Origin of the sequence: Burkholderia sp. E168m15, assembly GCF_016586105.1 — a bacterium.
Lineage (GTDB): Bacteria > Pseudomonadota > Gammaproteobacteria > Burkholderiales > Burkholderiaceae > Burkholderia > Burkholderia orbicola.
Map to the genome: position 1 here is coordinate 55720 of NZ_BCPO01000029.1, position 55604 is coordinate 111323.

A 55604-nucleotide genomic window follows, 5' to 3' on the forward strand; every position below is an offset into this window, starting at 1 on the left:
TGTCGCTCTTCTTGCCGCGCGGGAAGCATTGCAGCATCGGGCCGCCGTCGTCGGGGGCGACGATGTAGTGGCGGCCGTGCGCCGCGATCACGCGGCCTTCGGCCCGTTGCGCGCCCGATGCGCGCGGGGCCGGCTTGCGGGAAGTCGGCCGGCTCATGCGTGCTGCAGCAGGCGGTCGATCCGCTGCGAGGCGGGCGGATGCGAGTAGTAGAAAGCCGTGTAGACGGGGTCGGGCGTCAGCGTCGACGCGTTGTCCTCGTAGAGTTTCACGAGCGCGCTGACGAGATCCTGCGCGTCGGTCTGGCTGGCCGCGAACGCGTCGGCCTCGAATTCGTGCTTGCGCGACGTGAGGCTGCTGAACGGCGTCGCGAAGAACAGGAATACCGGAATCGCGAGGAAGAACAGGATGAGCGCCGCGCCCGCGTTGCTGGTGTCGAGCGACGGCGTGACGCCGAGCCCCGTGTAGAACCACGTGCGTTGCGCGAGCCAGCCGAGCAGCGCGAGCAGCACGAGGCTCAGCACGAACGACACGAGCATCCGCTTCATCACGTGGCGGCGCTTGAAGTGGCCGAGTTCGTGCGCGAGTACGGCTTCGATTTCCTGGCCGGACAGGCGCGCGAGCAGCGTGTCGAAGAACACGATCCGCTTCGAGGCGCCGAAGCCCGTGAAATACGCGTTGCCGTGCGCGGAGCGGCGGCTGCCGTCCATTACGAACAGCCCCTTCGCCGCGAAACCGCAGCGCTTCATCAGCGACTCGATGCGCGCGCGCAGCGCGTCGTCCTTCAGCGGCTCGAACTTGTTGAAAAGCGGCGCGATGAAGGTCGGGTAGATCAGCAGCACGAGCATCTGGAACGCGACCCACACGATCCAGGTCCACAGCCACCACAGGCTGCCGGCCTGGTTCATCAGCCACAGCACGACGAACAGCAGCGGCAGGCCGAGCACGGCGCCGAGCAGCGAATTCTTCAGCATGTCGGTGAAGAACAGCCGCTTCGTCATCCGGTTGAAGCCGAAACGCTGCTCGATGCCGAACTGGCGGTAATACTCGAACGGCACGTCGATCACGCCCGTGATCACGAGCACCGCGGCGACCAGCGCGACCTGCTGCCCGTAGCCGCGGCCAAGCCAGCCGGTCAGCAGTGTGTCGAGCGCGCCGACGCCGCCGAGCAGCGTGAGGCCGACCAGCACGGCCGCGCTGACGACGATCTCGAGCATCGTCAGCCGGGTGCGCTCGACCGTGTAGTCGGCCGCGCGCTGGTGGGCGGTCAGCGGGATGGTGGCGCTGAATTGCGCGGGCACGCCGTTGCGGTGCGCGGCGACGAAGCGGATCTGCCGCGACGCGAGCCACAGCTTGGTGACGACCATCGCGAGTACGGCGATCGCGAACAGCAGGGTGAACGAAAAGGGTGACATCGAAGGCGCCAAAGGGTTCTATGCGAGAATTATATGTTCTTGCGGACCGGCCCCGCTGATGCGATGCCGGCCGCCCGGGCGGCGCTGCATCGGCGAGGCCCGGTCCGCCATTTGCCAGGATGAATCATGACCGATACCGCCGCTTCCGCCAGCCAGCCCGCGCTCGTGCGCAACGAGTTGAACCTCGTCTGGCTCGACATGGAGATGACGGGCCTCGACCCGGATAACGACCGCATCATCGAGATCGCGGTCGTCGTGACCAATTCCACGCTCGACATCGCCGTCGAGGGCCCGGTGTTCGCGATCCACCAGAGCGACGAGACGCTCGCGAAGATGGACGACTGGAACAAGTCGACGCACGGCCGCTCGGGCCTGATCGACCGCGTGCGCGCATCGACCGTGACCGAGGCGGAAGCCGCCGCGCAGTTGCAGGCGTTCCTCGCGCAGTACGTGTCGCCCGGCAAGTCGCCGATGTGCGGCAACTCGATTTGCCAGGACCGCCGCTTCATGGCGCGCTGGATGCCGGAATTCGAGCGATTCTTCCACTACCGTAACCTCGACGTCAGCACGCTCAAGGAGCTGTGCCGCCGCTGGCAGCCGGCCATCTACAAGGGTTTCCAGAAGCGGGCGATGCACACGGCGCTCGCGGACATCCACGAGTCGATCGACGAGCTGAAGTACTACCGCGAGCATTTCCTGATTCCGGCCGCGTCGGTGTCGGCAGGCGAGTCCGCGCCGGCCGCCTGAGCGGGCCGGCACGCGCGCCGCGCTCGGCCAACGCTCAGCGCCGCGCGCTTTTCGGCCGGAACGCCGCGACCACCGCGGCGTCGGTCTCGATATACGGGCCGCCGATCAGGTCGATGCAGTACGGCACCGCGGCGAAGATGCCGGGCACGGTCGACTTGCCGTCGGCATCGCGCAGCCCTTCGAGCGTTTCCCGGATCGACTTCGGCTGGCCGGGCAGGTTGATGATCAGCGCCGCATGGTCGGCCGTTTCGCGGATCACCGCGACCTGCCGTGACAGGATCGCGGTCGGCACGAAATTCAGGCTGATCTGCCGCATCTGTTCGCCGAATCCCGGCATTTCCTTCGTCGCCACGGCCAGCGTGGCCTCGGGCGTCACGTCGCGGCGCGCGGGGCCGGTGCCGCCCGTCGTCAGCACGAGGTCGCAGCCGGCGACGTCGACGAGTTCGGTCAGCGTGGCCGAGATCGTCGGCGCGTCGTCCTGGATCAGGCGCGTTTCGGCGCGCCACGGCGAAACCAGCGTGCCGGCGAGCCATTCCTGCAGCGCCGGAATGCCCTTGTCTTCGTAGACCCCCGTACTCGCGCGGTCGCTGATCGACACGAGGCCGACCACGAGCTCGTCCGGATGGTTACGCTTCGTCGTCATGGTCGTCTCCGGCGTCGTCGGCCGCTTCGTCGTCGCTGTCGGACGCGCCGCCTGCGGCCTTGATCCACTGGAACAGCTCGCGGAAATAGCGCGGCGGCTTGCCTTGCTGCGCTTCCTTGCGCGCGTTGCGGATCAGCGTGCGGCCTTCCTGGATGTCGGCGTCGGGGTGCTGGCGCAGGAATTCGGTCAGCGCGTCGTCGCTCGCGAGCAGTTGCTCGCGCGTGCGCTCGATCCAGTGCAGGCGGGCGGTGGCGGCCTTGTTCACGCCGCGTTGCGCGTCGAGCGCGGTGCGCAGCGCGGCCGTTTCGTCGTCGGTCAGCGAGCGCATCACGCGGCCGACGTACTGAAGCTGGCGGCGCTTGCCTTCGTGATCGGTGATCCGGCGGGCCTCGCGCACGGCGTCCCCGAGACTTTCGGGCATCGGCATGCGCTTCAGTGCGTCTTTCGGCAGGTCGACGAGCGCCTGACCGAGCACCTGCAGCTCGTGCATTTCGCGCTTCAACTGGGATTTGCTGGGGCGATCGTAGCCGTTGTCGTCTTCTTCGGCGACAGGCTCGATCGGCTGGATTCGGGTTTTGCGTGTCATGGGCGGCATTGTATCGCGGCGCGGACACCCCAAGCTTGTCTGTGTCCGGCCCCGGACCTTGCTATGATCGCGGGATACGCAACATTTTGACCATGCGGGCGCCCGCCCGCCACCGGATACCAAGACGATGGCAGCCAATCTCGACGTACAAGCGCGCTATTTCCCGCACACGCAGGACCAGCTCAAGGAAATCGCGTCGGACATCCTTCGCCATGCGAAGGCGCTCGGCGCGACCGACGCCGCGACCGAAATCTCCGAGGGCGACGGCCTGTCGGTGTCGGTGCGCCGCGGCGAAGTCGAAACGATCGAGCACAACCGCGACAAGATGGTCGGCGTCACCGTGTTCATCGGCAAGAAGCGCGGCAACGCGAGCACGTCGGACTTCTCGCCGGCCGCGATCAAGGATACCGTCGCCGCCGCGTACAACATCGCGCGCTTCACGGCCGAGGACGAAGCGGCCGGCCTCGCCGAGGCCGAGCTGCTCGAAACCGACCCGCGCGACCTCGATCTGTACCACCCGTGGGCGCTGAGCGCCGACGAGGCCGTCGAGCTCGCCCGCCGCGCGGAAGATGCCGCGTTCGCGGTCAGCCCGCAGATCCGCAATTCGGAAGGCGCGAGCGTGTCGGCGCAGCACTCGCAGTTCGTGCTGGCGACGTCGCGCGGCTTCCTCGCCGGCTATCCGTACTCGCGCCACTACATCGCATGCGCGCCGATCGCGGGTAGCGGCCGTCACATGCAGCGCGACGACTGGTATTCGTCGAAGCGCAGCGCGATCGATCTCGCCGCGCCCGAAGCGGTGGGCCGTTACGCGGCCGAACGCGCGCTTGCGCGGATGGGCGCGCGCCGTCTCGACACGCGCAAGGTGCCCGTGCTGTTCGAGGCGCCGCTCGCGGCCGGCCTGCTCGGCGCATTCGTGCAGGCGGTGAGCGGCGGTGCGCTGTATCGCAAGACGTCGTTCCTCGTCGACAGCCTCGGCAAGCCGGTGTTCGCGCCGCACATCCAGGTCGTCGAGGATCCGCACGTGCCGCGCGCGATGGGCAGCGCGCCGTTCGACGAGGAAGGCGTGCGCACGCGGGCGCGCAGCGTCGTGAAGGACGGCGTCGTCGAAGGCTATTTCCTGTCGACCTATTCGGCACGCAAGCTCGGCACGCAAACCACCGGCAACGCGGGCGGCTCGCACAACCTCGCGCTGCGCAGCTCGAACACGCAGGCGGGCGACGATTTCGACGCGATGCTGAAGAAGCTCGGCACGGGTCTGCTGCTGACCGAGCTGATGGGGCAGGGCGTGAACTACGTGACGGGCGACTATTCGCGCGGCGCGGCGGGCTTCTGGGTGGAGAACGGCGTGATCCAGTATCCGGTCGAGGAAATCACCGTTGCCAGCACGCTGCAGGAGATGTTCCGCCATATCGTCGCGATCGGTGCGGATTCGCTCGTGCGCGGCACGAAGGAAACCGGCTCGGTGCTGATCGAGCAGATGACGATCGCAGGGCAGTAAGCCGCACGCGGCGCAGGCCGCCAGGAAACGACAAAGCCCGACCGGCGCGAGCCGGTCGGGCTTTTTTCATCGTGCGAAGAAGTCGTCAGTCGCGCTTGCGCGTGTAGACGACGAACGCATAGCCGAACGTGTTGGGCGCGGCAGCCTGATGCGCGTCGCGCGAGACTTCCTGCCAGTGTGCGGCATCGGGCGCCGGGAACGATGCGTCGCCGTCGAAGTCGGCGTCGATCTCGGTGACGATCAGCTTGTCGGCGAGCATGAGACCTTCCGCATAGAGTTGTGCACCGCCGATCAGGAATGCCTCGGGCACCCCGTCGCGCGCGGCGAGCGCCAGCGCATCGGCGAGCGACGTGACCGTGTCGCAGCCTTCGAAACGGCGCGTGGCGTCGCGCGTGACGACGATGTTGCGGCGGCCCGGCAGCGGCCGGCCGATCGACTCGTGGGTCTTGCGGCCCATCACGATCGGCGCGCCCATCGTCGTGCGCTTGAAGAACGCGAGATCCTCGGGAAGTTTCCAGGGCAACTGGTTGTCGCGGCCGATGATGCCGTTGCGGGCACGCGCGACGATCAGGGTCAACGTCGTCATGAAGGTCGGGGAAGAGGGGAAACGGAATGGGGCCGATTTTACCGGAACGGTGGCGCGCACCGGATTTCCCGCATCCACATGGGCGTCGGCGCTTCTTGTGCGATGCGCCGTGCGTCGCGACGCGTGATGCCTCGCGTCGCGACGACCGTCCGAATAAAAAGAGTGCCCGCCGGGGGACGGAGCACAAAAACGTTTTATGCCGCGAAATCGGCGATACCGGTTCCGCTCGATGGCATCCCGTTCGACCGGATCGTCAGTTCAATATGTCATCCTGATTGAATTGAGGCGGCGAATATTCAGGGATGCGTATTGCCTCGCGCGTTGCCTTCCAGAGCATGCCGGATGTCGCCCGATTGCGGCGCCGGTAGCGGCATCGGCAACAGGGGCGGCGGCGGGAGTTCGTCCCACAGCGTCACGGAGGCCTGGGCGGCCGGCAACGGTTGCGGCGCCGACACGGCCACGATACCGAACCCGTTGGCTTGCACGACGCGCGGCGTGCTTCCGGCGAGCAGCACGGTGCGATCCGGCTGCATGCCTTCATCCGCGCATGCCGGTGCAGGCGGGCCGGCGGCCGAGAGCGCGAGCGTCATCGGCACGAAAGAAAGTAAAAGATGTTTTCGCATGGCGACTGTCTCCGGTCGTTTCCGTATTCAGCGAAATACATGCCACCGTACCGGGACCATTGCCGTCATTGCGATTCGCGCTCGAGTGTTGCGAATGGTGGCCGAAAACGCCTGAAAATGTTTCAGGCCTGAAACGATGGGGCTCGGGAATACTGCTGATTCAATCGACACGCTTCAAGGATGAAAATCGGCGCGTGTGTTGATGACGGAGTCCTTCTGCGCATGCGCTATGTGCAGATGATTGACCTGCGTCGACCTCTCGAGCGATTGGGCCGCATCGCCGTCGGTACTGAAACGGGTTTGTCGTATTCGGTGCCTATAACCAAGTTGTCTTGTCAAAAATTATTGGACGCGAGATAAGCGCCATCATGCGAGGCCTTGTCGTTGCCGCGCATCGGCATGGCGAATCGAGCCACCTCTGGCTGACCCGATTCGATCCTTTTGCACGTGACCTACGTGTGCGGCAATCGTTAGACGGTTGATGAACGGGGTGAGGATATGGGAGCCGATCAGCGGCACGTGATCTACTATTCGCGCGAACCGAACGACGCGTTGCGCGGCCATTTCGACGAATGCGGCTGGCGCGTCGATCTCGCCGAGACCGTGCGCGATGTGCGGCGCGTCGTGCAGCACGGCGTGGCAACCGCCGGCCTGCTCGATTTCTCGCCGGGCTTCAAGCCGTCGGACCTGCGCGAACTCGAATCCTGCCTGAGCATCCAGCACATCGGCTGGATCGCGGCGACGCGGCGCGGCCAGTTGCAGGACGCGACGCTGCGCCATCTCATTCGCGACTATTGCTTCGACTACGTGACGATGCCGTACGAAACGGCGCGGATCGTCGAGACCGTCGGTCATGCGCACGGCATGGTCGCCCTGACCGATCCCGTTGCGCCGCCCGTCGGCGCCGGGCGCAGCGAAGGCGAGATGGTCGGCACCTGCGATGCGATGCTCGGGCTGTTCCGGACGATCCGCCGTGTCGCGGCGACCGACGCGCCGGTGTTCATCTCCGGCGAGTCGGGCACGGGCAAGGAGTTGACGGCGGTCGCGATTCACGAGCGTTCGTCGCGCGCGCAGGCGCCGTTCATCGCGATCAATTGCGGGGCGATACCGTCGACGCTGCTGCAGGCCGAACTGTTCGGCTATGAACGCGGCGCGTTCACCGGCGCGAACCAGCGCAAGATCGGCCGCGTCGAGGCCGCCAACGGCGGCACGCTGTTTCTCGACGAGATCGGCGATTTGCCGCTCGAAAGCCAGGCGAGCCTGTTGCGCTTCCTGCAGGAAGGCAAGATCGAGCGGCTCGGCGCGCACGTGTCGGTGCCGGTCGACGTACGCGTGATTTGCGCGACGCACGTGGACATGGAAGCGGCGCTGCGCGAAGGGCGCTTCCGCGAGGATCTGTTTCACCGGCTGTGCGTGCTGAAGATCGAGGAGCCGCCGTTGCGCGCGCGCGGCAAGGACATCGAGGTGCTCGCGCGTCACATGCTCGAGCGCTTCAAGGGCGATGCGCATCGCCGCCTGCGCGGTTTTTCGCCTGACGCGGTCGCGTCGCTGTACGGCTATTCGTGGCCGGGCAACGTGCGCGAGCTGATCAACCGCGTGCGCCGCGCGATCGTGATGTCGGAAGGCCGGATGATCACCGCGGCCGATCTCGAACTGAACGACTATGCAATGCTCGCGCCGGTATCGCTGCTGGAGGCTCGCGAGGCGGCCGAGCGGCAGGCGATCGAGCAGGCGCTGCTGCGCCATCGCGGCCGTTTTGCCGATGCCGCGCGTGAGCTCGGCGTGTCGCGCGTCACGCTCTACCGGCTGATGTGCGCGCACGGCATGCGCGACCGCGGCGACACGCTGGGAGGGTTTTCGGCGCCGTTGCCGGAGCTTCCGCGTCACGCTTGCTAAAATTGGCGGGTACGGCCGCCCCTCGCGGCCGAAGGAACCCGCATGAAACAGTATCTCGATCTCGTTCGTACCATTCTCGATACCGGCACCTGGCAGGAGAACCGCACGGGAATCCGCACCATCAGCATGCCGGGCGCGATGCTGCGCTTCGACCTGCAGCAAGGCTTCCCGGCCGTGACGACCAAGAAGCTCGCGTTCAAGTCCGCGATCGGCGAGCTGGTCGGCTTCCTGCGCGCGTCGCGCAGCGCGGCCGATTTCCGCGCGCTCGGCTGCAAGGTGTGGGATGCGAACGCGAACGAGAACGCGCAGTGGCTCGCGAACCCGTATCGCCAGGGCGTCGACGATCTGGGCGACGTATATGGCGTGCAATGGCGCCAGTGGCCGGGCTACAAGGTGCTCGATGCGAACGCCGACGCGCAGATCGCCGATGCGACGCGCCGCGGCTTCCGGATCGTCACGCGTTTCGACGAAGACGGCGCGCCGAAGGTGCTGCTGTACAAGGCGATCGACCAGCTGCGCCAGTGCCTGGACACGATCATGGAGAACCCGTCCGATCGCCGCATCCTGTTTCACGCGTGGAATCCGGCCGTGCTCGACCAGATCGCGCTGCCCGCGTGCCATCTGCTGTACCAGTTCCTGCCGAACGCGACGAAGCGCGAGATCTCGCTGTGCCTGTACATCCGCAGCAATGACGTCGGCCTCGGCACGCCGTTCAACCTGACGGAAGGGGCCGCGCTGCTGTCGCTCGTCGGTCGGCTGACGGGCTATACGCCGCGCTGGTTCACGTATTTCATCGGCGACGCGCACATCTACGAGAACCAGCTCGACATGCTGCAGCAGCAGCTCACGCGCGAGCCGTACGAAAGCCCGCGGCTCGAGATTGCCGAGCGCGTGCCCGAGTACGCGAAGACGGGCGTCTATGCGCCGGAATGGCTGGAGCAGGTCGAGCCGTCCGATTTCTCGCTCGTCGGCTATCGGCACCATGAGCCGTTGACTGCGCCGATGGCGGTCTGATCGCACGGCCGGGGCCGCGCGGCTGCATCGCTTCGCATCCTGTAAAAAGGCTCGACCGGTATTCGCCGGTCGAGCCTTTTTGTTTCAGGTTTGCTGCACTTACTGGCGATGCCGTTCCTCGTGGCCGCCCTGCGGCGGCGGATTGCCCGGATGCGGCGCTTCGACGTGCGGCGCCGGCTGCGGCCGTGGTTCCATCCGGGGGGCCGGCATCGACGGGCGCGGCTCCATGCGGGGGGCGGGCTGCGGCTGCGGTCGCGGCTCCATACGCGGCGCCTGCGGCTGCGGCCGCGGCACGTCATGGACGGCTGGTGCCGGTGGACGGTACTCGTTCACGCGCGGCGGCGCGACTTCGCGATGCGGCGCGGGTTGAGCGAAGTCCGGACGCGGTTGCGGCGCGGGGGCGGCCCGTTCCGGTTGCGGCTGCGCATGGCGCGCCGGCGTCGGGAAATCGGGGCGCGGACGCGGTTGCGGAATCTGCGCGGTATGGTCGGACTGCGGTTGCGGCAGCGTGCGCGGCGCTTCGTTGCGGCCGCCGGGCGGTACGCCCTGCGGTGCCGGCACGCCGTCGGGATGCGGCACCGCGGCGCTGCGCACGGGCGGCAGCGCATTCTGTCCTGCCGCGTGCAGCGCGGTGGGGGGAGCCGCGCGCTGACGCTCCATCGGCGTGTGAGGCTGCATCCACGCGGGCGACGGCGTGTTGGCTGCGTGCGCGTTACCGGTCCCCCGCGGGGCGTTGTTCGCTTCGGGCGGATGCGGAACGCCGTTGCCGGCCGCGAATGCCTGATGCGGCATCGGGTTGCCGGGCGCCCGCGGCGGGCCGCCGTTGTCGAAACGCGGTGCGTTGGGCGTTTCGCCGTTCGCCGGCCGCGCGACATTCGGCATGCCCGGCATCGGTGCGCCCGGCCGTCCGGCCTGCACGCCGGCCGGCTGGCCCTCGCGCGGCGCGCGGGCCGGCTGGACGACGGGGCCGTGCGGATTCACGAGCTGCACGTTGTGCATCGCCCAGGCGCCGCCGCCCGGCTTGCCCGGCACGCGGACCGGGCGAGCCGTATAGTCGGCCGGCACGTTCGTCTTCACGACGGGCGCGCCGGCACCCGGCACGCGCCCGCCTTGCTGCGCGAGGTGGGCGGCGGCCTGATCGCGATACGCAGGCGGCACGGCCGGATTGCGCGTCGCGACGTACGGGTGTTGCGCGAGCGCCGCCGGCGGACGGTAGCTGGCATTGCGCAGCCCGCCGGTGAAGCTCTGGCGCACCGGCGCGATGCCGGGTGTGCCCGGGGTGACGTGCGCGTTGCGCCATTGCTGCGGATCGACGTGCTGCGAGAAGTGCGCGACCGGCTGGCCGTGCACGAACGCGGCGGCCGGCACGGCCGTGATCGCGTGCGGCGCGCGGAAGTTCACGTACGTCTTGTTGATGTTGGTGATATTGGTGATGTTCGTCACGTTCACGGTCTTGTTCACGTTGACGTTGTTCACCACGATGTTGCGGTTGACGCGGTCGTAGTAGTGCGGGCTCCAGCCGCCCCAGCCGGGATGCCACGGCTCGCCCGGCCCGAGGGCGAACCATGCGCAGCCGGCCGCCGCGACGCCGCCGACCGTCAGCGCCACATTCCAGTCGGAACCGCCGCCGCCCCCGCCGCCCACGAACGCGACGAGCGCCGGCGCATAGACGGGCGGCTGGCTCACTGCCATCGGGCCGGGTACCCATGCCCAGCTGTCGTCCACGTACGCCCAGCGGCCGTAGTGATACGGCGCGAAGCCCCACGGGGCGTCGTCGACCCAGGTCCAGCCCCACGGCGCCTGCCAGATCCAGTGGCCGTCGTGGTACGGCGCCCAGTCGGCCGGCGTGTCGTTCGGCACCCATACCGCGCCGTAATTCGGGGTTTCGCGCCACGTGCCGTTCGCATCGAGATCCTGGTAGCCGGGAATGTCGCGGGACACGTAGCGGGCCGACACCGAGCGCGCTTCGGCCGCGTCGCGGCTGGCGGCCCACTGGTCGAGCGCGTCGGGGCCCGGTGCGGGCGATTGCTGCGCGACCTGCAGGTCGGTGCCGGTGAACACGACCTGCTGGCCGGGCGACAGCGGATACTGGCCGTTGCTGCCGTATACGGTCGCGCTGCCGCTGCGCACCGTCACCGTCGTGCTCGCGCCGTTCGGCGCGACATCGACGCGATAGTCGCCGGGGCCCGTGATGCCGAGCGCGAGGTTCGGCGTGTCGATTTCGTACGATCCGCCGGCCGGCAGATCGCGCACGTGCGTCGACACGGTGCCGAGCCCCACCTTCAATTGCGTCGTCGTGTCGTCGAGGTTCAGCACCGACAGGCTGGTCGATTCGCCGAGCCGCACCGCCGTCGAGCCGATGTGCAGTTCCGAGCGCGCGCCGGCATCGTTCCACAGCTGGTCGCCGGTCGTCAGCGGCCGGTTCACCGCCGCATACGACCACGCGTCGGTGCCGGCCGGTTCGGTCGTCACGGCGCCCGACAGGTAATTGAGCCGCGCGACGCGCCCGGGCGGATCGCCGCCCGGTTGCCGTGCCGCGGCCATATTCGCCGGTGCATCGGCCGATTGCGCGAAGGCGGGCGGCAGCGCCGCCAGCGCGACGAACGCGAGCAGCGTGTAGCGGGCGGTGCGCTTGAGCGTGAACAGGGGGGCCATGGTGAGCGTCATCGTTGTGATCGCGGCGCGTCGATTCGTGCCGTCCAGTTCACGATATCCGCTTGGCCTGTTTCAAGGCACGGTGTTTTGTAAATCGAATGGCACGCGATGTAACAAAACCTGTCCATCGCGCGCCGTTGTCGTGCAGCTGCAATGCCGGCGTCAAGCGGACGTAAGCCACGCGTCGAAAACCTGCTGCCCGGGCACCGTGACGCGCAGCACGCGCGGGCGGGCAGCGCGTTCGATCCAGCCGTGGGCGCAGAAGCTGTCGAGCAGCGCCGCGCCGAGGGCGCCGCCGAGATGCGAGCGCCGTTCGCTCCAGTCGAGACAGCCGCACGCGAATCGGCGTCGGCGCGCGCGTTGCTGCGCGACATCGATGCCCCATTGCGCGAGCGCCTGCGTGCCGAGCTCGGTGGTGTCGATCGCGTCGCCGTTGGCGAGCAGCCAGCCGCGCGCGGTGAGACCGTCGAAGATGCGTACCGCGAGTTCGCCGGCCATGTGGTCGTAGCAGGTACGTGCGTAGCGCAGTTCGGCCGGAACCGCGCGCGACGGCGGCGGAACCGGGCGATGCGGCGCGGCCGCGCGGGCGACGTTCGCCAGCGCTTCGAGCGAGGCCGCGATGTCGGCCGACGCAATGCGGTAGTAGCGATGCCGGCCGCGCACGTCCAAGGCCAGCAGGCCGCCCTCGGTCAGGCGCGCGAGGTGCGCGCTGGCCGCGGACGGCGACAGCCCCGCGATCATCGTCAGCTCGCCGGCCGGCCGTGCGCTGCCGTCCATCAGCACCCACAGCATCGCGGCGCGGCCCGGATCGGCGATCAGTGCGCCGATGCGGCTCAGGCCCGGAAAATGGTGGTCGTCTTGGTCAGTCATCGTCGTGTCTCGTCGAGCGGGATGAGAGGCAGTGTAGTTCGTGCGCGCATTCGATGTTTCGCTTCCGGATGAAATGTCGGATGCAGCGGTTTTGACGCCGTGGCCGGCCGGACCGTGGGCCGTCGCGGGCCACGCGTAGAATGGCCGGACGCGGCGGCAACGGGCCGCCGCATGTGACGCGATGCAACGATGAAGACGATTTTCTGCATGTTGGCGGCCGCGTTCATCTGCGCGGCCTGTGCGCAGGGTGGCGCGGGTGCGACCGGCGAGCGCGGCGGCAGTATCGAGATGTACGGGACGATCGACCAGGGCATCACGGTGCGCCGCTGACCGGCGCCGGTTCGGGCGCGAGCCGGCATGGCCGCCGGAGCCCCGCCACGCGGGGCTGGCCGCGCCGCGTTGCCGCAGTGCAACGTATAATGGCCCGATCACAGCGCCCCTGCCGCCTGGAGCCACAACAATGCCCCAACCGTCCCCCGTGCCGGCCGCCCTCGACCGCACCGAAACCGTATTCCGCTTCCTTGCCGAGCCTTCGTCCGTGAACTTCGGCGGCAAGGTGCATGGCGGCGCGCTGATGAAGTGGATCGACGAGGTCGCGTATGCGTGCGCGGCCGTCTGGTCGAGCCGCTATTGCGTGACGGTCAGCGTCGGCAACATCCGTTTTCAGCGCCCGATCCTGGTCGGCAATCTGGTCGAGCTGAAGGCGCGCGTCGTCGCGACGGGCCGGACCAGCATGCACATCCATGTGTCGGTGCACGCCGGCGATCCGAAGGGCGGCGTGCTGCGCCAGACGACCGACTGCCTCGTCGTGTTCGTCGCGGTCGACGAGAACGGCAACCCGGTGCCGGTGCCGCCGTTCGTGCCCGAAACCGATGAGCAGAAGGTGCTCGCGAAATATGCGGCCGACGTGCGGGCCGCGCTCGACAAGATCGTCGAGATGAAGCCGGAAGAGGTCGCGAAGGGCGCGGTCTGAGCGCGACGGGCGCCGCGCTCGACGCGCCGCGCCCGCCGTCCTGCCTTTATCGCGTCCCGATCATCTGCTCGGGGCGCACCCATGCATCGAATTCCGCCTCGGTCAGGTAGCCGAGCGCGAGCGCGGCCGCCTTCAGCGTCGTGCCTTCCTTGTGCGCCTTCTTCGCGATCTGCGCGGACTTGTCGTAGCCGATGTGCGGATTGAGCGCCGTCACGAGCATCAGCGATTCGTTCAGCAACAGGTCGATGCGCGAGCGGTTCGGCTCGATGCCCACCGCGCAGTGATCGTTGAAGCTCTGCGCGCCGTCGGCGAGCAGCCGCACCGACTGCAGCACATTGTGCGCGATCATCGGCCGGAACACGTTCAGCTCGAAGTTGCCGCTCGCGCCGCCGACGTTGACCGCGACGTCGTTGCCGAACACCTGGCAGCACAGCATCGTCACGGCTTCCGACTGCGTCGGATTCACCTTGCCCGGCATGATCGAGCTGCCCGGCTCGTTTTCCGGAATCGACAGCTCGCCGAGCCCGCAGCGCGGCCCGCTCGCGAGCCAGCGCACGTCGTTCGCGATCTTCATCAGGCTGGCTGCGACCGTTTTCAGCGCGCCGTGCGCGAAAACCAGCGCGTCGGCGGCCGCCATCACCTCGAACTTGCTCGGCGCCGTCACGAACGGCAGCTTCGCGAGCCGGCCGATCTCGTCGGCCACGCGCACCGCGAACTCCGGATGCGCGTTCAGCCCCGTGCCGACCGCGGTGCCGCCGAGCGCGAGTTCGTACAGGTGCGGCAGCGCCGATTCGACGTGACGGATGCCCTGGTCGAGCTGCGCGACGTAGCCGGAGAACTCCTGGCCGAGCGTGAGCGGCGTGGCGTCCTGCAGGTGGGTGCGGCCGATCTTGACGATGTCGGCGAACGCCTTCGACTTCGCGTCGAGCGTCGCGCGCAGCGTGCGCAGCGCCGGCAGCAGGTGATTGACGATCGCATACGCGGCCGCGATGTGCATCGCGGTCGGGAACACGTCGTTCGACGACTGGCCGCGGTTCACGTCGTCGTTCGGATGAACCTTGCGCGCTTCGCCGCGCTCGCCGCCCAGCAGCTCGCTCGCGCGGTTCGCGATCACCTCGTTGAGGTTCATGTTGGTCTGCGTGCCGGAGCCCGTCTGCCACACCGCCAGCGGGAATTCGCGCGGATGCTTGCCGGCGATGATCTCGTCGGCGGCTTCGATGATCGCGTGCGCCTTGTCGTCGGCGAGCACGCCGAGCGACTGGTTGACGGCCGCCGCGGCGCGCTTGACGATCGCGAGCGCGTGGATCAGCTCGGGCGACTGCTTCTCCGTCGAGATCCGGAAATTCTGCAGCGAGCGCTCGGTCTGCGCGCCCCAGAGCCGGTCGGCCGGCACGGCGATCTCGCCGAACGTGTCGCGTTCCATCCGAACTGCTTCATTCATGATGCACTCCTCCGGGAAAGGGGAAAGGCCGCGCGTCGTCGCGCGGCGTCAGGCGTAATCAGACGTATCGTGAGGCAGTCGCGCCGCTTGCGCGGCGTCTCGAGGGGTTCAACCGACAAGCATAGCGCCGGTCGCGATTTCGCGTCGTGTCGCGCCTGGGGACGGCGCAAGCCCGTGACGAGCGCGACCAGCCCCTAGCGGGCCGTCGCGATCAGCGAAGTGGTCTTGCGGTGAAAGCGCCAGGCCATCAGCGCGGCGACGCTCGCGAGCCCGGCCGCGAGTCCCCACCACAGGCCGCGCGCGCCCAGGCCCGCATGGAACGCGAACCAGTAGCCGGTCGGGAAGCCGATGCCCCAGTAGCCAAAGGTCGCGGCGAGCATCGGGATGCGCGTGTCCTTCAGGCCGCGCAGCGCACCCGACGCGACGGTCTGCATGCCGTCGACGATCTGGAACACCGCGGCGATGCCGAGCAGCGACGCGGCGAGTGACACCGTGGCCGCGTTGGCCGGATCGTCGAGATGCAGGTACAGGCCGACGATCGTGTGCGGCGCGACGATCATCACGAGGCCCGACAGCGACATGAAGCCGACGCCGAGCGCCAGCGCGACGAAGCCCGCGTGCCGCGCGGCGACGGGCGAGCCCGCGCCGATCCAGTAGCCGACGCGCACGTTGGCTGCCTGGCCGATCGCAAGCGGCACCATGAACGATACCGACGCGACGTTCAGCGCGATCTGGTGCGCGGCGAGCGACGTCGCGCCCAGCACGCCGACCGTGAGACCGGTGGCGAGGAACAGCGTCGATTCGACCCCGTACGTGATCGCCACCGGCCAGCCTATGCCGATCAGCTCGCCCATCACGGGCAGCTTCGGGCGCGCGGCGGTCACGAAATGGCGGAAGCGCTGCCGGCCGTGCAGCAGCCAGATGAGGGCGAGCGCGGTGAGCCAGATCGTGATCGTCGTCGCGACGGCCGAGCCGAGAAAGCCCAAGCGCGGCAGCCCGAATGCGCCGTGGATCAGCCCGTAGTTCAGCACGCCGTTCACGCCGACGCCGCCGATCGACACCCACAGGAGCCGACGCGCGGCGCCGATCGCGGGCAGGAACGCGCGCATCAGCCCGACGCCGATCAGGCTGCCGAGCGCCGCGTAGCGCAGGATGCCCGTGTATTCGCCGACGTGATGCGCGAGCAGCGGCGGCTCGTGGAACATCAGCAAGATCGGTTCGGCCAGCGACAGCGCGACGATTGCCGGAATCGCGAGCAGCACGGACAGCGCGAAGCCCGTCCAGTAGATGTGCGGCACGCGGTCCTCGGCCTGCGCGCCGCGCGCGTGCGCGACGCTCACGCTGACCGACGACAGCACGCCTTGCAGGATCGTCACGATCACGAAGAAGAAGTTCGCGCCGAGCCCGCCTGCCGCGAGCGAATCGGGGCCGAGCGAACCGAGCAGCACCGTGTCGGTGACGCTCATCGCCATCTGGGAGAGTTGCGCGATCGCGAGCGGTGCGGCGAGGCGCGCGGTATCGGCGGCATGACTGGACAGGGACGGCGGCGCGGCGGCCGTCCGCGTAAGACCGGAATGCGACATGGAATGGGCGCTCGCGCGGGTGCGGGCCCGCGCTATATGTATTTATTTTGAGAGACGGCTAGCTTACGGCTTTATTCGTACCGTGTCGAACGCGTGCGCCGATGGCCATGTCGCGGGCAGGGGGAACCCCGGCGGGCGCTACGCCTCGCGTACCGCGATGCGCGTGTCGCCGAGCAGCACGACCTGGCCCGCGCGGATCTTGCAGGTCTTGCGCAGCTCGACCGCGCCGTCCACTTTCACGGCGCCGGACGCGACGATCAGCTTCGCGGTGCCGCCGCTGTCCGCGAGGCCGGTGATCTTGAGAAGGTTGTGCAGCTCGACGTATTCGCCGGTCAGCGTGAAATCCAGATTGGGCATGACGAGGAAGGTGCGCGATGCGCGGGAGGAAACGCTCCGCATCATACGGCACCAGGGGCCGGCACGCGAGCGTGGGCGGCTGGCGCACGTTGTAAAGGACTGTGAGCGATTCGTCAGCAAATGAAACGGTGGGTAACAGTCTGAGAGATTCGCGAACCGGCCGCGCGGGCCGCGGGTCTTCTGTCGTACCTGCTGCGTGTTGCGGCGGGGAACGCGACGGACCGCATCGCTGCGGACCGGACGCACAACTTCTTGAGGAGAATTGCCATGTCCAAGATTCGTACGATGCTGATCGGTGCCGCGCTGACGGCCTTCGCTACTTCGGCCGCATTCGCCCAGACGGGCACGACGGCGCAAGGCGCGGCCGGTGCCGGCGTGCAGGCGCAGACGCCGGCCGCTGGTGCCGGTGCAGGCGTGCAGGGTGGTGCCGGCGCGAACGCGTCGGGCAATGCGGCGGGCGGTGCGACCGATGCGGTCGGCGCGGCAGCCGATGGCGCGAAGGATACGACGTCGTCGGCCGTCCATTCGACCAAGAAGCATACGAAGCATGCGGCGAAGTCGGCCAAGAGCCATGCGGGTTCGGCCAAGGCGAAGGCCGACGACGCGACCGAAGGCGGCGCATCGGTCGGCGCGCAGGGCGGTGCATCGGCCCAGGGCGCCACGCAGTAAGCGGTGCCCGGCGCTTGTCGCGACGCCTGTTTTCGGACGGCGCGTCGCGACGGGCGATCATCCGGCGGCCCGGTTCGCTTCGCGCGAACCGGGCCATTTTCATCAGGTGATGCGTTCAGCGGGACGCGTGCTTACGGCCGGCGTTGTCCTTGCCCTTGTCCCTGCCCCTGCGGCGGCCGCACGGCAGCAGGGGTGAACACGCTGCGCAGCCATGCGGCGAGCCGCGCGAAGACGTCGTACGGTTCCTCGACGAAGATCTCCGGCTTCAGCAGCCGCAGGTATTCCATGATCTGCTGCGCTTCCTGCTTCTGGAACGAGCCGTGCGCGAGCCCGAGCCTCAGCAGTCCGCGCAGTTCGCCGAGCTTGTCGCGGGCAATGCTGCCGACGCTCATCTCGCACGCGAGCTTGGCCTCGTAGATCCGCTGTCGCAGCGATTCCGCGAGCCGCCACGCAGGCGTCTGCATCAGTTCCTCGAGCGTCTGGATGTCCTGCGCGGCGCCCTTGATCTGCGACGCGAGCGGGTCGATCAGCGACGCATCGCCCTGCGCTTCGGCGACGATCGCCTTCGCCCAGTCGCGGCACGCCTTCGCGAGTTCGTCGGGCGTCCATTCGGAGCGCGACGCGAAGCCGAAGCCGAATTCGCCGGCCTGCCGCATCAGGATCGCGACGACGTCCGGAAATTCCTTGTCGAGCGTGCGCTTGGCCCACGCGTACTGGCCGCCCTGCAGCATCCGCTGCACGGCGTGCTCGGTGAGCGGCACCATGTTGTCGAGCAGCTTGGCGCGCAGGAAATCCTCGAACGACGGCGTCGCGAATTGCGGGTCGAGTTTCAGCGACACGCGGACGAACGCGTCGTAGTCCTTGCGCAGGGACTCGAGCGTGTCGTCCTTGAGGGAAAGGGTGATCTGGCCCATGAATCGTCTCGAGGGGGGCCCGCGCAAGCCGGCGTCGGCACGGCGCACCGGGGCGGGCGCAGCGTCGACTGACCGGTGCGCGCCGGGGCCGGTGGCGGGTCTTCCTCTCCTATATCGGCGCACCGGGCGGAAACTTGAGCGCGCGCGATGGAGCGTGCGCTCAGGTAGCCGGCCAGTGCGGGAGGACGACCCCTTGCCACAGGAAGAACACCACGAGCCCGGCCGCGATCGTCACGAGCGGGCGGCGGGTCGCGGCTGACACGAGCACGGCCGCGAGTGCGCCGACGAGCTGCGGATTGCGCCAGGTCAGCTCGGCCGTGCCGCCGTGCGGCGAGACGGTCATCGGCACGATGATCGCGGTCAGCACGGTGACCGGCACGAAGGCGAGCGCGGTTCGCACGAGCGGCGGGAACGTCAGCCGCTCGCCGAACAGGAACAGTGTCGAGCGGATCGCATACGTGATGACGGCCATCCCGAGGATCAACAGCGCGTAGCTCACGATGCGGCCTCCGAACGAGCGTTGGCGCGCGTGCGATCGTGCCGCAGCGTGAGCACGACGCCGATCGCGACGCCGGCGGCGACCGCGCCGAGCAGCCCGAGCTTGTACGGCCAGCTCTGCCAGAAGTACGCGAGCGTGCCGGCCGTGGCGGCCGCCGCGAAATAGCGCAGCGTGCCGAGCTGCGGGACGACGATCGCGATGAAGGTCGCCGCCATCGCGAAATCGAGGCCGAGCGACTGCAGGCCCGGGAACGCCGCGCCGAAGCCGATGCCCGCGAGCGTCCAGACCTGCCAGTTCAGGTACATCGCGAGCCCGGAGCCGAAAAAGTAGTGGGGGCCGATCGTACCGGGCGGGTAGTGCCGGTAGTGGCCGTAGGCGACCGCGAACACCTCGTCGGTCATCAACGCGCCGAGCGTCGCGCGCCAGCGCAGCGGCAGGTGGGCGACATAGGGCGCGAGCGTCGCGCTGTACAGCAGGTGACGCAGGTTCACGATCAGCGTCGTGGCGAGCACGACGACGAAACTGGCGCTGCCGGCGATCAGGCCGAGCGCGATGAATTGCGCGGAGCCCGCGAACACGGCGAGCGACATCAGTGCGCCGTGCCACGCGGCGAGCGGACCGCCGCCGACGAGCGTGCCGAATATCACGCCGAACGGCGCGGCGCCGATCATCATCGGGATCGTGTCGCGCGCGCCGTCGAGCCATTCGTTGAGCGGGCGGCGCGGGGGTGATGCGGGTGTCTTGTTCAAGAAGCGCTCCTCCATGAGCGGGAGGATAGCGGGCCGGCGGCGAGCCGGCTTGTATGTTCTTGCGCCCGCCGGAGCGGGGCCGGTGCTCACGTGCCGGCCGGCACGGGGCGCGGCGCGGCCGGCGATGGCGGGATGCCGCGCGTCAGCTTGCCTGCCAGCGCCCGGGCGGCACGCCGAACATCCGTTTGAAATGCCGCGTGAAGTGGCTCTGGTCGACGAAGCCGCTGGCCGCGGCGACATCGGCGACGGGCACGCCCGCACGCAGCGGCGCCAGCGCACGCTGCAGCCGCAGCTGGTTGCGCCACGCATGCGGCGGCATGCCGGTCGTGCGTGTGAACAGGCGCGCCGCGTGAAATGGCGACAGGCCGACCGTCTGCGCGACGTCGTCGAGCGTCACCGTGGACGTCAGGTCGGCGGCGAGCCGCTCGCGCATCACGTCGACGCGAGGCTCGTCGGCCGCGAGCGGCTCCGGTTGCGGCCGCACGTCGGCGTGACGCACGATCAGCGTCGACAGCGCGTCGAGCATCGCGGTTTCGGCGGCGAGCGGATCGTAGATGCGCGGCGCACCGGTGGCCGAATCGCCGGCCGCCGGATTGCCGGCCGGCTGTCCGGGCGCATCGGCCTGCGACGACCGCGCGCGCTCGCTGCCGGCTTCCAGCATCCGGTGCGCGAGCGTGAGCCGGGCCGCGAGATCGGCGTCGCGGATCACGTCGGGGGCAAACCACGGCGCCTCCTGCGGGCGGCCCGCGATCGACCTCGCGAGTTCGTGGATGAATTCGACCGGCATGTAGCTGACGCGATAGCACCAGCCTTCGTCGGCGGCACGCGAGCCCGTATGCACTTCACCGGGATTGATCACGGGCACGGTGCCCGTTTCGGCGACGTAGCCGGTGCCGCGATAGGTGAAGCGTTCCGCGCCTTCGAGAATCACGGGGATCGTGTACGCGTCGTGCCAGTGGGGCGCGAACGCGTGATCGCGATAGGTGGCCGTGAGCAGATCCGCGTCCGGCACGAGCGGCGTACGCCAGTAGCGTGCGGAATCGGGGAGGCGGGTGGAGGACATGATCGGGCGCGAGCGGTCGAACCAACAGTGTATCGCTCGCGCGCCCGGCGGGTGCGGCCTTACTTGACCGGAATCGTCGTGCCGGCCGGCATCGGCACCGCGGTGACGGCGTTCTTCGGGCTGCCGCTGACGATACGGTCGCTGTAGGTCAGATAGACGATCGTGTTGCGTTTCTTGTCGACCACGCGCACGACGTGCAGCGTCTTGAAGATGAACGACATGCGTTCGCTGAATACGTCGGCCTGCTGCTTGACCGGTTCCTTGAAGCTGATCGGGCCGACCTGTCGGCACGCGATCGACGCTTCGCTGGGGTCCTCGGCCACGCCGAGCGTGCCCTTGATCCCGCCGGTGCGGGCGCGCGACACGTAGCAGGTCACGCCGGTCACGACCGGATCGTCATAGGCCTCGACGACCACGCGGTCGGAGCCCGTGACGCGGAAATGGGTGTTGACGCTGCCGACTTCCTCCGCATGCGCGAACGGTGCCGCGGCGAAGGCGGAGAGCAGGAGGGCGAGGGGCGCGGAGCGCAGGAGACGATGCTTCATCGACGGAACCGGATGCGAATGCGGGACAGAGACTCTAGCATGCGCATGACCGGGCCACGAAAAGCAGAAAGACGGAACGGTGGCCGGAAAAACAAAAGGCCCGTCGCATGACGGGCCTTTCGCTATTTGGCTCCCCGACCTGGGCTCGAACCAGGGACCTACGGATTAACAGTCCGGCGCTCTACCGACTGAGCTATCGGGGAATAAATCGGTACATCTGCGTGCTGTGTTTTCCAACAAAAAACCCGTCCACTTTCAACGGGCTTTTGCGTTTTTGGCTCCCCGACCTGGGCTCGAACCAGGGACCTACGGATTAACAGTCCGGCGCTCTACCGACTGAGCTATCGGGGAACAAACAAGCAACAGCAGAGAAACGAGATTGTATGGAGTGTTCGCTAACCTGTCAACACTTTGGGGCCACGGCGCATAAAAATTTTTGCGGCCGCCGCGCGATCAGCGCTCGAGCAGGTGCAGCTTGTCCTGCACGTCCTTCCACTCGTCCGCGTCGGCCGGCGCCGGCTTGGTCTTCGTGATCGACGGCCAATTCTTCGCCAGCTCGGCATTCAGCTCGGTGAACTGCTGCTGGTCGCCCGGAACGTCTTCTTCGGCATAGATCGCATTGGTCGGGCATTCGGCGACGCACACGGCGCAGTCGATGCACTCGTCCGGATCGATGGCGAGAAAGTTGGGACCTTCACGGAAGCAATCCACCGGGCACACATCCACGCAATCCGTGTATTTGCACTTGATGCAGCCTTCGGTCACAACGTGAGTCATTAAAACGCTCCTGCTTGGCGGTATATATGGGGTGGCGTTTGCGCCAAAAGCGGCATTGTAACTGAAGCGCAAAACCCGCATGACGAGGTCGGCTATCCGGCTTATATCGTTTCGTGATTAGTTTATGGGGTGCGCAAGACGGACCCGCATACCGGCACCGGCACGATACGGCAGGGCGGGCGGCGGGGCGGTTTCACGATGGTCCGGCCCGCATTCGGGTAACATGACCGACAGACCGGGCGGCGCGCGGTGCGCCGGGGCCCGGTCACGATATTGGCGCTGCCGTCATCATGATCATCACTTCGCTGCTCGACACGGATCTCTACAAGTTCACGATGATGCAGGTCGTCCTGCATCACTTCCCGGCTGCAAACGTCGAATACCGCTTCCGGTGCCGCACGCCCGGCGTCGATCTCGTGCCGTACATCGACGAGATTCGCGACGAGGTGCGCGGCCTGTGCTCGCTGCGCTTTGCCGACGTCGAACTCGACTACCTGCGGCGGATGCGCTTCATCAAGAGCGACTTCGTCGACTTCCTCGCGCTGTTCCACCTGAACGAGAAGTACATCTCGATCACGCCGTCGCCGAAGGGCAACGGCGAAATCGACATCGTGATCGAGGGGCCGTGGCTGCATACGATCCTGTTCGAGATCCCGGTGCTCGCGATCGTCAACGAAGTCTATTTCCGCAACACGCAGCGCGAGCCCGACTATCGCGAAGGGCGCGAGCGGCTGCGCGAGAAGATCAAGCTGCTCGGCGCGAAGCCCGAATTCGCCGACTGCAAGATCGCCGACTACGGCACGCGCCGGCGCTTCTCGAAGGTCTGGCACGAGGAAGTCGCGCTCACGCTGCGTGACGGGCTCGGCCCGCAGTTCGCGGGCACGAGCAACGTGCTGTACGCGATGAAGCACGACATCACGCCGCTCGGCACGATGGCGCACGAATACCTGCAGGCGTGCCAGGCGCTCGGCCCGCGGCTGCGCGACTCGCAGATCTACGGCTTCGAGATGTGGGCGAAGGAATATCGCGGCGACCTCGGGATCGCGCTGTCGGACGTCTACGGGATGGACGCGTTCCTGAACGACTTCGACATGTACTTCTGCAAACTGTTCGACGGTGCGCGCCACGATTCGGGCGATCCGTTCGAGTGGGGCGAGCGGATGCTGCGCCATTACGAGGCGAACCGGTGCGACCCGCGCACCAAGGTGCTCGTGTTCTCGGACGCGCTCGACATCCCGAAGGTCATGCAGCTGTACGAACGGTTCCGCGGCCGCTGCAAGCTCGCGTTCGGCGTCGGCACCAACCTCACCAACGATCTCGGCTACGTGCCGCTGCAGATCGTGATCAAGATGGTTCGCTGCAACGGCCAGCCGGTCGCGAAGCTGTCCGATTCGCCGGGCAAGAGCATGTGCGACGACAAGGCGTATCTCGCGTACCTGCGGCAGGTGTTCGGCATCGCGCAGCCGGTCGACGAAGACGCGTCGAAGTAGGCGTCGGCCGTTCGGCCGAAGGTGTGTCGCGGCAGGGGTGGCCGGTATAATCCGACGTATTGCACGCCAACGTCACGAGGACCGTTCATGGACACTTCCGCTGCCCGTCGCCAGATCCTCGCGCGCATCCGCGCGGCGCAGGGGCGCGCGGCCGAACCCGATGCAGCGGAGCGCGACGGCGTCGCCGACTATCTCGCCCGTCATCCGGAGGGCCCGCGCCCGCCGGCGCCGGCCGACCTCGTCGCGGCTTTCGTCGACGAAGCGGGGCGCCTGTCGACCACGGTCGACGAAGTCGCGACGCTGGCCGATGTGCCCGCCGCCGCCGCCCGCTATCTTGCCGCTCATGGTCTGCCGACGCAGGCCGTCGCATGGCGCACGCTGGCCGATCTCGACTGGGCCGGCGCAGGCCTGTCGGTCGAGTGCCGCAAGCCGCGCGACGGTGATCTCGTCGGCCTGACCGGCTGCTTCTGCGCGACCGCCGAAACGGGGTCGCTGGTGTTGCTGTCCGGCCCCGACACTTACGCATCGGCCGGCCTGCTGCCGGAAACCCACATCGCGATCGTGCCGGCGTCACGCATCGTCGCCGGTCATGAAGACGCGTTCGCACTGATTCGCGCGGAGCGCGGCGAGTTGCCGCGCGCGGTCAATTTCGTGTCGGGCCCGTCGCGCACGGGCGACATCGAGCAAACGATCATTCTGGGCGCGCACGGCCCGTACCGCGTGCACGCGATCGTCGTACGGGGCGCCTGACGCGCCCGCTGCATTCACCCCTACTCGACAAGGAAGTTCCGCATGAAACGACATGCCGCCTGGGCGGGCATGGCGTCGGGAATCGCGCTTGGCGCCGCTCCCGCGCTCGCATCGGCCGCCACGCTCGACGGTGCCACGCTGTCCGCGCTCTGGGGCATCCCGTTCGCGGGAATCCTGCTGTCCATCGCGCTGTTCCCGCTCGTCGCCCCCGTGTTCTGGCATCACCACTTCGGCAAGATCGCGGCCGGCTGGGCGATCGTGTTCCTGGCGCCGTTCGCGGTCGCGTTCGGCGCCGGCACCGCATTCGGCACGCTCGTGCATGCGCTGCTCGAGGAATACATTCCGTTCATCGTGCTGCTCACCGCGCTCTACACGGTCGCGGGCGGCATCTGCGTGAACGGCAACCTGCATGGCTCGCCGAAGCTGAATACCGCGATCCTCGCGCTCGGCACGCTGCTCGCGAGCGTGATGGGTACGACGGGTGCCGCGATGCTGCTGATCCGGCCGCTGCTGCGCGCCAACGACAACCGCAAGCATGTCGTGCACGTCGTGATCTTCTTCATCTTCCTCGTCGCGAACGCGGGCGGCTCGCTGTCGCCGCTCGGTGATCCGCCGCTGTTCCTCGGCTTCCTGAACGGCGTGAGCTTCTTCTGGACGACCACCCATCTCGCGCTGCCGATGCTGTTCATCTGCGTGGTGCTGCTGACGCTGTTCTTCGTGCTCGATACGTACTTCTACCGGAAGGGCGGCGAGGAGCGGCCGGCCGCGCTCGATCCGACGCCCGACGGCGCGGCGCTGTCGATCGACGGCAAGATCAACTTCGTGCTGTTGGCGGCCGTGATCGCGCTCGTGCTGATGAGCGGCGTGTGGAAGCCGGGCATCTCGTTCGACGTGTGGGGGACGCACGTCGCGCTGCAGAATCTCGTGCGCGACGTCGCGCTCGTGGGGGTGACGCTCGCGTCGCTCGCGCTGACGCCGCGTTCCGCGCGCGAGGGCAACGCATTCAACTGGGCGCCGATCGAGGAAGTCGCGAAGCTGTTCGCGGGCATCTTCGTGACGATCGCACCGGTAATCGTGATCCTGCGTGCGGGCGCGGACGGCGCGTTCGCGCAGATCGTCCATCTCGTCACCGGGCCCGACGGCAAACCCATCGACGCGATGTATTTCTGGGCGACGGGCATCCTGTCGTCGTTCCTCGACAACGCGCCGACCTATCTCGTGTTCTTCAACCTCGCGGGCGGCGATGCGCAGACGCTGATGACGACCGGCGCATCGACGCTCGCCGCGATTTCCGCCGGCGCGGTGTTCATGGGCGCGAACAGCTATATCGGCAACGCGCCGAATTTCATGGTGAAGGCGATCGCCGAATCGCGCGGCGTGAAGATGCCGAGTTTCTTCGCGTACCTCGGCTGGGCGCTCGTCGTGCTGATACCGGTATTCCTGCTGACGTCGTGGCTTTTCTTCACGGCGTAAGCTGACGTTTTTCAACCCCGAGCGGGCGGCTCCGGCGGCGCATGGCGCGCCGCGATCCGTCCGCGGCATGCGGAGATGGCGATGCAGAAGATCCTGGTCGCGCGTCCGATCTTTCCGGACGTGATCGAACGGCTCAAGCAGTATTTCGACGTCGACTGGAACGACGGCGACGCGCTCGCGCCCGACGCGCTCGCCGCGCGTCTGGCCGACAAGGACGGCGCGCTGACGGCCGGCGACCCGGTCGGCGCGGCCACGCTCGCGGCGGCGCCGCGCCTGCGGGTCGTGGCGAACATGGCGGTCGGCTACAACAACTTCGACATGGCCGCGTTCAACGCGGCGAACGTGCTTGGCACCAACACGCCCGACGTGCTGAACGAGTCGACCGCCGATTTCGGCTGGGCGCTGATGCTGGCCGCCGCGCGCCGGATCGCCGAATCCGAACACTGGCTGCGCGCCGGTCACTGGCAGAAGTGGGCGTACGACGGCTTTCTCGGCACCGACATCCACGGCTCGACGCTCGGCGTGATCGGGATGGGCCGTATCGGCCAGGCGCTCGCGCGCCGCGCGCGCGGCTTCGGGATGCAGGTGATCTATCACAACCGGTCGCGGGTCGCGCCCGAGATCGAAGCCGAGCTGAATGCCGAATACGTGTCGAAGGATGCGCTGCTCGCGCGCGCCGATCATGTCGTGCTCGTGCTGCCGTACACGAAGGAGAACCATCACACGATCGGCGCGGCCGAGCTCGCGAAGATGAAACCCACGGCGACGCTGACCAATATCGCGCGTGGCGGGATCGTCGACGATGCGGCGCTGGCCGTCGCGCTGCGCGACGGGACGATCGCCGCGGCCGGCCTCGACGTGTACGAGGGTGAGCCGAGCGTGCATCCGGCGCTGCTCGAGGTGCCGAACGTCGTGCTGACGCCGCATATCGCGAGCGCGACCGAAAAGACCCGCCGCGCGATGGCGAATCTCGCTGCCGACAACCTGATCGCCGCGCTCGGCGAGGGGCCGCGTGCGGGGCAGCCGCCGAATCCGATCAACCCTGACGTGATCGGGAAGCCGCGCGCATGACGATGACGTTGTTGCTGGCGGCGGTCGTCGTGCTGGCCGTCGCGCTCGCGGTGGCGATCGTCGCGCTCGTGCGCGGCGGCCGCCACGACGATGCGGCCGTGCTCGGCGATCAGATCGAGGACGCCGCGCATGCGCAGGCGCGCGCGGTCGAGCGGCTCGAACGCGAATTGCGCGGCGAGATCGTCGAAAACGCACGCGGCTCGCGTACCGAGCTGGCCGGCAGCTTCGTCCAGTTGCAGCAGACGCTCGCCGCGCAACTGACGAGCGTGGCGACCGTGCAGAACAACCAGATCGAGGGGTTCGCGCAGCAGCTCGGCAAGCTCGTCGCCGGCAACGCGCAGCAGTTCGACGCGATGCGCGAGAGCCTGCAGCGCCAGGCCCAGCAGGCGCGCGAGGAACAGACTGGCGCGTTGCGGCTGTTCGGCGACACGTTGCACCGGCAGCTCACGCAACTGACCGAGGCGAACGATCGCCGGATCGGGGAAGTACGTGCGACGCTCGAACAGCGGTTGAAGGAAATCGAGACGAACAACGCAGCGAAGCTCGAGGAGATGCGTCGCACCGTCGACGAGAAGCTGCATGCGACGCTCGAGCAGCGGCTCGGCGAATCGTTCAAGCTCGTATCGGACCGGCTCGAGCAGGTGCATCGCGGGCTCGGCGAGATGCAGACGCTCGCGGCCGGTGTCGGCGACCTGAAGAAGGTGCTGACCAACGTGAAGACGCGCGGCACCTGGGGTGAAGTGCAACTCGAAGCGCTGCTCGAACAGATGCTGACGGCCGACCAGTACGCGAAGAACGTCGCGACGGTGCCGAAGAGCACCGAGCGCGTCGAATTCGCGATTCGGCTGCCGGGCCGCGATGCCGGCACGCGTGACACGCCGCCGGTGTGGCTGCCGATCGACGCGAAATTCCCGCGCGAAGACTACGAGCGGCTGATCGACGCGCAGGAGCGCGCCGACGCGGTGGCCGTCGAGGAGGCGGCGCGTGCGCTCGAGGCGCGGGTGCGGATGGAAGCGCGCACGATCGCCGAGAAGTACGTCGCGCCGCCGCACACGACCGATTTCGCGCTGCTGTTCCTGCCGACCGAGGGACTCTATGCGGAGATCCTGCGTCGTCCGGGGCTGACCGATCTGCTGCAGCGCGACTATCGCGTGACGGTCGCCGGGCCGACCACGCTCACCGCGCTGCTGAACAGCCTGCAGATGGGGTTCCGCACGCTCGCGATCGAGCAGCGCTCGAGCGAGGTGTGGCAGGTGCTCGGCGCGGTCAAGACGGAGTTCGGCAAGTTCGGCGACGTGCTCGCGCGCACGAAGGCGCAGCTCGAGACGGTCACGCGTTCGATCGAGTCCGCCGAGCAGCGCACGCGGGTGATGAGCCGTAAGCTCAAGCAGGTCGAGGCGCTGCCGGGCGACACGGCGGCCGGGCTGCTCGGCGCGGAAGGGGCCGAAGGCGCCGATGCGGATGACGCGTGATGCGCGTTGCCGGCCGCTGCCGGACAAAAAAAACGGGCGCCGCGGCGCCCGTTTTCTTGTGCGGCGATCGCCGGCGCGGCCGGCTCGCGCTCAATGCGCGGCGAGCGTGTCCAGCGCGTCGCCCGTCACGCGTACGATGCGCCACTCCGGCAGCACGGTCGCACCCATCTTCTCGTAGAAATCGATCGCCGGCTGGTTCCAGTCGAGGACCGACCATTCGAAGCGCGCGCAACGGCGCTCGACGGCGAGTGCCGCGAGATGACGCAGCATCGCGGTGCCGAGGCCCGTGCCGCGCTGCGACGGCTGCACGTACAGATCCTCGAGATAGAGCCCGCGGCGGCCGAGGAACGTCGAATAGTTGTGGAAGAACAGCGCATACGCGACGATCGCGCCGTCACGCTCGGCCACCAGCGCTTCGGCAGCGGGGTGCTCGCCGAACAGCGCGTCGGCGAGATCGGCTTCGGTTGCGACGAACAGATGCGTGAGCTTCTCGAACTCGGCCAGCTCGCGCATCAGCGCGAGGATCGCGCCGACGTCGCGCGGGTCGGCCGCGCGGATCAGCGGCGTGCCGCTCACGCTTCCTCCGGCGGATCGGACAGCACGATCTCGATGCCGCCGAAGCGCGATGCGACCCAGTTGTACGCATGGCACGCGATCCACAGCAGCACGAAACCGAGGATCGCGTTCAGCAGCAGTGCGCTCAGGATCGTGCTCAACTCGACCATCCCGTAGCGGATATACGCGACCAGAATGCCGAGCAGCACGATCGGCACGCTGAACGTCAGGTAGACGAGGATCAGCGCCTTTGCGGTCTGCCCCGCGGCGATCGACGAGATTTGTTTCTTCATGTGCGGATTGCCCCCGTAGAGATATACCGATTGGAATTCAGATCAGGCCGTCGAGCGGCAGGATGTCGACCGGGGCGCCCGCGTCGACTGCCGCGGTATCGTGGCCCAGGACGATGAAACAGTTGGCGGCGGCAAGGCCGCTCAACGACGCGGAGCTTTGCGATCCGGCCGGCGCGACGTGCCATTGGCCGTCGGCGGCGCGCGTCGCGATGCCGCGCAGGTAGTCGGTGCGGCCGGGACGCTTCTTCAACGGCTGCGTACTGAGCGCCGTATACATGGCGGGCGGCGGCGTTTGCGTGCCGGCCAGCTTGAGCAGCGCAGGACGCACGATCGCAACGAACGTCACGGCGGACGCGACAGGATTGCCGGGCAGCCCGAAGAACAGCGCGTGGCCGGCGCCGTCGGCCGCGCGGGCGAGCGTGCCGCACGCGAGCGGCCGGCCGGGCCGCAGCGCGAGACTCGCGAACGTCACGTCGCCGAGCCGCGCCATCACGTCGCGCGTGAAGTCGGCTTCGCCGACCGACACGCCGCCCGACGTGATGACCGCATCGGCTTGCGCGGCGATGGCGGCGCGCAATGCGGCTTCGAGCGCGGTCGGGTCGTCGCGGACGATGCCGAGGTCGAGCGTGTCGACGTGCAGCCGTTCGAGCATCGCGATCAGCATGCCGCGATTGCTGTCGTACAGCGCGCCGCTGCCGAGCGGTTCGCCGGGCTCGCGCAACTCGTCGCCGGTCGAGAACACGGCGACGCGCACGCGGCGGCGCACCGTGACGTCGGCGATGCCGAACGACGCGAGCAGGCCGAGATCGGACGGCCGCAGGATGCGGCCCGCGGCGAGCGCACAGGCGCCGCGCGCGAGATCCTCGCCGGCCCGGCGGCAGTTCGCGCCGTGCGCGACGTCGTGCGCGGCGAAGCGGATCGTGTCGCCGTCGACGCGCACGCGTTCCTGCGGAATCACCGTGTCGCATCCGGCCGGCATCGGCGCGCCCGTCATGATGCGCACGCATGCACCGGCCGCCACGGCGCCGTCGAACGGATGGCCGGCGAACGCGGTGCCGGCGACCGGCATCGCGACCTCGCCCTGCGCCGATGCGAATGCCGCGGCGGCGCCGTCGAACGCATAGCCGTCCATGGCCGAGTTGTCGTACGCGGGAATGTCGAACGGCGCGCTCACGTCGGCCGCGAGCACGCGGTCGAGCGCCTCGCGCAGCGTCACCGTGTCACACGCGTCGACGGGCACCGCGAAGCGGCACGCGAGCGCCTGCGCGTCGGCGAGCGACAGCGGGGCATCGGGGTCGGATGCGGTTCGGGAGGCGGGCGAGGAGTGCGTGATCATCAGTCGGACTGCGCCGCAAGGCGTATCGGGTTCGTGGCCGGTGGCGCGAGGAGGGTGCCGGGGCGCGGGTTTCGCGTGTGGCGGGCGCCGGGCGGGAACGGCACAGGGCCGTCAGCGACGGGCCAGCGCGGCGAGTTCCTGCCAGGAGTTGGCATTGTAAAACGCACGCTCGTCGCGAAACTCGACTTCGACCGTCTTGTGGCGTGCGTACCACGCACGCACCTTGCGGTCGCCGGCCGCGAGCCGGGCGGCCAGGTCGTCGGCCAGCGACGTGCGCAGCAGCGCGAACGTCGGCTGCGGCGAGCGCACCTGCTGCGCGTCGACGGTGACGGCCATCGCGATGTCCGCCTGCTGCGCGTCGAGCGCCGCCCGCAGCCGTGCGACGAGGTCGACGGGCAGATAGGGCGTATCGCACGGCGAGCACGCGACCAGCGGTGCGCGCGCCGCGCGCATGCCGGCGAGCAGGCCCGCGAGCGGGCCGGGGAAGTCGGGCGTTTCATCCGCGATGATGCGCGCGTCGAACGGGGCACTGAGCTCGGCATAGCGATCGGCATGGCGATTCGCGCTGATCAGCGTCTCGTCGACCTGCGGCGTCAGCCGGCGCAGCACGTGCAGCGCGAGCGGCGTACCGTCGAGCAGTTGCAGGCCCTTGTCGACACCATCCATGCGGGTGGCGCGCCCGCCTGCGAGCAGCAGGCCGGCAATTGACGGGAAGGCGGGGGCGGGCATCGTGCGCAGGGTGGACAGAGCGGCGTGCGTCAGCCGCCGATATACGACATTTCGACGCGCTTGCCGGCGCCGTCGGGCGCGGTATCGGCCGATGCGCTGCCGCGCAGCTGCGAATAGCGGTCGGTGCGCGCCTGCCAGATGCGGGCGATCGCGGTCGCGATCTCGGCATCGCTCGCGCCGCCGCGCACGAGTGCGCGCAGGTCGTGGCCGGTCGACGCGAACAGGCACAGGTACAGCTTGCCTTCGGTCGACAGCCGCGCGCGCGTGCAGTCGCCGCAGAAGGCCTGCGTGACGCTCGAGATCACGCCGATCTCGCCGCTGCCGTCCGCATAGGCCCAGCGCTGCGCGGTTTCGGCCGCCGTGTGCGGCTCGAGCGGCACGAGCGGGAAATGTTCGGCGATGCGCGCGACGACGTCCGCCGACGGCAGTACCTCGGTCATGTTCCAGCCGTTCGACGTGCCGACGTCCATGTATTCGATGAAACGCAGGATCACGCCGGTGCCGCGGAAGCGCTCGGCCATCGGCAGGATCTCGCTGTCGTTGGTGCCGCGCTTCACGACCATGTTGACCTTGACCGGCGCGAGGCCCGCGGCCTGCGCGGCGAAGATGCCGTCGAGCACGTCGGCGCTCGCGAACTCGGCATCGTTCATGCGCTTGAACAGCGCGTCGTCGAGCGCATCGAGACTGACCGTGACGCGCGTGAGCCCGGCGTCCTTCAGCGCTCGCGCCTTGCGTGCGAGCAGCGAGCCGTTGGTCGTCAGGGTCAGGTCGAGCGGGCGGCCGGCGTGCGTCGTCAGGCGCGCGAGGCGCTCGATCAGGAATTCGAGGTTCTTGCGCAGCAACGGCTCACCGCCTGTGATGCGGATCTTCTCGACGCCGTGCGCGACGAAGAGCCGCGCCACGCGTTCGATTTCTTCGTGCGTGAGCAGCGCGCTGTGCGGCAGGAACGGGTAGTCCTTGTCGAATACCGCGCGCGGCATGCAGTACACGCAACGGAAGTTGCAGCGGTCCGTCACCGAAATGCGCAGGTCGCGCAGCGGCCTGGCGAACGTGTCGGCCAGTGTGCCGTCGGGGGCATGCGCGACGCCGGAGACGTCCGGCATCCCGCTGACGTCGGCGAGAGGAATGATGCGTCGGGACATGTTGGAAGAAGTGCGAACCAGACCGCTATTTTAGCCGCAACCGGCCGGCGGGGCCGGGGGGCGGAAACCCGCAGCGCGGACGTGAAAAAGCCCGCCGGAGGCGGGCTTTTCCTGGTCGTGCGATGCGCCGTTCAGTGGTGCGTCGTTTCGACCTGCTGCATCGGGGCCGTATCGGCCGGCGGCAGCACCTTGCGTTCGCGCGGCACGCGGGCCGGGCGCGGGAGCCGCGACGCGGCTTCCTGCGCGGCCGCGAACTTGTCGGCGTCCGTGTTCACCCAGACGAGACCGGCCTGCTCCAGCACGACATCCAGGCTCGCCGAAGCGGGCGCGGCTGCCGGTTGGGCGGGAGCCGGTGCCGGCGCCGGTGCGGCGACGACTTCGACCGGGGCGGGCTCGACCGGTGCCGGTTCGACTGCCACCGGCTCGACCACCACCGGAGCGGTTTCGATCGCCACGGCGGCCGGAGCAGCTTGCTCGGCCGGCGCGGCTTGCGGCGCCTCGACAGCGGCCGGCGCGGTTGCCGGCACTTCGAACGCGTCGGTCGGCGACACCGCGACCGGAGCCGGGCCCGCTTCCGCGATCACCGGTGCGACCGGTGCCAGTTCTGCTGCCTGGACGGCGACGGCGGGCTCGACCGGGGCGGCCGGAGCCGTCTCGACGCGTGCCGGTGCCGGCTGCGCTTCGACAGCGGCCGGTGCGGCATGCTGCTCGACGACGGCTTCGACGGCGACCGCGCTGGCCACGGCCGCGACGACTGCCGGTGCGGCCGTATGGGCCGGTTCGGCTGCGACCGGTGCGGCCGGCGTCACGGCTTGCGCCGCGACTTCACCTTCGACTTCGATGCCTTGCTCGGCCTGGTCGACTGCGCCGTCTTCCTCGCGCTCGCGACGACCGCCGCGGCGGCCGCGACGGCGACGGCGACGTTCTTCGCCGTCACGTGCGCCGGCTTCCGCATCGGCAGCCAGTTCCGCGCCGGGCAGGGCTTCTGCAGCAGCCTTGTCGGTTTCCGGTTCCGGATGGTTTTCACCGCGGGTGACGGTCTCGAGCGTGGCTGCATGCTGGGTCGGCTTGCGGCGTTCGCCGCGCTCGCGACGCTCGCCGCGTTCCTGGCGCTCGCCACGGCCGGCTGCGTCGCCGCCTTCCGGCTGTTCGGCACGCTCGCGCGGCTCACGGCCTTCACGCGGCTCGCGACCTTCGCGCGGACCACGGCCCTCGCGACCTTCGCGACCCTCACGGTTCTCGCGACCTTCGCGGCCCTCGCGGCCCTCGCGACCTTCACGCAGCTCACGGCCCTCGCGCGGCTCACGGCCTTCACGCGGTTCGCGCACTTCCTTGCCTTCGCGTTCCTGGCGTTGCGGCTGACCACGGCCTGCTGCTGCCTGGTCGCGGCCGCCTTGCGCCTGCTGGGCGCCGCCGCGACGGTTGCGGTTGCGATCGCCGCCGCGTTGCTCGGTCTTTTCGGTGCGTTCGCGAGCCGGACGGGCTGCCTGCTCCTTCGCCGGTGCCGGAGCAACCGGTGCGGGCGCCGGTGCCGGCGACACGCCGAACAGGCCCTTCAGCCAGCCGATGAAACCGCCGCTTGCCGCTGCGACGGGCGCAGGGGCGGGGGCGGCAACGGGCTCGACCGGACGCTGCGGCGCCGCGCTCGGTGCCGGACGCTCGGGCGTGATGCCCTTGACCGCGGCTTCCTGCTTCGGCTTCACTTCGGCGGCACGCTTGCTGTAGCCGGTTTCCGACTCGAGTTCGCGGGCTGCTTCCTCGGCCATCTTCCAGGACGCGCGCGGATCGTCGAGGCGCGCGTCGTCGTGACGCAGGCGCTCGAGCTTGTAGTGCGGCGTGTCGAGGTGCTTGTTCGGGATCAGCACGATGCCGACCTTGAAGCGCGACTCGATCTTGTTGATTTCCTGACGCTTTTCGTTCAGCAGGAAGGCGGTCACCTCGACCGGCACCTGGCAGTGGATCGCCGCGGTGTTTTCCTTCATCGCTTCTTCCTGAATGATCCGCAGGACCTGCAGCGCGGACGATTCGGTATCGCGGATGTGGCCGGTGCCGTTGCAGCGCGGGCACGTCACGTGGCTGCCTTCCGACAGCGCCGGACGCAGGCGCTGGCGCGACAGCTCCATCAGGCCGAAGCGGGAGATCTTGCCCATCTGCACGCGCGCACGGTCGTGCTTGAGCGCGTCCTTCAGGCGTTGCTCGACTTCACGCTGGCTCTTCGCCGATTCCATGTCGATGAAATCGATCACGATCAGGCCGCCGAGGTCGCGCAGGCGCAACTGGCGGGCGACTTCGTCCGCCGCTTCGAGGTTCGTGCGGGTGGCCGTTTCCTCGATGTCCGCGCCCTTGGTCGCGCGTGCCGAGTTCACGTCGATCGCGACGAGCGCTTCGGTGTGGTCGATCACGATCGCGCCGCCGGACGGCAGCGGGACCGTACGCGAGTACGCGGTTTCGATCTGGTGCTCGATCTGGAAGCGGGAGAACAGCGGCACGTCGTCGTGGTAGCGCTTCACCTTCGCGACGTTGTCCGGCATCACGATGTCCATGAACGCGCGGGCCTGATCGTGGATTTCGTTCGTGTCGATCAGGATTTCGCCGATATCCGGCTGGAAATAGTCCCGGATCGCGCGGATCACGAGGCTCGATTCCAGATAGATCAGCATCGGCTGGCCGGAATTGCCGCTTTGCGAGGCGGCCTCGATTGCGCGCCACAGTTGCAGCAGGTAGTTCAGGTCCCACTGCAGTTCCTCGGCGCTGCGGCCGATGCCCGCGGTACGGGCGATCATGCTCATGCCGTCCGGAATCTGCAGCTGCGCCATCGTTTCGCGCAGTTCCTGGCGCTCGTCGCCTTCGATCCGGCGCGACACGCCGCCGCCGCGCGGATTGTTCGGCATCAGCACGAGGTAGCGGCCGGCGAGCGAGATGAAGGTGGTGAGGGCGGCGCCCTTGTTGCCACGCTCTTCCTTCTCGACCTGGACGATCAGCTCCTGGCCTTCGCGCAGGGCATCCTGGATGCGCGCGGAGCGCATGTCGATGCCTTCCTTGAAGTACTGGCGGGCGACTTCCTTGAACGGCAGGAAGCCGTGGCGGTCTTCGCCGTAGTTGACGAAGCACGCTTCGAGCGACGGCTCGATACGGGTGATGACCCCTTTGTAGATATTGCCTTTGCGCTGTTCGCGCCCGGCGGTTTCGATGTCGATGTCGATGAGCTTTTGCCCATCGACGATGGCGACGCGCAGCTCCTCCTGCTGCGTCGCATTGAACAGCATGCGTTTCATGAACGACTCCAGGCGGCTCCGCTGCCGGCGCCTCGCGGTTGTCAGGCGCGAGGGCGGGAACGACGGCAGGCCGCACCTTGTTGTGTTGTCACGAGCACGCTGGAGCGGGAAAGCTGGCGGGGAGAATTGCCTGAAGAGGCGCTTGGGCCCGAAAGACGGGGCCGGCGGCCATAGGGCACCTGCGAATACGGCTTCAAAGCACGGCGTTCACACACCGCACGCTGCAAAAGCGCGCTAAGCCTGTCCGGGCATTGCCACGGGCGCGCGCAATGCGTCGCGCGCGCCGACGGGCGGCAGATGCTGCGGCTTGGGCCGCAGCGGGGAGTATCGAATCCAGCCCGACTTTCCCGCTTGGGGTGTACTTCCCTGGTTTGACGTCGCCAAGCCCCGCACGCTTCGCGGGGCCAAATCGGGCGCAACGCCGTAATTTTCGCAACCGGCAGCCTGCGGACGCACTTCGCGCCGTCGGGCTGCCGATCAAATTCTTTTCAACCAACTTTCCGTTACCGCGGCGCCTTGCCGACCGAATCCGCCTGTGGGCGCGATCCTTGCCGACGGGCGGCGCCGTGCGTGCAACTTGCTGCTTCTCTTTGATTAGGGGTGAGCAGCGGACCCCCGGCGCAAGTAAAATAGCAGTTTGCGCTTGCGCCTTGCCCGATTCAGCCGGGGCCGGCCGAACAGGCCACCCACAACGTCAGGCTGGGCAAAATTATATTCAGTATGAATGAGTTAGGCAAAATATCCCAGAATTCGGTCGCAAGCGGCCAGGTATCGATGATCGAGATCGACGAAAACTCGGCCGGTCAGCGCATCGACAATTTTCTGTTGCGCGTCTGTAAAGGCGTGCCGAAAAGCCATATTTACCGGATCCTGCGCAGCGGCGAAGTGCGGGTCAACAAGGGCCGGATCGACGCGCAGTACCGGCTCGAACTGGGCGACCTCGTTCGCGTGCCGCCGGTGCGCGTGGCGGCGGCCGACCTCGCGCGCGCCGACACGCCGGTCGTGCCGCCCGCGAATTTCGACGTGCTGTACGAGGACGATGCGATGCTCGTCATCGACAAGCCGGCCGGGGTCGCGGTCCATGGCGGCAGCGGCGTCGCGTTCGGCGTGATCGAGCAGATGCGGCAGGCGCGCCCGCGCGCGAAATTCCTCGAACTGGTGCACCGGCTCGACCGCGAGACGTCCGGGATCCTGATGCTCGCGAAGAAGCGCACGGCGCTCGTGGGCCTGCACGAGCAGATCCGCGAGAACCGGATGGACAAGCGCTACTTCGCGTGCGCGCACGGCGAATGGCAGCCCGACTGGGGCCGGCGCCGCGCGGTGAAGGCGCCGCTGTTCAAGTATTCGACCCCGGAAGGGGAGCGCCGCGTGCGCGTGCAGGACGACGGGCTGGCGTCGCATACGGTGTTCAATCTCGTCGACCGCTGGCCGGACTACGTGCTCGTCGAAGCGGAACTCAAAACGGGTCGGACCCATCAGATCCGGGTGCACCTCGCGCATCTCGGCCTGCCGATCGCCGGCGACGCCAAGTACGGCGATTTCGCATTGAACAAGGCGCTGGCGCGCGCGAATGCGCAGCCGTCGCTCAAACGGATGTTCCTGCATGCGCACCGCCTCAAGCTCGCGCACCCGCTGACCGGCGAGGCGCTGCAGTTCGATGCGCCGCTGCCGGCCGAATGCCGGCGCTTTCTCGATCAACTCAGCGCATTGCGCGATACCGCCTGAACCGCATGGCTCGACAGCAATTTGACCTGATCGTCTTCGACTGGGACGGCACGCTGATGGATTCGACTGCGCACATCGCGCACAGCATCCAGGCGGCATGCCGCGATCTCGGCCTGCCCACGCCGTCCGACGAGGCTTCCCGTTACGTAATCGGCCTCGGCCTGCGTGATGCGCTGCAGATCACGGCGCCGACCCTCGATCCGTCCGACTACGCGCGGCTGGCCGAGCGCTACCGCTATCACTATCTGCTCGACGACCAGCGCATCGAGCTGTTCGCCGGTGTGCGCGAACTGCTCGCCGAGCTGCGCGATACGGGCTACCTGCTCGCCGTCGCGACCGGCAAGGGGCGGGTCGGGCTGAACCGCGTGCTCGACCAGTCGAAGCTGACGAGCTGGTTCGACGCGACGCGCTGCGCGGACGAGACGTTCTCGAAGCCGCATCCGGCGATGCTGCACGAGTTGTCGCGGGAATTGGGGCAAGATCTGGCGCGCACCGTGATGATCGGCGACACCACGCACGACCTGCAGATGGCCGCCAGCGCCGGCGCGGCCGGCGTCGGCGTCGCGTACGGCGCGCACCCGGCCGATGCGCTGGCGGCGCTCACGCCGCGCTTCGTCGCGCCGGACGTCGGCGCGCTGGCCGCCTGGCTGCGGGAGCACGCATGAGCGCGGCGCCGGACGCCGTGCACGTGTGCGCATCGGCCGCACTGACCGACGGCGGTGCCGGCGTGCGGGTGGACGCGACACTGCGCGGCGAGCAGGCCGTCGTGTTCTTCGTGCGCTACGACGGCCGCGCCTACGGCTACCTGAACCGCTGCGCGCATGTGCCGATGGAGCTCGACTGGGCCGAAGGGCAGTTCTTCGAGTCGTCGGGCCTTTATCTGATGTGCGCGACGCACGGTGCGATCTACGCGCCGGATACCGGCAAGTGCGTCGGCGGCCCGTGTCGCGGCGGCCGCCTGCGGCCGGTCGAGGTCGACGAGCGCGACACGCCCGACGGCCGTGCGGTATTCTGGGTACCCGATGCCGATCTGCATCCCGCCACTCCCGCCACGACCGACTGACGACATCACTGCATGGCCGACCAACCGAATTCCCCGGATTCCTCTTCCCGTCCCGACAGCCGTGAACCGAGCTGGGAGCGCGCGGCGCTCGAGCGGATCGCGCTCGCGGCCGTCAAGGAGCAGCGTGCCGCGCGGCGCTGGAAGATCTTCTTCCGCTTCGCGTTTCTCGGCGTGTTCGTGCTGCTCGCGTTCGCGCTGATCGATTTCTCCAGCGATTCGAAGTTCTCGTCGAGCGGGCGGCATACGGCGCTCGTGACGATCGACGGCGAGATCGCGGCGGGCGTCAACGCGAACGCCGACGACATCAACACGGCGCTCGACGCCGCGTTCGACGACGACGGCACGGTCGGCGTGGTGCTGCGGATCAACAGCCCGGGCGGCAGCCCGGTGCAGGCCGGCATGGTCTACGACGAGATCCGGCGGTTGCGCGGCAAGTATCCGGACAAGCCGCTGTACGTCGTCGTGACCGACATGTGTGCGTCGGGCGGCTATTACATCGCGTCCGCGGCCGACAAGATCTTCGTCGACAAGGCGAGCATCGTCGGGTCGATCGGCGTGCTGATGGACGGATTCGGCTTCACCGGGCTGATGGGCAAGCTCGGGGTCGAGCGGCGCCTGCATACGTCGGGCGAAAACAAGGGCTTCTACGATCCGTTCTCGCCGGAAACGCCGAAGATGGACGCGCACGCGCAGGCGCTGCTCGACCAGGTGCATGCGCAGTTCATCAAGGCCGTGAAGGATGGCCGCGGCAAGCGGCTGCACGAGACGCCCGACATGTTCTCGGGCCTGTTCTGGACCGGCGAGAAGAGCGTCGAGCTCGGGCTCGCCGACGGCTACGGCACGACCGACACGGTCGCGCGCGACGTGCTGAAGGCGCCGGATCTGGTCGACTATACGGTGAAGGAAAGCCTGACGAATCGCGTCGCGCGCAAGTTCGGCGCGGCCGTCGGGGGCGCCGCGATGAAGGCGCTGACGGCCGGCGGCGCGTCGGTCAGCCTGCGTTGACGGCTGACGGCTGACGGCTGACGGCCGGCGACCGGCGACAATCGGCGGGCCGCGATGGCCCGCCTTTCAATTAACTGATCGCCGTTCTCGGCATCAGTTCGCGAGCAGCAGGAAGATCGCGGGGCGCTTGTGCAGATTCGGTGCAGGCGCCTTTTTCCAGTCCGCCACAGTGCGGCTCGCGATCGTCTCGGTCGCGAGGGTCAGATCGGCCGCGACGCAGATTTGCGTCGACGGCGCGCAGGTCGCGACCAGCGTGTCGAGCATTGCGTGATTCCGGTACGGCGTTTCGATGAAGATCTGCGTCTGGCGCGCCTTGCGCGACAGTTGCTCGAGTTCGCGCAGGCGTTTCGCGCGCGCGGCCGCATCGACCGGCAGATAGCCGTTGAACGCGAAGCTCTGGCCGTTCAGGCCCGACGCCATCAGCGCGAGCAGGATCGAACTCGGCCCGACGAGCGGCACGACCTTCACGCCACGCTCGTGCGCGCGGCGTACCAGCAGCGCGCCAGGATCGGCGACGGCCGGGCAGCCGGCCTCCGACACGAGGCCGGCGTCCGCGCCGGCCAGCACGGGCGCGAGCAGCCGGTCGATGGCGCCGGCCGGCGTATTGACGTTCAGCTCGCTGATCTCGATTTCCTGGATCGGGCGCGTCGTACCGATCTTCTTCAGAAACGCGCGCGTCGTTTTCGCGTTCTCGCCGATGTAGTAGCCGAGCGTACCGGCGCGCGCCTGCACGGCGGCGGGCAGCACGGCGGCGAGCATCGATTCGTCGCCTTCGCCGAGCGTGTTCGGGACGAGATAAAGCGTGCCGGCGGTCATGCGCGGTCTCCACGGGTGGTTGCAAACAGCGGGTAGTCGGCGGCGCGCAGCATCCGCGTGAGGGCGATCAGCGGCAGGCCGACGAGCGCGGTCGGGTCGTCCGAGTCGATCGCGTCGAGCAGGGCGATGCCGAGCCCTTCGGACTTCGCGCTGCCGGCCACGTCGTACGGCGTTTCCGCGCGCAGGTACGCGTCGAGCTCGGCCTCGGGCAGCGAGCGGAAGCGCACGTGCGTGACGATGTCCTCAAGCTGCGCGTCGTCGGTGCGGCTGTCGTACAGGCAGAGCGCGCTGTGGAATTCGACTTCGCGGCCCTGCATCGACACGAGTTGCGCGAGCGCGCGCTCGTGCGTGCCGGGCTTGCCGATCTGGTGGCCGTCGAAGGTCGCGACCTGGTCCGACCCGATCACGAGCACGCCGTCCGGCGCGTCGATCGTCGCGGCCACGGCGCGCGCCTTCGCGCCGGCGAGGCGCAGTGCGGTCGCGGCCGGCGTTTCGCCGGCCAGCGGGGTTTCGTCGAGGTCGGGCGACACGACGTCGAACGGTACGCCGAGGCGCTCGAGGAGCGCCCGGCGGTAACGGGAACTGGAGGCAAGAATCAGCCGCGGCGGGCGGCAAACGGTATCCGGCATGGTCGGTTGGATCGGTGAGTCGTCAGGTGGGGCGCGGCGTTGCGCGGACGCAAGCTTAAGTGATTGACCGCAAAAGGTAAAACAGGTATGCTTTCCCGCTTTTCGTCGGCAGGCATCCGTTGTGGTGGCGCCTGCCGGGTCTTCGGAAGTAAAGTACGTCATCCTCGATGAGCCGTACGCGAGCGGTGCCAAGCCGGATCCCGCAAGTCAGCCTGTAGGCAGGAGCGCACATGAACACTTCTTCTGGCAAACCTGCGGCGGCGCTCGATCCGCACGCGGTCGACCTGTTCGAGTTCGCCCGCAGCGGGCGGCAGGCAGCTGGCGCGGTACACCTCTCGCAACTGCCGCGCATGTTAAACGAAGTGCCGACGGACGCGCCAGATCGCGACACGGTCTTCACGTGGCAGGCGGAAGGGTTCACGCAGAAGGAGTTGCAGGACGACGGCGCCGACGGGCAGCAGCCGTATCTGCGCCTCGCGGTGCATGGCCATGCGTGGCTCACGTGCCAGCGCTGCATGACGCCGTACGACCAGACGTTCGACGTCGACATGACGTACCGCGTCGTCGCGACCGAAGAAGAAGCTGAAGAATTTCCGCTCGACGACGATGAAGCCGATGTGATCGTGGGCTCACGCCAGTTCGATCTCGTCGACTTGATCGAAGAGGAATTGCTGCTTTCGTTGCCGCTCGTGCCCAAGCACGAGGTTTGCCCGGCAGTTCACGAAAGCCTCGTGTCGGGTGCGAGCGGTCCCGCGGAAGAGGAGGACGAGGAGTCCGACGAAGCCGGGGACGAAGGCAAACGGCCGAATCCGTTCGCAGCGCTGCAAGCGTTGAAGAAGGACGGTGACGGCACCAAGAAACACTAAGCAGTTGTGGCGCGGGAAGGCGTAAGGGCTTTGGGCCAGGGTAGTTAAGCGCCGGATCGGGCTGTGTTAGAATCCGGAAAATTATTTAGGAGTTAGTCATGGCAGTCCAGCAAAACAAGAAGTCGCCGTCGAAGCGCGGCATGCATCGTTCGCACGATTTCCTGACGGCAGCGCCGCTGGCAGTCGAGCCGAGCACGGGTGAAGTGCACCTGCGTCACCACGTCAGCCCGAACGGCTACTATCGCGGCAAGAAAGTCGTCAAGACGAAGAACGACTAAGCGTCAAGTCACGCGTTGCGCGCTACGCTCGCCGTTCGCGTGACAACTGGTTCGCTTGACACTTTCCTGGCTCAACAAAAAGGCGGCATTCAACTGCCGCTTTTTTGTGCCTGAAATTCGTCGCATTCCATGACCGTAAAGCTCACAATCGATTGCATGGGAGGCGACCACGGCCCGTCCGTGACCGTTCCCGCGGCAGTCAAGTTCGTCCGCGCGCATCCCGATGCGCACCTGATGCTCGTCGGCATCGAAAGCGCGATTCGCGCTCAACTGAAGAAGCTGAAAGCCCTCGACGATCCCGCGTTGACCATCGTGCCCGCCACCGAAGTCGTGGCGATGGACGATCCTGTCGAAGTGGCGCTGCGCAAGAAGAAGGATTCTTCGATGCGCGTCGCGCTCAACCACGTCAAGGAGGGCGCGGCGCAGGCCTGCATCTCCGCCGGCAATACCGGCGCGCTGATGGCGGTTTCCCGTTACGTACTCAAGACGCTACCCGGCATCGAGCGGCCCGCGATCGCGTTCGCGCTGCCGAACCCGACCGGCTACACGATGATGCTGGACCTCGGCGCGAACGTCGACTGCGAGCCGCAGCACCTGCTGCAGTTCGCGGAGATGGGGCACGCGCTCGTGGCCGCGCTCGAGGGCAAGGAGCGCCCGACGATCGGCCTGCTGAACATCGGCGAAGAGGTCATCAAGGGCAACGAGACGATCAAGCGCGCAGGCGAGCTGCTGCGCGCCAGCACGCTCAATTTCCGCGGCAACGTGGAAGGCAACGACATCTACAAGGGCACCGTCGATGTCATCGTGTGCGACGGCTTCGTCGGCAACGTCGCGCTGAAGACGTCGGAAGGGCTCGCGCAGATGCTGTCGGACATCATTCGCGAGGAGTTCGGCCGTTCGCTGATGTCGAAGCTGATGGCGCTGCTCGCGCTGCCCGTGCTGATGCGTTTCAAGAAGCGCGTCGACCACCGCCAGTACAACGGCGCGGCGCTGCTGGGGCTGAAGAGCCTCGTGATCAAGAGCCACGGTTCGGCCGACGCCTACGCGTTTGAGTGGGCGATCAAACGCGGGTATGATGCCGTCAAAAACGGGGTGCTGGAGCGCCTCGCGCGCGCGATGGCGGATAATTCAGTGTCGCTCGGCGACGGCGAACACGACGCGGGCGGCGCGGGCCAGGCAAGCCCGGCCGCAGGCCATCACGCCGAACCTTCCGCTGCGCAATCCTCTAAAGCATAAATGGCCCAATCGACTCTCTATTCCCGCGTGCTCGGCACGGGCAGCTACCTGCCGCCCGACCGCGTCACGAACCAGCAGCTGACCGATCGTCTTGCGAAGGAAGGCATCGAGACGAGCGATGAATGGATCGTGGCGCGCACGGGCATCCATGCGCGCCATTTCGCCGCACCGGACGTCACGACGAGCGATCTCGCGCTCGAGGCGTCGCGTCGTGCGATCGAAGCGGCCGGTGTCGATCCGCAGTCGATCGACCTGATCATCGTCGCGACTTCGACCCCCGATTTCGTGTTCCCGAGCACCGCGTGCCTGCTGCAGAACAAGCTCGGCATCAAGAACGGCGGCGCGGCATTCGACGTGCAGGCCGTGTGTTCGGGCTTCGCATACGCGATGGCGACGGCCGACAGCTTCATCCGCAGCGGCCAGCACCGCACCGCGCTGATCGTCGGTGCGGAGACGTTCTCGCGCATTCTCGACTTCAAGGACCGCACGACCTGCGTGCTGTTCGGCGACGGCGCGGGCGCGGTGATCCTGTCCGCGTCGGAAGAGCCGGGCGTGCTCGGCAGCGCGCTGCACGCGGACGGCAGCTACTCGAACATCCTGTGCACGCCGGGCAACGTCAATCGCGGCGTGATCGACGGCAGCGCGTTCCTGCACATGGACGGGCAGGCCGTATTCAAGCTCGCGGTCAACGTGCTCGAAAAGGTCGCGATCGAGGCGCTCGCGAAGGCGAATCTCGCGCCCGAGCAAATCGACTGGCTGATTCCGCACCAGGCCAACATCCGCATCATGACCAGCACCTGCCGCAAGCTCGGCCTGCCGCAGGAGCGCATGGTCGTGACGGTCGACCAGCACGGCAACACGTCGGCCGCGTCGATCCCGCTGGCGCTCGACGCCGCGGTGCGCGACGGCCGCATCCAGCGTGGCCAGCACGTGCTGATCGAAGGCGTCGGCGGCGGCTTCACCTGGGGCGCGTCGGTCTTCCGCTTCTGATCCGCGGCGCGCATTGCCGCGCGCGGGTCCCATCGGCGCGCCGTTCGTGTGCGCCGTCCGAATCGATTCAATTGGGGACGATATGAAATTTGCATTCGTTTTTCCGGGGCAGGGCTCGCAGGCGATCGGGATGCTCGACGCATTCGCCGATCTGGCCGTCGTGCGCGAGACGCTCCAGGAAGCATCCGATGCACTCAATCAGGATCTCGGCAAGCTGATCGCCGAAGGCCCGGCCGAAGAGCTGAACCTGACCACCAACACGCAGCCCGTGATGCTGACCGCGGCGTACGCGTGCTATCGCGCGTGGCAGCAGGCAGGCGGCCCGGCGCCGTCGATCGTCGCCGGCCACAGCCTCGGTGAATACACGGCGCTCGTCGCGGCCGGCGCGCTCGCGTTCAAGGACGCGGTGCCGCTCGTGCGCTTCCGCGCGCAGGCCATGCAGACGGCCGTGCCGGTGGGCCAGGGCGGCATGGCCGCGATCCTGGGCCTCGACGACGACACGGTACGCGCGGTATGCGCCGAAGCCGCGGATGCGGGCGTCGTCGAAGCGGTGAACTTCAATGCGCCCGCGCAGGTGGTGATCGCAGGCAGCAAGGCTGCGGTCGAAAAGGCATGCGAAATCGCGAAGGCGAAGGGCGCGAAGCGCGCGCTGCCGCTGCCGGTGTCGGCGCCGTTCCATTCGTCGCTGCTCAAGCCGGCGTCGGACCAGTTGCGCGACTATCTCGCGAACGTCGACGTGAAGGCGCCGCAGATTCCGGTCGTCAACAACATCGACGTCGCCGTGGTCAGCGATCCGGCCGCGATCAAGGATGCGCTGGTGCGCCAGGCTGCAGGCCCGGTACGCTGGGTCGAGTGCGTGCGGCACATCGCCGGCACGGGCGTCACGCACGTGATCGAATGCGGTCCGGGCAAGGTGCTCGCCGGCCTGACGAAGCGCATCGACGGCAACCTGGTCGGCGCCTCGGTGTTCGATCCGGCTTCGCTCGACGAAGCGCTCAAGCTCGCGACCGCCTGACGCGGCGCCTTTTCCCAAGCAACGGATATTCGATTCATGGACAAGACTCTCGATAAACAGGTTGCGATCGTGACCGGCGCGTCGCGCGGCATCGGCCGTTCGATCGCCCTCGAACTCGCGCGCCTGGGCGCGACGGTGATCGGTACGGCGACGAGCGAATCGGGCGCCGCCGCGATCACCGCGGCGTTCGCGGAAGCGGGCGTCACGGGCCGCGGCGCGGTGCTGAACGTCAACGACGCGGCCGCCGCCGAGGCGCTGATCGATGCGACCGTGAAGGAATTCGGTGCGCTGAACGTGCTCGTCAACAACGCGGGCATCACGCAGGACCAGCTCGCGATGCGGATGAAGGACGAGGACTGGGACGCGGTGATCGACACCAACCTGAAGTCGGTGTTCCGTTTGTCGCGCGCGGTGCTGCGCCCGATGATGAAGGCGCGCGGCGGCCGTATCATCAACATCACGTCGGTGGTCGGCTCGGCCGGCAATCCGGGTCAGGTCAACTACGCGGCCGCGAAGGCCGGCGTCGCGGGCATGACGCGTGCGCTCGCGCGTGAAATCGGCAGCCGCGGCATCACGGTGAACTGCGTGGCGCCGGGCTTCATCGACACCGACATGACGAAGACGCTGCCGGAAGAACAGCAGGCCGCGCTCAAGACCCAGATTCCGCTCGGCCGCCTCGGCAGCCCGGAGGACATCGCCCATGCCGTCGCGTTCCTCGCATCGCCGCAGGCCGGTTACATCACCGGCACGACGCTGCACGTGAACGGCGGCATGTACATGTCGTAACGGTTTTCGTTTACCATCCGCGCCGTATCCCGTTTTTCAGGCGGACCGGCGCTTGATCGACCATCAAGCCAACGCGCGTTTTGGCGTCAGCAAACCTGATAAAATGCGCGCACTTGTAAATCTGAACTTTCCCTCGGAGGGGTAATGGACAACATCGAACAACGTGTCAAGAAGATCGTCGCTGAGCAACTGGGCGTCGCGGAAGCCGAGATCAAGAACGAAGCTTCGTTCGTGAACGACCTGGGCGCGGACTCGCTCGACACGGTCGAACTGGTGATGGCTCTGGAAGACGAGTTCGGCATGGAAATCCCGGACGAAGAAGCAGAGAAGATCACGACCGTTCAGCAAGCGATCGACTACGCTCGCGCAAACGTCAAGGCGTAAGCGCCTTTCGCGCTTGTCCGCCACGTCGCCGCGATCTTCGCGATTGACGCGCCATCCTGCCGGCTTCGCGCCGGACGGACTAACAGCCACAGGGCTCGCAGGGCTGGTTCCTGTGGCCACTGTGGCTTTTGTTTTTGTCATCCAATAATGGAAAAGAGGTTACCGTGAGCCGCCGTCGTGTTGTCGTTACAGGCCTGGGGCTGATTTCGCCTGTTGGCAATAGTGTTGCCGACGGCTGGGCCAATCTCGTCGCCGGCAAGTCCGGTATCGCTACCGTCACGAAGTTCGATGCATCGAACCTCGCCTGCCATTTCGCGGGCGAAGTGAAGGGTTTCAGCGCCGAGGAGTACATCCCGGCGAAGGAAGCCCGGAACATGGATACGTTCATCCATTACGGCATCGCCGCCGGCGTCCAGGCCATGCGGGACAGCGGGCTGGAAGTGACCGAAGCCAATGCGGAACGCATCGGCGTGCTGGTCGGTTCCGGCATCGGCGGCCTGCCGATGATCGAGGATACGCACCAGACCTACGTCGATCGCGGTGCGCGCCGGATCTCGCCGTTCTTCGTGCCGGGTTCGATCATCAACATGATCTCGGGTCACCTGAGCATCATGTTCGGCCTGAAGGGCCCCAACCTCGCGGCCGTCACGGCCTGCACGACCGGCCTGCACAGCATCGGCCTCGCCGCGCGGCTGATCCAGGCCGGCGACGCCGACGTGATGGTCGCGGGCGGTGCCGAATCGACGGTGTCGCCGCTCGGCATCGGCGGTTTCGCCGCCGCGCGCGCGCTGTCGACCCGCAACGACGATCCGGCTACCGCGTCGCGTCCGTGGGACAAGGACCGCGACGGCTTCGTGCTGGGCGAGGGTTCCGGCGTGATGGTGCTCGAGGAGTACGAGGCGGCGAAGGCGCGCGGCGCGAAGATCTACGCGGAAGTCGTGGGCTTCGGCATGACGGGCGACGCGTACCACATGACCGCGCCGAACATGGACGGCCCGCGCCGCTGCATGGTCGCGGCGCTGCGCGACGCCGGCCTGAATGCCGACGAGGTGCAGTACTTGAACGCGCATGGCACGTCGACGCCGCTGGGCGACAAGAACGAGTCCGACGCGGTGAAGGCGGCCTTCGGCGAGCACGCGTACAAGATGGTGGTCAACTCGACGAAGTCGATGACGGGCCACCTGCTGGGTGGCGCGGGCGGCCTCGAATCGGTGTTCACGGTGCTGGCGCTGCACAACAACGTGTCGCCGCCGACCATCAACATCTTCAACCAGGACCCCGAGTGCGATCTCGATTACTGCGCGAACACCGCGCGTGACATGAAGATCGACGTAGCCGTGAAGAACAACTTCGGCTTCGGCGGCACCAACGGCACGCTGGTGTTCAAGCGCGTCTGACGTCGAATCGCTTGACGAGTCCATTCGATGCTCCGGCCGGGCGTCCGCAGCGCTTTGCGTTGCGGGCCTCGGCCGTGTCGTATCTCGTGCTGGCCGCGTTCGTCGCGTCGGCTGCCGCCTCGGCGTACCTGTTCTGGGCGCCGCGCGCGGGCGCTGCCGCCGGCGCAGGCGTGTCGGCCGCGACGGCGGCACTGCTGGCCGTATGGGCGGCGCGCGCTTGCGCCCGCCGGCTACCGGCCGAGTTGCGGATCGATGCCTTCGGGGAGATTGCGGCGTTTGGCCGCACCGGGCGGTTGCTGGCCCGTGGCCGCGTGACGGGCCATGCGCACTGGAGCAGCCTGCTGCTGGTGCTGTCGGTCGGGCAGGGCGCCCGGCGGGCCCGGCCGCTGCTGATTCCGGCCGACGCGCTCGACGCCGCGTCGTTCAGCGCGCTGTCGGTACTGGCGAGAACGGCCGGAGCGGTGGGGCGGGCATGACGGCGGTGCGGTTACCGACCGTAACCAGCGGCCGGCGCCGGAACGCTACAATAACGCTCCGCGTTGCATCCCTAGTTAACGGATTTGTCAGGTGAGTGAAAAAGAAATCGATCAGGCTCTGGTCGAGCGCGTACAGAAGGGCGACAAGGCGGCGTTCGAACTCCTGGTCTCCAAATACCACCGCAAGATCATTCGGCTGATCTCGCGCCTCGTGCGGGATCCCGCCGAGGTCGAGGATGTGGCCCAGGACGCGTTCATCAAGGCGTATCGTGCGCTGCCGCAATTCCGCGGCGAATCGGCGTTCTATACGTGGTTGTACCGAATTGCCGTCAACACGGCGAAGAACTACCTTGCGACGCAAGGCCGCCGGGCGCCGACCTCGACCGAGGCCGATGCGGAGGAAGCGGAAACTTTCTCCGACGCAGACCAACTAAGGGATATCAACACGCCTGAGTCGATGTTGATGAGCAAGCAGATTGCCGAGACGGTCAACGCTGCAATGGCTCTGCTGCCCGAAGAACTGCGCCAGGCAATCACGCTGCGCGAGATCGAGGGCCTGAGCTACGAAGAGATCGCGGAAATGATGGGCTGTCCGATCGGGACGGTCCGGTCGCGGATCTTCCGCGCGCGCGAAGCAATCGCTGCCAAATTGCGTCCGCTGCTCGATACGCCCGAAGGCAAGCGCTGGTAAGCGCGACGGGCGGAACGACGCGGGTCGGGGTCTAGTTACGGATAGAGTCGTGAAGTCACGACGGGGTGTGCAAGATGGGGAGCATCATGGGGTCGGTCAATACGCAATCGCAAGCGTGCTCGCGCGGCGAGCGCCTTTCCGCGCTGGTCGACGGCGAAATGTTCGATGGCCCGGATCACGGGCAGTTTCTGGCTGAGCTCGACCGCGCGGATCGCGCCGTGTGGGCCCATTACCACCTGATCGGCGATGCGCTGCGCTCGGACGAGCTCGCGCTGGCGCCCGCGCTGAGCGTCGCGTTCACCGCGCGCATGTCGGCGGCGCTCGAAAGCGAGCCGCACCTGTTGGCACCGGCGGCCGCGCCGGTCGCGCGCAAGCTGCTGTCGCTGCGCCGCCGTGTCGTGCCGGCATTCGCGGTGGCCGCCGCGGCCGCCACGCTGACGTGGATCGTCGTTCCGCAGATGCAGACGGCCGGTGCGCCGGGCGCCGTCCAGGTCGCATCGGCAGGCGCGCCGCAGAACGGCAATCCGCAGCGCGTGACGGTTGCGCAGGCATCGGCCCAGCCGGGTCTGCAGGACGTCAACATCATTCGCGACGCCAGCCTCGACCAATACCTTGAAGCGCACCAGCAATTCGCCCAGCAGCCCGTCGTCACGGGTTCGATGCCGCTGATCCGCGCTGCCGTGACCACCACGCCAGGCCAATAAACCCGATGCGGACATTGCAGTTGAATCACGCCATCTCCGGATGGAAGCGGCTGCCGGCCCTCCTGCTTTGCGCAGCCGCCCTGTTGTCCGTTCAATCCCTTCCCGCCAGCGCCCAGCAACCGGACGATCCCGTCGCGACCCGCAAGGGTGCCGCCGACTGGCTCGACCGCGTCCAGCAGGCGGCGCAACAGCAGAGCTACGAAGGTACGTTCGTCTACCAGCGCGGCGGGTATGTGCAGTCGTCACGCATCGCGCACGTCTCGTCCCGCGACGGCGAGTTCGAGCGGATCGAGACGCTCGACGGCAAGCCGCGCAAGCTGCTGCGGCACAACGACGAGCTGTACACGTTCGTGCCCGAGCGCAAGCTGTGCGTGGTCGAGCGCCGCCAGACGCGCGACTCGTTCCCCGCGCTGCTCGGCGCGAGCGGCGAGCACGTGATGTCCGTCTACGATGCGAAGTCGCTCGGCAAGGACCGCGTGGCCGGGATCGACGCGCAGGTCGTCGAGCTCGTGCCGAAGGATGCCTACCGTTTCACGTACAAGCTGTGGGCCGACGCGCGCACCGGGCTGCTGCTGCGTTCGCAGACGCTCGACGCGAACGATCACGTGCTCGAACAGATCGCGTTCTCGCAATTGCAAACCGGCGGCGCGAGCGGCGACAAGGCCGCGATTGCAGCCGGCATGCGCAACCTGAGCGGCTGGACGGTCGTGCGCCCGCCGGTCGCGGCGGTCGACATGGAAGCGCAGGGCTGGCAGCTCGCGCCGAGCGTCGCCGGCTTCCAGAAGATTCGTGAAGTGCGCCGGCCGATGGCCGCGCGCGATGCGGGTGATCCGCCGATCCCGGTCGATCAGGCCGTCTTCACCGACGGCCTCGCGACGATCTCGGTCTTCATCGAGCCGGCCGAAAAGAATACGCGCAAGGAAGGCGCGGGCAGCACCGGTGCGACGCACGTTCTCGTGAAGCGCCGCGGCGACTACTGGATCACCGTGCTCGGCGAAGTGCCGCCGGCGACGTTGCAGCAGTTCGCGTCTGCCATAGAATACAAGGCTTCCAAGTAACGCTACGGCTTCCGACATGACGAAACTCACGCTGCGCAAAGTGCTCGCGGCGGCGGCGCTGTGTGCCTGCCTGCCGCTCGTCCCGCAAACCGCGGTCGCTGTCACGCCTCCGGCTGCCAGCCTTCCCGATTTCGCCGACCTCGTCGAAAAGGTCGGCCCGGCCGTCGTGAACATCCGGACCACCGCCAACGTGCCGACGAGCGGCCCGCGCGGGATGCTCCCGCCCGGCTTCGACAACGGCGACATGTCGGAATTCTTCCGGCGCTTCTTCGGCATTCCGCTGCCGCAGGCGCCCGGCAACGGCGGCGGCAACGGCAGCAACCCGAAGAACGCGCCGGCGCCGGACAACGGGCCCGACACCGAGCAGAATCGCGGCGTCGGCTCGGGCTTCATCGTGTCGGCCGACGGTTATGTGATGACCAATGCGCATGTCGTCGACGATGCGGACACCATCTACGTGACGCTGACCGACAAGCGCGAATTCAAGGCGAAGCTGATCGGCGTCGACGACCGCACCGACGTCGCGGTCGTCAAGATCCAGGCATCGAACCTGCCGGTCGTCGCGATCGGCGATTCGAACAAGGTGCGCGTCGGCGAGTGGGTCGTCGCGATCGGTTCACCGTTCGGCCTCGACAACACGGTCACGGCCGGCATCGTCAGCTCGAAGAGCCGCAATACGGGCGACTACCTGCCGTTCATCCAGACCGACGTCGCCGTGAACCCCGGCAACTCGGGCGGCCCGCTGATCAACATGCAGGGCGAGGTGATCGGCATCAACTCGCAGATCTACAGCCGCACCGGCGGCTTCATGGGCATTTCGTTCGCGATTCCGATCGACGAGGCGATGCGCGTGGCCGACCAGCTGAAGGCGACGGGCAAGGTTACGCGCGGCCGGATCGCGGTGGCGATCGGCGAGGTGACGAAGGACGTGGCCGACTCGATCGGGCTGCCGAAGGCCGAAGGCGCGCTCGTCAGCAGCGTCGAGCCGGGCGGCCCGGCCGACAAGGCCGGTATCCAGCCGGGCGACATTATCCTGAAGTTCAATGGCCGTCCGGTCGACGCGGCGTCGGACCTGCCGCGCATGGTCGGCGACACGAAGCCTGGCACGAAGGCGACGGTCAACGTGTGGCGCAAGGGTCAGGCACGCGATCTGCCGATCACGATCGCCGAGACGCCGGCCGAGTCGACGGCAAAGGCCGAGCAGCGCAAGAACGCGCCGCAGAAGCCGCGCCAGACCAATTCGCTCGGCCTGACGGTCAGCGACCTGACGGCGGAGCAGTTGAAGACGCTGAAGCTGAAGAACGGGGTGCAGATCGACGGCGTCGACGGCCCGGCCGCCCGTGCGGGCCTGCAGCGCGGCGACATCGTGCTGCGCGTCGGCGACACCGACATCACGAGCGCGAAGCAGTTCGCCGACGTGACCGCGCAGCTCGATCCGCAGAAGGCGGTCGCGGTGCTCGTGCGGCGTGGCGACAACACGCAGTTCGTGCCCGTGCGGCCGCGCCAGAAGTAACGCGCCGATGTTCACGCTCTACGGCCGCGGCTGGTGCCACCTGTGCGACGACATGCGCGACGCACTGGCGCCGGTGGCGGCCGAATTCGGCGTCGCGGTCGACTATATCGACATCGACACCGATGCGGCGCTCGTCGCGCGTTACGACGAGGACGTACCCGTGCTGCTGCTGGACGGCGCGGAAGTGTGCCGCCACCGGTTCGACGATGCGCGGGTGCGCGACGCGCTGGCGGCCCGGCGCTGAACCTCGCCTGCCGTCGGCCGGCGCCGCTTCGCACGGGGCTCGATCCGGCGGGCGCCCCGCCGGGCTCCTGCGGGGCGGGCGTCCGAAATCCCGCCCGGCGTAAGCCTTTTCGGCTAAAATAAGCCGTTTTTTCACCGACTTACACAAGGCGTGCTCCGCAGTCGTCGAGCGCGCCTTTTTCGCTTGATCGGCACTGAATGGATCATATTCGCAATTTCTCGATCATCGCGCACATCGACCATGGCAAGTCGACACTCGCGGATCGCATCATCCAGGTATGCGGCGGCCTCGCCGACCGTGAAATGGAAGCGCAGGTGCTCGACTCGATGGACATCGAGCGCGAGCGCGGCATCACGATCAAGGCGCAGACTGCCGCGTTGTCCTATCGCGCACGCGACGGCAAGGTCTACAACCTGAACCTGATCGACACGCCGGGGCACGTCGACTTCTCGTACGAGGTCAGCCGTTCGCTGTCCGCGTGCGAAGGCGCGCTGCTGGTGGTCGACGCGAGCCAGGGCGTCGAGGCGCAGACGGTCGCGAACTGCTACACGGCGATCGAGCTCGGCGTCGAGGTCGTGCCGGTGCTGAACAAGATCGACCTGCCGGCCGCGAACCCCGAGAACGCGATCGAGGAGATCGAGGACGTGATCGGCATCGATGCGACCGACGCAACGCGCTGCAGCGCGAAGACGGGCCTCGGCGTGGAAGACGTGCTCGAGTCGCTGATCGCGAAGGTGCCGCCGCCGAAGGGCGATCCGGCCGCGCCGCTGCAGGCGCTGATCATCGATTCGTGGTTCGACAACTACGTCGGCGTCGTGATGCTCGTGCGCATCGTCAACGGCACGCTGCGCCCGAAGGACAAGATCAAGATGATGGCGACCGGCGCGCAGTATCCGGTCGAGCACGTCGGCGTGTTCACGCCGAAGTCGCGCAATCTCGACTCGCTGTCGGCCGGGCAGGTGGGCTTCATCATCGCCGGCATCAAGGAGCTGACGGCCGCGAAGGTCGGCGATACCGTCACGCACGCGGCCAAGGCCGCCGCCGAGCCGCTGCCGGGCTTCAAGGAAGTGAAGCCGCAGGTGTTCGCGGGGCTGTATCCGGTCGAGGCCAACCAGTACGACGCGCTGCGCGAATCGCTCGAGAAGCTGAAGCTGAACGACGCATCGCTGCAGTACGAGCCGGAAGTGTCGCAGGCGCTCGGCTTCGGTTTCCGCTGCGGCTTTCTCGGGCTGCTGCACATGGAAATCGTGCAGGAGCGGCTCGAGCGCGAATTCGATATGGATCTCATCACGACCGCGCCGACGGTCGTCTACGAGGTCGTGCAGAGCGACGGCTCGACGATCATGGTCGAGAACCCGGCGAAGATGCCGGAGCCCGGCCGCATTGCCGAAGTCCGCGAGCCGATCGTCACCGTGAATCTCTACATGCCGCAGGATTACGTCGGCTCGGTGATCACGCTGTGCGAGCAGAAGCGCGGCTCGCAGATCAACATGCAGTATCACGGCCGCCAGGTGCAGCTCACGTACGAGATCCCGATGGCGGAAATCGTGCTCGACTTCTTCGATCGCCTGAAGTCGGTGTCGCGCGGCTATGCGTCGATGGACTACGAGTTCAAGGAATATCGTTCGTCGGACGTCGTGAAGGTCGACATGCTGATCAACGGCGACAAGGTCGACGCGTTGTCGATCATCGTGCACCGGTCGCAATCGCAATACCGCGGCCGCGAAGTCGCCGCGAAGATGCGCGAGATCATTCCGCGCCAGATGTACGACGTGGCGATCCAGGCCGCGATCGGCGCGCACATCGTCGCGCGCGAGAACATCAAGGCGCTGCGCAAGAACGTGCTCGCGAAGTGCTACGGCGGCGACATCACGCGGAAGAAGAAACTGCTCGAGAAGCAGAAAGAAGGTAAGAAACGGATGAAGCAGGTGGGTTCGGTCGAGATCCCGCAGGAGGCGTTCCTCGCGATCTTGCGCGTCGAAGACAAATAACAGGACTGATCCTTTTATGAATTTTGCGCTGATTCTTTTTGTGCTCGTCGTCGTGACGGGCGTAGCGTGGGTGTTGGACAAACTGGTGTTCCTGCCGCGGCGTCGCAAGGCGGCCGACTCGGCAATCGAGGAGTTCGATCGCCAGCAGTCGCGCATCGACAAGCGTTTCGCGGACGAAAACGCGGTGCAGACGCGTTCGAAGCTGCGTGACGAAAAGCTGCGCCAGCCGTGGTGGCTCGAGTACACGGCAAGCTTCTTCCCGGTGATCCTGGCCGTGTTCGTCGTGCGTTCGTTCGTCGTCGAGCCGTTCAAGATCCCGTCGGGCTCGATGGTGCCGACGCTGCTCGTCGGCGACTTCATCCTCGTCAACAAGTTCGAGTACGGGTTGCGCCTGCCGGTCACCAACACGAAGATCACGCAGGGCAGCCCGCTGTCGCGCGGTGACGTCGTCGTGTTCCGCTATCCGAAGGACGAGTCGGTCGACTACATCAAGCGCGTGATCGGCCTGCCGGGCGATACCGTCGCGTACCAGGACAAGCAGCTCACGATCAACGGCCAGCCGGTGCCCGAAACGCCGCTGCCCGATTTCTTCGATGACGAGCGCCAGAATTACGCGAAGCAGTTCGAGGAAACGATCGGCAACAAGAAGAACGCGATCCTCAACAACCCGGCCGTGCCGCCGTTCGTGATGGGCGCATACGACTATCCGTATCGCGACAACTGCACGTACAACAGCCGCGGCGTGATCTGCAAGGTGCCGCCCGGTCACTACTTCATGATGGGCGACAACCGCGACAACAGCGCGGACAGCCGCTACTGGGGTTTCGTGCCCGACCAGAACATCGTCGGCCGCGCGTTCTTCATCTGGATGAACTTCAGCGACCTGAAGCGCATCGGCTCCTTCAACTGACCGCATTCGATTCACACGCAATACGCGACGCACGGGCCGCGCCGCGTATTGCCGAACTACTTTAAGAACCAGCGGTAACACCGCCTCGTCACGCCTTTTCGTGTCCGGCCGTGCCGTTTCGGCCCGACCGGGCGCCCGCG

General features: G+C 67.6%; 57 protein-coding genes and 2 tRNA genes (1 of these 59 running past the window's edge). 32 read left to right on the forward strand and 27 right to left on the reverse strand.

Annotation, left to right across the window (positions count from 1 at the left end; all coding sequences use genetic code 11):
- Together rsgA and JMF86_RS05000 are read right to left on the reverse strand one after the other, a co-directional pair.
- Nucleotides 1-157: the beginning of a ribosome small subunit-dependent GTPase A gene (gene rsgA / locus JMF86_RS04995; RefSeq protein WP_011544903.1), read on the reverse strand. 785 nt of this gene lie to the left of the window's left edge; 157 of the gene's 942 nt are visible here — the first part of the coding sequence; its start codon is at nucleotides 155-157; its stop codon lies beyond the left edge, outside the window.
- Nucleotides 154-1413, reverse strand: a complete 1260-nt coding sequence (locus JMF86_RS05000; RefSeq protein ID WP_011544904.1) for a M48 family metallopeptidase — start codon at nucleotides 1411-1413, stop codon at nucleotides 154-156. Before JMF86_RS05000 ends, rsgA begins: the two co-directional genes overlap by 4 nt.
- A 126-nt stretch (nucleotides 1414-1539) precedes the next feature.
- Between JMF86_RS05000 and orn the strand changes: the two genes are divergently transcribed.
- Nucleotides 1540-2160: an oligoribonuclease gene (orn, locus tag JMF86_RS05005; RefSeq protein ID WP_006476541.1), complete on the forward strand. Its 621-nt coding sequence runs from the start codon at nucleotides 1540-1542 to the stop codon at nucleotides 2158-2160.
- Nucleotides 2161-2194: 34 nt separating this feature from the next.
- Here the strand turns inward: orn and mog are convergent, their stop codons facing one another.
- Both mog and yjgA read right to left on the reverse strand, forming a co-directional pair.
- Nucleotides 2195-2803: a molybdopterin adenylyltransferase gene (mog, locus tag JMF86_RS05010; RefSeq protein ID WP_011544905.1), complete on the reverse strand. Its 609-nt coding sequence runs from the start codon at nucleotides 2801-2803 to the stop codon at nucleotides 2195-2197.
- Nucleotides 2787-3389: a ribosome biogenesis factor YjgA gene (gene yjgA / locus JMF86_RS05015; RefSeq protein WP_272929891.1), complete on the reverse strand. Its 603-nt coding sequence runs from the start codon at nucleotides 3387-3389 to the stop codon at nucleotides 2787-2789. Before yjgA ends, mog begins: the two co-directional genes overlap by 17 nt.
- Before the next feature lie 127 nt (nucleotides 3390-3516).
- Between yjgA and pmbA the strand changes: the two genes are divergently transcribed.
- On the forward strand, nucleotides 3517-4887 hold the full coding sequence (pmbA, locus tag JMF86_RS05020) for a metalloprotease PmbA (RefSeq protein WP_006476538.1): 1371 nt from the start codon (nucleotides 3517-3519) through the stop codon (nucleotides 4885-4887).
- An 85-nt stretch (nucleotides 4888-4972) separates the two neighbouring features.
- Here the strand turns inward: pmbA and JMF86_RS05025 are convergent, their stop codons facing one another.
- A complete protein-coding gene (locus JMF86_RS05025) occupies nucleotides 4973-5473 on the reverse strand; it encodes a dihydrofolate reductase (RefSeq protein WP_011694219.1) in 501 nt (166 codons plus the stop codon).
- Between the two features lie 296 nt (nucleotides 5474-5769).
- On the reverse strand, nucleotides 5770-6063 hold the full coding sequence (locus JMF86_RS05030) for a hypothetical protein (protein WP_226292155.1): 294 nt from the start codon (nucleotides 6061-6063) through the stop codon (nucleotides 5770-5772).
- A gap of 531 nt (nucleotides 6064-6594) precedes the next feature.
- Between JMF86_RS05030 and JMF86_RS05035 the strand changes: the two genes are divergently transcribed.
- A complete protein-coding gene (locus JMF86_RS05035) occupies nucleotides 6595-7992 on the forward strand; it encodes a sigma-54 dependent transcriptional regulator (RefSeq protein ID WP_011544909.1) in 1398 nt (465 codons plus the stop codon).
- Nucleotides 7993-8034: 42 nt separating this feature from the next.
- Entirely contained in the window at nucleotides 8035-9006 is a 972-nt protein-coding gene (locus JMF86_RS05040; protein WP_006476535.1) for a thymidylate synthase, read from the forward strand.
- A gap of 99 nt (nucleotides 9007-9105) precedes the next feature.
- Here the strand turns inward: JMF86_RS05040 and JMF86_RS05045 are convergent, their stop codons facing one another.
- Complete coding sequence (locus JMF86_RS05045; RefSeq protein ID WP_078041110.1) at nucleotides 9106-11661, reverse strand: DUF6600 domain-containing protein; 2556 nt, start codon at nucleotides 11659-11661, stop codon at nucleotides 9106-9108.
- Between the two features lie 162 nt (nucleotides 11662-11823).
- Nucleotides 11824-12531: a helix-turn-helix transcriptional regulator gene (locus JMF86_RS05050; protein WP_011544910.1), complete on the reverse strand. Its 708-nt coding sequence runs from the start codon at nucleotides 12529-12531 to the stop codon at nucleotides 11824-11826.
- Between the two features lie 189 nt (nucleotides 12532-12720).
- On the opposite strand from JMF86_RS05050, the gene JMF86_RS05055 reads away from it, so the two are divergent.
- Nucleotides 12721-12861 (forward strand): hypothetical protein, encoded by a 141-nt coding sequence (locus tag JMF86_RS05055; protein ID WP_166488149.1) that lies wholly within the window; start codon nucleotides 12721-12723, stop codon nucleotides 12859-12861.
- 130 nt (nucleotides 12862-12991) lie between these two features.
- On the forward strand, nucleotides 12992-13504 hold the full coding sequence (locus JMF86_RS05060; protein WP_011544912.1) for an acyl-CoA thioesterase: 513 nt from the start codon (nucleotides 12992-12994) through the stop codon (nucleotides 13502-13504).
- 46 nt (nucleotides 13505-13550) lie between these two features.
- Here the strand turns inward: JMF86_RS05060 and fumC are convergent, their stop codons facing one another.
- The 3 genes from fumC to JMF86_RS05075 form a co-directional block, all read right to left on the reverse strand.
- Nucleotides 13551-14945 carry a class II fumarate hydratase gene (fumC, locus tag JMF86_RS05065; protein ID WP_011544913.1) on the reverse strand — a complete coding sequence of 465 codons (1395 nt, stop codon included), beginning with the start codon at nucleotides 14943-14945 and terminating at the stop codon, nucleotides 13551-13553.
- A gap of 194 nt (nucleotides 14946-15139) precedes the next feature.
- Entirely contained in the window at nucleotides 15140-16528 is a 1389-nt protein-coding gene (norM, locus tag JMF86_RS05070) for a multidrug efflux MATE transporter NorM (RefSeq protein ID WP_011544914.1), read from the reverse strand.
- Between the two features lie 138 nt (nucleotides 16529-16666).
- Nucleotides 16667-16885 carry an RNA-binding S4 domain-containing protein gene (locus JMF86_RS05075; RefSeq protein WP_006486208.1) on the reverse strand — a complete coding sequence of 73 codons (219 nt, stop codon included), beginning with the start codon at nucleotides 16883-16885 and terminating at the stop codon, nucleotides 16667-16669.
- 267 nt (nucleotides 16886-17152) lie between these two features.
- On the opposite strand from JMF86_RS05075, the gene JMF86_RS05080 reads away from it, so the two are divergent.
- On the forward strand, nucleotides 17153-17554 hold the full coding sequence (locus tag JMF86_RS05080; protein ID WP_011544915.1) for a hypothetical protein: 402 nt from the start codon (nucleotides 17153-17155) through the stop codon (nucleotides 17552-17554).
- 131 nt (nucleotides 17555-17685) lie between these two features.
- Here the strand turns inward: JMF86_RS05080 and JMF86_RS05085 are convergent, their stop codons facing one another.
- From JMF86_RS05085 to fdxA, 8 genes are all read right to left on the reverse strand, one after another.
- Complete coding sequence (locus tag JMF86_RS05085) at nucleotides 17686-18468, reverse strand: DUF4088 family protein (RefSeq protein ID WP_006476530.1); 783 nt, start codon at nucleotides 18466-18468, stop codon at nucleotides 17686-17688.
- 160 nt (nucleotides 18469-18628) lie between these two features.
- Nucleotides 18629-18967 (reverse strand): AzlD domain-containing protein, encoded by a 339-nt coding sequence (locus JMF86_RS05090; protein ID WP_006476529.1) that lies wholly within the window; start codon nucleotides 18965-18967, stop codon nucleotides 18629-18631.
- Nucleotides 18964-19731: an AzlC family ABC transporter permease gene (locus JMF86_RS05095; protein WP_011694222.1), complete on the reverse strand. Its 768-nt coding sequence runs from the start codon at nucleotides 19729-19731 to the stop codon at nucleotides 18964-18966. The genes JMF86_RS05090 and JMF86_RS05095 overlap by 4 nt, the downstream gene beginning before the upstream one ends.
- Nucleotides 19732-19858: 127 nt before the next feature.
- Nucleotides 19859-20779, reverse strand: coding sequence for an AraC family transcriptional regulator (locus JMF86_RS05100; RefSeq protein WP_011544917.1), 921 nt, complete (start codon nucleotides 20777-20779; stop codon nucleotides 19859-19861).
- A gap of 59 nt (nucleotides 20780-20838) precedes the next feature.
- The gene (locus JMF86_RS05105; protein ID WP_011544918.1) at nucleotides 20839-21324 is read right to left on the reverse strand and encodes a CreA family protein; all 486 of its coding nucleotides are present in this window, start codon (nucleotides 21322-21324) and stop codon (nucleotides 20839-20841) included.
- A gap of 127 nt (nucleotides 21325-21451) precedes the next feature.
- A tRNA-Asn gene (locus tag JMF86_RS05110) sits at nucleotides 21452-21527 on the reverse strand.
- Nucleotides 21528-21599: 72 nt separating this feature from the next.
- Nucleotides 21600-21675 (reverse strand) — tRNA-Asn (locus JMF86_RS05115).
- Nucleotides 21676-21777: 102 nt separating this feature from the next.
- Nucleotides 21778-22101 (reverse strand): ferredoxin FdxA, encoded by a 324-nt coding sequence (gene fdxA / locus JMF86_RS05120; protein ID WP_011544919.1) that lies wholly within the window; start codon nucleotides 22099-22101, stop codon nucleotides 21778-21780.
- A gap of 290 nt (nucleotides 22102-22391) precedes the next feature.
- Between fdxA and pncB the strand changes: the two genes are divergently transcribed.
- From pncB to rmuC, 5 genes are all read left to right on the forward strand, one after another.
- Nucleotides 22392-23591: a nicotinate phosphoribosyltransferase gene (gene pncB, locus JMF86_RS05125; RefSeq protein ID WP_011544920.1), complete on the forward strand. Its 1200-nt coding sequence runs from the start codon at nucleotides 22392-22394 to the stop codon at nucleotides 23589-23591.
- Between the two features lie 87 nt (nucleotides 23592-23678).
- Entirely contained in the window at nucleotides 23679-24341 is a 663-nt protein-coding gene (locus tag JMF86_RS05130; RefSeq protein WP_011544921.1) for a lactate utilization protein C, read from the forward strand.
- A gap of 42 nt (nucleotides 24342-24383) precedes the next feature.
- A complete protein-coding gene (locus tag JMF86_RS05135) occupies nucleotides 24384-25814 on the forward strand; it encodes a sodium:proton antiporter (protein ID WP_077177992.1) in 1431 nt (476 codons plus the stop codon).
- An 81-nt stretch (nucleotides 25815-25895) separates the two neighbouring features.
- The gene (locus tag JMF86_RS05140) at nucleotides 25896-26885 is read left to right on the forward strand and encodes a D-glycerate dehydrogenase (RefSeq protein WP_201316778.1); all 990 of its coding nucleotides are present in this window, start codon (nucleotides 25896-25898) and stop codon (nucleotides 26883-26885) included.
- A complete protein-coding gene (gene rmuC, locus JMF86_RS05145) occupies nucleotides 26882-28357 on the forward strand; it encodes a DNA recombination protein RmuC (RefSeq protein ID WP_069232353.1) in 1476 nt (491 codons plus the stop codon). Before JMF86_RS05140 ends, rmuC begins: the two co-directional genes overlap by 4 nt.
- 90 nt (nucleotides 28358-28447) lie before the next feature.
- On the opposite strand, the gene JMF86_RS05150 is transcribed toward rmuC, so the two are convergent.
- From JMF86_RS05150 to JMF86_RS05175, 6 genes are all read right to left on the reverse strand, one after another.
- Nucleotides 28448-28933 (reverse strand): GNAT family N-acetyltransferase, encoded by a 486-nt coding sequence (locus JMF86_RS05150; protein WP_011544925.1) that lies wholly within the window; start codon nucleotides 28931-28933, stop codon nucleotides 28448-28450.
- Nucleotides 28930-29205 carry a hypothetical protein gene (locus tag JMF86_RS05155; protein ID WP_006476519.1) on the reverse strand — a complete coding sequence of 92 codons (276 nt, stop codon included), beginning with the start codon at nucleotides 29203-29205 and terminating at the stop codon, nucleotides 28930-28932. Before JMF86_RS05155 ends, JMF86_RS05150 begins: the two co-directional genes overlap by 4 nt.
- Nucleotides 29206-29242: 37 nt before the next feature.
- Complete coding sequence (glp, locus tag JMF86_RS05160; RefSeq protein WP_201316779.1) at nucleotides 29243-30541, reverse strand: gephyrin-like molybdotransferase Glp; 1299 nt, start codon at nucleotides 30539-30541, stop codon at nucleotides 29243-29245.
- 111 nt (nucleotides 30542-30652) lie between these two features.
- Entirely contained in the window at nucleotides 30653-31270 is a 618-nt protein-coding gene (mobA, locus tag JMF86_RS05165) for a molybdenum cofactor guanylyltransferase MobA (RefSeq protein WP_011544927.1), read from the reverse strand.
- 29 nt (nucleotides 31271-31299) lie between these two features.
- Nucleotides 31300-32412: a GTP 3',8-cyclase MoaA gene (gene moaA / locus JMF86_RS05170; RefSeq protein WP_011544928.1), complete on the reverse strand. Its 1113-nt coding sequence runs from the start codon at nucleotides 32410-32412 to the stop codon at nucleotides 31300-31302.
- 131 nt (nucleotides 32413-32543) lie between these two features.
- A complete protein-coding gene (locus JMF86_RS05175) occupies nucleotides 32544-35687 on the reverse strand; it encodes an Rne/Rng family ribonuclease (protein ID WP_201316780.1) in 3144 nt (1047 codons plus the stop codon).
- A 720-nt stretch (nucleotides 35688-36407) separates the two neighbouring features.
- Here JMF86_RS05175 and JMF86_RS05180 point away from each other — a divergent pair.
- The 4 genes from JMF86_RS05180 to JMF86_RS05195 are packed head-to-tail and all read left to right on the forward strand — an operon-like array spanning nucleotide 36408 to nucleotide 39480.
- On the forward strand, nucleotides 36408-37412 hold the full coding sequence (locus JMF86_RS05180) for an RluA family pseudouridine synthase (protein ID WP_011544930.1): 1005 nt from the start codon (nucleotides 36408-36410) through the stop codon (nucleotides 37410-37412).
- 5 nt (nucleotides 37413-37417) lie between these two features.
- On the forward strand, nucleotides 37418-38077 hold the full coding sequence (locus tag JMF86_RS05185) for an HAD-IA family hydrolase (protein WP_077177987.1): 660 nt from the start codon (nucleotides 37418-37420) through the stop codon (nucleotides 38075-38077).
- Nucleotides 38074-38475 (forward strand): Rieske 2Fe-2S domain-containing protein, encoded by a 402-nt coding sequence (locus JMF86_RS05190; protein ID WP_077177986.1) that lies wholly within the window; start codon nucleotides 38074-38076, stop codon nucleotides 38473-38475. The genes JMF86_RS05185 and JMF86_RS05190 overlap by 4 nt, the downstream gene beginning before the upstream one ends.
- Nucleotides 38476-38487: 12 nt before the next feature.
- A complete protein-coding gene (locus JMF86_RS05195; protein WP_006476511.1) occupies nucleotides 38488-39480 on the forward strand; it encodes a S49 family peptidase in 993 nt (330 codons plus the stop codon).
- 93 nt (nucleotides 39481-39573) lie between these two features.
- On the opposite strand, the gene JMF86_RS05200 is transcribed toward JMF86_RS05195, so the two are convergent.
- Both JMF86_RS05200 and JMF86_RS05205 read right to left on the reverse strand, forming a co-directional pair.
- Nucleotides 39574-40296 (reverse strand): SAM-dependent methyltransferase, encoded by a 723-nt coding sequence (locus JMF86_RS05200; protein WP_011544932.1) that lies wholly within the window; start codon nucleotides 40294-40296, stop codon nucleotides 39574-39576.
- Nucleotides 40293-40925, reverse strand: coding sequence for a Maf-like protein (locus JMF86_RS05205; protein WP_077177985.1), 633 nt, complete (start codon nucleotides 40923-40925; stop codon nucleotides 40293-40295). The genes JMF86_RS05200 and JMF86_RS05205 overlap by 4 nt, the downstream gene beginning before the upstream one ends.
- A gap of 230 nt (nucleotides 40926-41155) precedes the next feature.
- Between JMF86_RS05205 and JMF86_RS05210 the strand changes: the two genes are divergently transcribed.
- The 16 genes from JMF86_RS05210 (at nucleotide 41156) to lepB (ending at nucleotide 55464) form a co-directional block, all read left to right on the forward strand.
- Nucleotides 41156-41791, forward strand: a complete 636-nt coding sequence (locus JMF86_RS05210) for a DUF177 domain-containing protein (RefSeq protein ID WP_027805411.1) — start codon at nucleotides 41156-41158, stop codon at nucleotides 41789-41791.
- 98 nt (nucleotides 41792-41889) lie between these two features.
- Nucleotides 41890-42069 (forward strand): 50S ribosomal protein L32, encoded by a 180-nt coding sequence (gene rpmF / locus JMF86_RS05215; protein ID WP_006051932.1) that lies wholly within the window; start codon nucleotides 41890-41892, stop codon nucleotides 42067-42069.
- 129 nt (nucleotides 42070-42198) lie between these two features.
- Nucleotides 42199-43305, forward strand: coding sequence for a phosphate acyltransferase PlsX (gene plsX / locus JMF86_RS05220; protein WP_006476507.1), 1107 nt, complete (start codon nucleotides 42199-42201; stop codon nucleotides 43303-43305).
- Nucleotides 43306-44295, forward strand: coding sequence for a beta-ketoacyl-ACP synthase III (locus tag JMF86_RS05225; protein WP_006476506.1), 990 nt, complete (start codon nucleotides 43306-43308; stop codon nucleotides 44293-44295).
- Between the two features lie 82 nt (nucleotides 44296-44377).
- A complete protein-coding gene (gene fabD, locus JMF86_RS05230; protein WP_054927532.1) occupies nucleotides 44378-45310 on the forward strand; it encodes an ACP S-malonyltransferase in 933 nt (310 codons plus the stop codon).
- A 36-nt stretch (nucleotides 45311-45346) separates the two neighbouring features.
- Nucleotides 45347-46096, forward strand: coding sequence for a 3-oxoacyl-ACP reductase FabG (gene fabG, locus JMF86_RS05235; RefSeq protein ID WP_006476504.1), 750 nt, complete (start codon nucleotides 45347-45349; stop codon nucleotides 46094-46096).
- Nucleotides 46097-46240: 144 nt separating this feature from the next.
- A complete protein-coding gene (gene acpP, locus JMF86_RS05240) occupies nucleotides 46241-46480 on the forward strand; it encodes an acyl carrier protein (RefSeq protein WP_004197638.1) in 240 nt (79 codons plus the stop codon).
- Between the two features lie 164 nt (nucleotides 46481-46644).
- The gene (fabF, locus tag JMF86_RS05245) at nucleotides 46645-47877 is read left to right on the forward strand and encodes a beta-ketoacyl-ACP synthase II (RefSeq protein WP_011544937.1); all 1233 of its coding nucleotides are present in this window, start codon (nucleotides 46645-46647) and stop codon (nucleotides 47875-47877) included.
- Between the two features lie 11 nt (nucleotides 47878-47888).
- A complete protein-coding gene (locus JMF86_RS05250) occupies nucleotides 47889-48353 on the forward strand; it encodes a hypothetical protein (RefSeq protein WP_054927533.1) in 465 nt (154 codons plus the stop codon).
- 91 nt (nucleotides 48354-48444) lie between these two features.
- Nucleotides 48445-49044 carry an RNA polymerase sigma factor RpoE gene (gene rpoE / locus JMF86_RS05255; RefSeq protein ID WP_006490873.1) on the forward strand — a complete coding sequence of 200 codons (600 nt, stop codon included), beginning with the start codon at nucleotides 48445-48447 and terminating at the stop codon, nucleotides 49042-49044.
- A gap of 86 nt (nucleotides 49045-49130) precedes the next feature.
- Nucleotides 49131-49748, forward strand: coding sequence for a sigma-E factor negative regulatory protein (locus tag JMF86_RS05260; RefSeq protein ID WP_054927534.1), 618 nt, complete (start codon nucleotides 49131-49133; stop codon nucleotides 49746-49748).
- Between the two features lie 5 nt (nucleotides 49749-49753).
- Entirely contained in the window at nucleotides 49754-50806 is a 1053-nt protein-coding gene (locus JMF86_RS05265) for a MucB/RseB C-terminal domain-containing protein (RefSeq protein WP_011544940.1), read from the forward strand.
- Nucleotides 50807-50822: 16 nt separating this feature from the next.
- Nucleotides 50823-52319, forward strand: coding sequence for a DegQ family serine endoprotease (locus JMF86_RS05270; RefSeq protein WP_006476498.1), 1497 nt, complete (start codon nucleotides 50823-50825; stop codon nucleotides 52317-52319).
- Between the two features lie 7 nt (nucleotides 52320-52326).
- Nucleotides 52327-52563 (forward strand): glutaredoxin family protein, encoded by a 237-nt coding sequence (locus tag JMF86_RS05275; RefSeq protein WP_006476497.1) that lies wholly within the window; start codon nucleotides 52327-52329, stop codon nucleotides 52561-52563.
- Nucleotides 52564-52760: 197 nt separating this feature from the next.
- The gene (gene lepA, locus JMF86_RS05280; protein WP_011544942.1) at nucleotides 52761-54554 is read left to right on the forward strand and encodes a translation elongation factor 4; all 1794 of its coding nucleotides are present in this window, start codon (nucleotides 52761-52763) and stop codon (nucleotides 54552-54554) included.
- Between the two features lie 16 nt (nucleotides 54555-54570).
- Entirely contained in the window at nucleotides 54571-55464 is an 894-nt protein-coding gene (gene lepB / locus JMF86_RS05285; protein WP_011544943.1) for a signal peptidase I, read from the forward strand.
- Nucleotides 55465-55604 lie beyond the last annotated feature (140 nt).

Bases quoted from the DNA above. Each gene is read 5' to 3' on its own strand.
- JMF86_RS05000 (WP_011544904.1), bottom strand. From the start codon at position 1,413: ATGTCACCCTTTTCGTTCACCCTGCTGTTCGCGATCGCCGTACTCGCG.
- orn (WP_006476541.1), top strand. From the start codon at position 1,540: ATGACCGATACCGCCGCTTCCGCCAGCCAGCCCGCGCTCGTGCGCAAC.
- mog (WP_011544905.1), bottom strand. From the start codon at position 2,803: ATGACGACGAAGCGTAACCATCCGGACGAGCTCGTGGTCGGCCTCGTG.
- yjgA (WP_272929891.1), bottom strand. From the start codon at position 3,389: ATGACACGCAAAACCCGAATCCAGCCGATCGAGCCTGTCGCCGAAGAA.
- pmbA (WP_006476538.1), top strand. From the start codon at position 3,517: ATGGCAGCCAATCTCGACGTACAAGCGCGCTATTTCCCGCACACGCAG.
- JMF86_RS05025 (WP_011694219.1), bottom strand. From the start codon at position 5,473: ATGACGACGTTGACCCTGATCGTCGCGCGTGCCCGCAACGGCATCATC.
- JMF86_RS05030 (WP_226292155.1), bottom strand. From the start codon at position 6,063: ATGACGCTCGCGCTCTCGGCCGCCGGCCCGCCTGCACCGGCATGCGCG.
- JMF86_RS05035 (WP_011544909.1), top strand. From the start codon at position 6,595: ATGGGAGCCGATCAGCGGCACGTGATCTACTATTCGCGCGAACCGAAC.
- JMF86_RS05040 (WP_006476535.1), top strand. From the start codon at position 8,035: ATGAAACAGTATCTCGATCTCGTTCGTACCATTCTCGATACCGGCACC.
- JMF86_RS05045 (WP_078041110.1), bottom strand. From the start codon at position 11,661: ATGGCCCCCCTGTTCACGCTCAAGCGCACCGCCCGCTACACGCTGCTC.
- JMF86_RS05050 (WP_011544910.1), bottom strand. From the start codon at position 12,531: ATGACTGACCAAGACGACCACCATTTTCCGGGCCTGAGCCGCATCGGC.
- JMF86_RS05055 (WP_166488149.1), top strand. From the start codon at position 12,721: ATGAAGACGATTTTCTGCATGTTGGCGGCCGCGTTCATCTGCGCGGCC.
- JMF86_RS05060 (WP_011544912.1), top strand. From the start codon at position 12,992: ATGCCCCAACCGTCCCCCGTGCCGGCCGCCCTCGACCGCACCGAAACC.
- fumC (WP_011544913.1), bottom strand. From the start codon at position 14,945: ATGAATGAAGCAGTTCGGATGGAACGCGACACGTTCGGCGAGATCGCC.
- norM (WP_011544914.1), bottom strand. From the start codon at position 16,528: ATGTCGCATTCCGGTCTTACGCGGACGGCCGCCGCGCCGCCGTCCCTG.
- JMF86_RS05075 (WP_006486208.1), bottom strand. From the start codon at position 16,885: ATGCCCAATCTGGATTTCACGCTGACCGGCGAATACGTCGAGCTGCAC.
- JMF86_RS05080 (WP_011544915.1), top strand. From the start codon at position 17,153: ATGTCCAAGATTCGTACGATGCTGATCGGTGCCGCGCTGACGGCCTTC.
- JMF86_RS05085 (WP_006476530.1), bottom strand. From the start codon at position 18,468: ATGGGCCAGATCACCCTTTCCCTCAAGGACGACACGCTCGAGTCCCTG.
- JMF86_RS05095 (WP_011694222.1), bottom strand. From the start codon at position 19,731: ATGGAGGAGCGCTTCTTGAACAAGACACCCGCATCACCCCCGCGCCGC.
- JMF86_RS05100 (WP_011544917.1), bottom strand. From the start codon at position 20,779: ATGTCCTCCACCCGCCTCCCCGATTCCGCACGCTACTGGCGTACGCCG.
- JMF86_RS05105 (WP_011544918.1), bottom strand. From the start codon at position 21,324: ATGAAGCATCGTCTCCTGCGCTCCGCGCCCCTCGCCCTCCTGCTCTCC.
- fdxA (WP_011544919.1), bottom strand. From the start codon at position 22,101: ATGACTCACGTTGTGACCGAAGGCTGCATCAAGTGCAAATACACGGAT.
- pncB (WP_011544920.1), top strand. From the start codon at position 22,392: ATGATCATCACTTCGCTGCTCGACACGGATCTCTACAAGTTCACGATG.
- JMF86_RS05130 (WP_011544921.1), top strand. From the start codon at position 23,679: ATGGACACTTCCGCTGCCCGTCGCCAGATCCTCGCGCGCATCCGCGCG.
- JMF86_RS05135 (WP_077177992.1), top strand. From the start codon at position 24,384: ATGAAACGACATGCCGCCTGGGCGGGCATGGCGTCGGGAATCGCGCTT.
- JMF86_RS05140 (WP_201316778.1), top strand. From the start codon at position 25,896: ATGCAGAAGATCCTGGTCGCGCGTCCGATCTTTCCGGACGTGATCGAA.
- rmuC (WP_069232353.1), top strand. From the start codon at position 26,882: ATGACGATGACGTTGTTGCTGGCGGCGGTCGTCGTGCTGGCCGTCGCG.
- JMF86_RS05155 (WP_006476519.1), bottom strand. From the start codon at position 29,205: ATGAAGAAACAAATCTCGTCGATCGCCGCGGGGCAGACCGCAAAGGCG.
- glp (WP_201316779.1), bottom strand. From the start codon at position 30,541: ATGATCACGCACTCCTCGCCCGCCTCCCGAACCGCATCCGACCCCGAT.
- mobA (WP_011544927.1), bottom strand. From the start codon at position 31,270: ATGCCCGCCCCCGCCTTCCCGTCAATTGCCGGCCTGCTGCTCGCAGGC.
- moaA (WP_011544928.1), bottom strand. From the start codon at position 32,412: ATGTCCCGACGCATCATTCCTCTCGCCGACGTCAGCGGGATGCCGGAC.
- JMF86_RS05175 (WP_201316780.1), bottom strand. From the start codon at position 35,687: ATGAAACGCATGCTGTTCAATGCGACGCAGCAGGAGGAGCTGCGCGTC.
- JMF86_RS05180 (WP_011544930.1), top strand. From the start codon at position 36,408: ATGAATGAGTTAGGCAAAATATCCCAGAATTCGGTCGCAAGCGGCCAG.
- JMF86_RS05185 (WP_077177987.1), top strand. From the start codon at position 37,418: ATGGCTCGACAGCAATTTGACCTGATCGTCTTCGACTGGGACGGCACG.
- JMF86_RS05190 (WP_077177986.1), top strand. From the start codon at position 38,074: ATGAGCGCGGCGCCGGACGCCGTGCACGTGTGCGCATCGGCCGCACTG.
- JMF86_RS05195 (WP_006476511.1), top strand. From the start codon at position 38,488: ATGGCCGACCAACCGAATTCCCCGGATTCCTCTTCCCGTCCCGACAGC.
- JMF86_RS05200 (WP_011544932.1), bottom strand. From the start codon at position 40,296: ATGACCGCCGGCACGCTTTATCTCGTCCCGAACACGCTCGGCGAAGGC.
- JMF86_RS05205 (WP_077177985.1), bottom strand. From the start codon at position 40,925: ATGCCGGATACCGTTTGCCGCCCGCCGCGGCTGATTCTTGCCTCCAGT.
- JMF86_RS05210 (WP_027805411.1), top strand. From the start codon at position 41,156: ATGAACACTTCTTCTGGCAAACCTGCGGCGGCGCTCGATCCGCACGCG.
- rpmF (WP_006051932.1), top strand. From the start codon at position 41,890: ATGGCAGTCCAGCAAAACAAGAAGTCGCCGTCGAAGCGCGGCATGCAT.
- plsX (WP_006476507.1), top strand. From the start codon at position 42,199: ATGACCGTAAAGCTCACAATCGATTGCATGGGAGGCGACCACGGCCCG.
- JMF86_RS05225 (WP_006476506.1), top strand. From the start codon at position 43,306: ATGGCCCAATCGACTCTCTATTCCCGCGTGCTCGGCACGGGCAGCTAC.
- fabD (WP_054927532.1), top strand. From the start codon at position 44,378: ATGAAATTTGCATTCGTTTTTCCGGGGCAGGGCTCGCAGGCGATCGGG.
- fabG (WP_006476504.1), top strand. From the start codon at position 45,347: ATGGACAAGACTCTCGATAAACAGGTTGCGATCGTGACCGGCGCGTCG.
- acpP (WP_004197638.1), top strand. From the start codon at position 46,241: ATGGACAACATCGAACAACGTGTCAAGAAGATCGTCGCTGAGCAACTG.
- JMF86_RS05260 (WP_054927534.1), top strand. From the start codon at position 49,131: ATGGGGTCGGTCAATACGCAATCGCAAGCGTGCTCGCGCGGCGAGCGC.
- JMF86_RS05265 (WP_011544940.1), top strand. From the start codon at position 49,754: ATGCGGACATTGCAGTTGAATCACGCCATCTCCGGATGGAAGCGGCTG.
- JMF86_RS05270 (WP_006476498.1), top strand. From the start codon at position 50,823: ATGACGAAACTCACGCTGCGCAAAGTGCTCGCGGCGGCGGCGCTGTGT.
- JMF86_RS05275 (WP_006476497.1), top strand. From the start codon at position 52,327: ATGTTCACGCTCTACGGCCGCGGCTGGTGCCACCTGTGCGACGACATG.
- lepA (WP_011544942.1), top strand. From the start codon at position 52,761: ATGGATCATATTCGCAATTTCTCGATCATCGCGCACATCGACCATGGC.
- lepB (WP_011544943.1), top strand. From the start codon at position 54,571: ATGAATTTTGCGCTGATTCTTTTTGTGCTCGTCGTCGTGACGGGCGTA.